The 56,504-nt window shown below is 44.5% G+C and carries 64 protein-coding genes and 1 pseudogene (2 of these 65 only partly in view); 51 read left to right on the top strand and 14 right to left on the bottom strand.

Annotation, left to right across the window (positions count from 1 at the left end; translation table 11 throughout):
- From ACFOEK_RS20720 to ACFOEK_RS20710, 3 genes are all read left to right on the top strand, one after another.
- Positions 1–4, top strand: partial view of a hypothetical protein gene (locus ACFOEK_RS20720; protein WP_386723399.1) — the end only. It extends 458 nt beyond the left edge of the window; the window shows 4 of its 462 coding nt (coding positions 459–462); its start codon lies beyond the left edge, outside the window; its stop codon occupies positions 2–4.
- Positions 5–73: 69 nt separating this feature from the next.
- Positions 74–523, top strand: coding sequence for a hypothetical protein (locus ACFOEK_RS20715; protein WP_386723398.1), 450 nt, complete (start codon positions 74–76; stop codon positions 521–523).
- Positions 524–622: 99 nt separating this feature from the next.
- Complete coding sequence (locus tag ACFOEK_RS20710; RefSeq protein ID WP_386723397.1) at positions 623–1,096, top strand: hypothetical protein; 474 nt, start codon at positions 623–625, stop codon at positions 1,094–1,096.
- Between the two features lie 399 nt (positions 1,097–1,495).
- Here ACFOEK_RS20710 and ACFOEK_RS20705 read toward each other — a convergent pair.
- Positions 1,496–2,665: pseudogene (locus ACFOEK_RS20705) on the bottom strand (IS110 family transposase).
- A 159-nt stretch (positions 2,666–2,824) separates the two neighbouring features.
- Between ACFOEK_RS20705 and ACFOEK_RS20700 the strand changes: the two are divergent.
- The 23 genes from ACFOEK_RS20700 (at position 2,825) to ACFOEK_RS20590 (ending at position 19,213) form a co-directional block, all read left to right on the top strand.
- Positions 2,825–3,244 (top strand): hypothetical protein, encoded by a 420-nt coding sequence (locus ACFOEK_RS20700; RefSeq protein ID WP_386723396.1) that lies wholly within the window; start codon positions 2,825–2,827, stop codon positions 3,242–3,244.
- 70 nt (positions 3,245–3,314) lie between these two features.
- Positions 3,315–3,530, top strand: a complete 216-nt coding sequence (locus tag ACFOEK_RS20695) for a hypothetical protein (RefSeq protein ID WP_386723395.1) — start codon at positions 3,315–3,317, stop codon at positions 3,528–3,530.
- 128 nt (positions 3,531–3,658) lie between these two features.
- Complete coding sequence (locus ACFOEK_RS20690) at positions 3,659–4,009, top strand: hypothetical protein (protein ID WP_386723394.1); 351 nt, start codon at positions 3,659–3,661, stop codon at positions 4,007–4,009.
- Positions 4,010–4,037: 28 nt separating this feature from the next.
- Positions 4,038–4,451 (top strand): hypothetical protein, encoded by a 414-nt coding sequence (locus ACFOEK_RS20685; RefSeq protein ID WP_386723393.1) that lies wholly within the window; start codon positions 4,038–4,040, stop codon positions 4,449–4,451.
- Between the two features lie 114 nt (positions 4,452–4,565).
- Positions 4,566–4,904, top strand: coding sequence for a hypothetical protein (locus ACFOEK_RS20680; RefSeq protein WP_386723392.1), 339 nt, complete (start codon positions 4,566–4,568; stop codon positions 4,902–4,904).
- Between the two features lie 68 nt (positions 4,905–4,972).
- Entirely contained in the window at positions 4,973–5,407 is a 435-nt protein-coding gene (locus tag ACFOEK_RS20675; RefSeq protein ID WP_386723391.1) for a hypothetical protein, read from the top strand.
- Positions 5,408–5,481: 74 nt separating this feature from the next.
- Positions 5,482–5,886, top strand: coding sequence for an immunity protein YezG family protein (locus ACFOEK_RS20670; protein ID WP_386723390.1), 405 nt, complete (start codon positions 5,482–5,484; stop codon positions 5,884–5,886).
- A 79-nt stretch (positions 5,887–5,965) separates the two neighbouring features.
- The gene (locus tag ACFOEK_RS20665; protein WP_386723389.1) at positions 5,966–6,412 is read left to right on the top strand and encodes a hypothetical protein; all 447 of its coding nucleotides are present in this window, start codon (positions 5,966–5,968) and stop codon (positions 6,410–6,412) included.
- 98 nt (positions 6,413–6,510) lie between these two features.
- Positions 6,511–6,774, top strand: a complete 264-nt coding sequence (locus ACFOEK_RS20660; RefSeq protein WP_386723388.1) for a hypothetical protein — start codon at positions 6,511–6,513, stop codon at positions 6,772–6,774.
- A gap of 107 nt (positions 6,775–6,881) precedes the next feature.
- On the top strand, positions 6,882–7,229 hold the full coding sequence (locus tag ACFOEK_RS20655) for a hypothetical protein (RefSeq protein WP_386723387.1): 348 nt from the start codon (positions 6,882–6,884) through the stop codon (positions 7,227–7,229).
- Between the two features lie 586 nt (positions 7,230–7,815).
- Positions 7,816–8,169, top strand: coding sequence for a VOC family protein (locus tag ACFOEK_RS20650; RefSeq protein ID WP_386723386.1), 354 nt, complete (start codon positions 7,816–7,818; stop codon positions 8,167–8,169).
- 170 nt (positions 8,170–8,339) lie between these two features.
- On the top strand, positions 8,340–9,326 hold the full coding sequence (locus ACFOEK_RS20645; protein WP_386723385.1) for an alpha/beta hydrolase-fold protein: 987 nt from the start codon (positions 8,340–8,342) through the stop codon (positions 9,324–9,326).
- A 12-nt stretch (positions 9,327–9,338) separates the two neighbouring features.
- The gene (locus ACFOEK_RS20640; protein WP_386723384.1) at positions 9,339–9,755 is read left to right on the top strand and encodes a GFA family protein; all 417 of its coding nucleotides are present in this window, start codon (positions 9,339–9,341) and stop codon (positions 9,753–9,755) included.
- 489 nt (positions 9,756–10,244) lie between these two features.
- On the top strand, positions 10,245–10,850 hold the full coding sequence (locus ACFOEK_RS20635; RefSeq protein WP_386723383.1) for a DUF998 domain-containing protein: 606 nt from the start codon (positions 10,245–10,247) through the stop codon (positions 10,848–10,850).
- A gap of 251 nt (positions 10,851–11,101) precedes the next feature.
- Positions 11,102–12,049, top strand: coding sequence for an alpha/beta hydrolase family protein (locus ACFOEK_RS20630; protein ID WP_386723382.1), 948 nt, complete (start codon positions 11,102–11,104; stop codon positions 12,047–12,049).
- A gap of 31 nt (positions 12,050–12,080) precedes the next feature.
- Complete coding sequence (locus ACFOEK_RS20625; RefSeq protein WP_386723381.1) at positions 12,081–13,043, top strand: ribonuclease Z; 963 nt, start codon at positions 12,081–12,083, stop codon at positions 13,041–13,043.
- Between the two features lie 100 nt (positions 13,044–13,143).
- Positions 13,144–13,809, top strand: a complete 666-nt coding sequence (locus ACFOEK_RS20620) for a glycine-rich domain-containing protein (protein ID WP_386723380.1) — start codon at positions 13,144–13,146, stop codon at positions 13,807–13,809.
- A 359-nt stretch (positions 13,810–14,168) separates the two neighbouring features.
- Positions 14,169–15,365, top strand: a complete 1,197-nt coding sequence (locus ACFOEK_RS20615; protein WP_386723379.1) for an RNA ligase RtcB family protein — start codon at positions 14,169–14,171, stop codon at positions 15,363–15,365.
- The gene (prfH, locus tag ACFOEK_RS20610) at positions 15,362–15,997 is read left to right on the top strand and encodes a peptide chain release factor H (RefSeq protein WP_386723378.1); all 636 of its coding nucleotides are present in this window, start codon (positions 15,362–15,364) and stop codon (positions 15,995–15,997) included. The genes ACFOEK_RS20615 and prfH overlap by 4 nt, the downstream gene beginning before the upstream one ends.
- A 200-nt stretch (positions 15,998–16,197) precedes the next feature.
- Complete coding sequence (locus tag ACFOEK_RS20605) at positions 16,198–16,620, top strand: DUF1801 domain-containing protein (protein WP_386723377.1); 423 nt, start codon at positions 16,198–16,200, stop codon at positions 16,618–16,620.
- A 40-nt stretch (positions 16,621–16,660) separates the two neighbouring features.
- Positions 16,661–17,026, top strand: coding sequence for a MazG nucleotide pyrophosphohydrolase domain-containing protein (locus ACFOEK_RS20600; RefSeq protein WP_386723376.1), 366 nt, complete (start codon positions 16,661–16,663; stop codon positions 17,024–17,026).
- Positions 17,027–17,338: 312 nt separating this feature from the next.
- Complete coding sequence (locus tag ACFOEK_RS20595; RefSeq protein WP_386723375.1) at positions 17,339–18,622, top strand: DUF3137 domain-containing protein; 1,284 nt, start codon at positions 17,339–17,341, stop codon at positions 18,620–18,622.
- Between the two features lie 24 nt (positions 18,623–18,646).
- Positions 18,647–19,213, top strand: coding sequence for a LemA family protein (locus ACFOEK_RS20590; protein WP_386723374.1), 567 nt, complete (start codon positions 18,647–18,649; stop codon positions 19,211–19,213).
- A 75-nt stretch (positions 19,214–19,288) separates the two neighbouring features.
- On the opposite strand, the gene ACFOEK_RS20585 is transcribed toward ACFOEK_RS20590, so the two are convergent.
- On the bottom strand, positions 19,289–20,062 hold the full coding sequence (locus tag ACFOEK_RS20585; protein ID WP_386723373.1) for a substrate-binding periplasmic protein: 774 nt from the start codon (positions 20,060–20,062) through the stop codon (positions 19,289–19,291).
- Between the two features lie 119 nt (positions 20,063–20,181).
- Between ACFOEK_RS20585 and ACFOEK_RS20580 the strand changes: the two genes are divergently transcribed.
- The 4 genes from ACFOEK_RS20580 to ACFOEK_RS20565 all read left to right on the top strand — a co-directional run bounded on the left by ACFOEK_RS20580 (position 20,182) and on the right by ACFOEK_RS20565 (position 22,303).
- Positions 20,182–20,532: a hypothetical protein gene (locus ACFOEK_RS20580; protein WP_386723372.1), complete on the top strand. Its 351-nt coding sequence runs from the start codon at positions 20,182–20,184 to the stop codon at positions 20,530–20,532.
- 95 nt (positions 20,533–20,627) lie between these two features.
- The gene (locus ACFOEK_RS20575) at positions 20,628–20,861 is read left to right on the top strand and encodes a VF530 family protein (RefSeq protein WP_386723371.1); all 234 of its coding nucleotides are present in this window, start codon (positions 20,628–20,630) and stop codon (positions 20,859–20,861) included.
- Positions 20,862–21,079: 218 nt separating this feature from the next.
- On the top strand, positions 21,080–21,799 hold the full coding sequence (locus ACFOEK_RS20570; RefSeq protein ID WP_386723370.1) for a YebC/PmpR family DNA-binding transcriptional regulator: 720 nt from the start codon (positions 21,080–21,082) through the stop codon (positions 21,797–21,799).
- 198 nt (positions 21,800–21,997) lie between these two features.
- Entirely contained in the window at positions 21,998–22,303 is a 306-nt protein-coding gene (locus tag ACFOEK_RS20565) for a hypothetical protein (RefSeq protein ID WP_386723369.1), read from the top strand.
- Between the two features lie 136 nt (positions 22,304–22,439).
- On the opposite strand, the gene galU is transcribed toward ACFOEK_RS20565, so the two are convergent.
- Positions 22,440–23,360, bottom strand: a complete 921-nt coding sequence (galU, locus tag ACFOEK_RS20560; protein WP_386723368.1) for a UTP--glucose-1-phosphate uridylyltransferase GalU — start codon at positions 23,358–23,360, stop codon at positions 22,440–22,442.
- 310 nt (positions 23,361–23,670) lie between these two features.
- On the opposite strand from galU, the gene ACFOEK_RS20555 reads away from it, so the two are divergent.
- Entirely contained in the window at positions 23,671–24,147 is a 477-nt protein-coding gene (locus ACFOEK_RS20555; protein ID WP_386723367.1) for a DUF695 domain-containing protein, read from the top strand.
- Between the two features lie 11 nt (positions 24,148–24,158).
- On the opposite strand, the gene ACFOEK_RS20550 is transcribed toward ACFOEK_RS20555, so the two are convergent.
- From ACFOEK_RS20550 to ACFOEK_RS20540, 3 genes are all read right to left on the bottom strand, one after another.
- The gene (locus ACFOEK_RS20550) at positions 24,159–26,399 is read right to left on the bottom strand and encodes a molybdopterin oxidoreductase family protein (RefSeq protein WP_386723366.1); all 2,241 of its coding nucleotides are present in this window, start codon (positions 26,397–26,399) and stop codon (positions 24,159–24,161) included.
- A 134-nt stretch (positions 26,400–26,533) separates the two neighbouring features.
- Positions 26,534–26,881, bottom strand: a complete 348-nt coding sequence (locus ACFOEK_RS20545; RefSeq protein ID WP_386723365.1) for a 4a-hydroxytetrahydrobiopterin dehydratase — start codon at positions 26,879–26,881, stop codon at positions 26,534–26,536.
- A gap of 54 nt (positions 26,882–26,935) precedes the next feature.
- The gene (locus tag ACFOEK_RS20540) at positions 26,936–27,484 is read right to left on the bottom strand and encodes a YaeQ family protein (RefSeq protein WP_386723364.1); all 549 of its coding nucleotides are present in this window, start codon (positions 27,482–27,484) and stop codon (positions 26,936–26,938) included.
- A 168-nt stretch (positions 27,485–27,652) separates the two neighbouring features.
- On the opposite strand from ACFOEK_RS20540, the gene ACFOEK_RS20535 reads away from it, so the two are divergent.
- The 6 genes from ACFOEK_RS20535 to ACFOEK_RS20510 all read left to right on the top strand — a co-directional run bounded on the left by ACFOEK_RS20535 (position 27,653) and on the right by ACFOEK_RS20510 (position 32,993).
- The gene (locus ACFOEK_RS20535; RefSeq protein ID WP_386723363.1) at positions 27,653–29,179 is read left to right on the top strand and encodes a hypothetical protein; all 1,527 of its coding nucleotides are present in this window, start codon (positions 27,653–27,655) and stop codon (positions 29,177–29,179) included.
- A gap of 84 nt (positions 29,180–29,263) precedes the next feature.
- The gene (locus ACFOEK_RS20530) at positions 29,264–30,070 is read left to right on the top strand and encodes a DUF4198 domain-containing protein (RefSeq protein WP_386723362.1); all 807 of its coding nucleotides are present in this window, start codon (positions 29,264–29,266) and stop codon (positions 30,068–30,070) included.
- 127 nt (positions 30,071–30,197) lie between these two features.
- Positions 30,198–30,800 (top strand): cobalt transporter CbiM, encoded by a 603-nt coding sequence (gene cbiM, locus ACFOEK_RS20525; protein WP_386723361.1) that lies wholly within the window; start codon positions 30,198–30,200, stop codon positions 30,798–30,800.
- Between the two features lie 35 nt (positions 30,801–30,835).
- Positions 30,836–31,462, top strand: a complete 627-nt coding sequence (locus ACFOEK_RS20520) for a hypothetical protein (RefSeq protein ID WP_386723360.1) — start codon at positions 30,836–30,838, stop codon at positions 31,460–31,462.
- Positions 31,459–32,232, top strand: coding sequence for a cobalt ECF transporter T component CbiQ (gene cbiQ, locus ACFOEK_RS20515; RefSeq protein WP_386723359.1), 774 nt, complete (start codon positions 31,459–31,461; stop codon positions 32,230–32,232). The genes ACFOEK_RS20520 and cbiQ overlap by 4 nt, the downstream gene beginning before the upstream one ends.
- The gene (locus ACFOEK_RS20510; RefSeq protein WP_386723358.1) at positions 32,229–32,993 is read left to right on the top strand and encodes an energy-coupling factor ABC transporter ATP-binding protein; all 765 of its coding nucleotides are present in this window, start codon (positions 32,229–32,231) and stop codon (positions 32,991–32,993) included. The genes cbiQ and ACFOEK_RS20510 overlap by 4 nt, the downstream gene beginning before the upstream one ends.
- A gap of 90 nt (positions 32,994–33,083) precedes the next feature.
- Here ACFOEK_RS20510 and ACFOEK_RS20505 read toward each other — a convergent pair whose 3' ends face one another.
- Together ACFOEK_RS20505 and ACFOEK_RS20500 are read right to left on the bottom strand one after the other, a co-directional pair.
- Positions 33,084–33,695 (bottom strand): ChrR family anti-sigma-E factor, encoded by a 612-nt coding sequence (locus ACFOEK_RS20505; protein WP_386723357.1) that lies wholly within the window; start codon positions 33,693–33,695, stop codon positions 33,084–33,086.
- Positions 33,695–34,291 (bottom strand): sigma-70 family RNA polymerase sigma factor, encoded by a 597-nt coding sequence (locus tag ACFOEK_RS20500; RefSeq protein WP_386723356.1) that lies wholly within the window; start codon positions 34,289–34,291, stop codon positions 33,695–33,697. The genes ACFOEK_RS20505 and ACFOEK_RS20500 overlap by 1 nt, the downstream gene beginning before the upstream one ends.
- Positions 34,292–34,465: 174 nt before the next feature.
- Here ACFOEK_RS20500 and ACFOEK_RS20495 point away from each other — a divergent pair, with 174 nt between their 5' ends.
- The 12 genes from ACFOEK_RS20495 to ACFOEK_RS20440 all read left to right on the top strand — a co-directional run bounded on the left by ACFOEK_RS20495 (position 34,466) and on the right by ACFOEK_RS20440 (position 48,486).
- Positions 34,466–35,632, top strand: a complete 1,167-nt coding sequence (locus ACFOEK_RS20495; protein WP_386723355.1) for an NAD(P)/FAD-dependent oxidoreductase — start codon at positions 34,466–34,468, stop codon at positions 35,630–35,632.
- Positions 35,629–37,110 carry a deoxyribodipyrimidine photo-lyase gene (gene phrB / locus ACFOEK_RS20490; protein WP_386723354.1) on the top strand — a complete coding sequence of 494 codons (1,482 nt, stop codon included), beginning with the start codon at positions 35,629–35,631 and terminating at the stop codon, positions 37,108–37,110. Before ACFOEK_RS20495 ends, phrB begins: the two co-directional genes overlap by 4 nt.
- Entirely contained in the window at positions 37,107–38,126 is a 1,020-nt protein-coding gene (locus tag ACFOEK_RS20485; protein ID WP_386723353.1) for an acyl-CoA desaturase, read from the top strand. The genes phrB and ACFOEK_RS20485 overlap by 4 nt, the downstream gene beginning before the upstream one ends.
- Positions 38,126–38,578 (top strand): nuclear transport factor 2 family protein, encoded by a 453-nt coding sequence (locus ACFOEK_RS20480; RefSeq protein WP_386723352.1) that lies wholly within the window; start codon positions 38,126–38,128, stop codon positions 38,576–38,578. The genes ACFOEK_RS20485 and ACFOEK_RS20480 overlap by 1 nt, the downstream gene beginning before the upstream one ends.
- Positions 38,579–38,630: 52 nt before the next feature.
- Complete coding sequence (locus ACFOEK_RS20475) at positions 38,631–39,941, top strand: NAD(P)/FAD-dependent oxidoreductase (RefSeq protein WP_386723351.1); 1,311 nt, start codon at positions 38,631–38,633, stop codon at positions 39,939–39,941.
- The gene (locus tag ACFOEK_RS20470) at positions 39,938–40,828 is read left to right on the top strand and encodes a DUF1365 domain-containing protein (protein ID WP_386723350.1); all 891 of its coding nucleotides are present in this window, start codon (positions 39,938–39,940) and stop codon (positions 40,826–40,828) included. Before ACFOEK_RS20475 ends, ACFOEK_RS20470 begins: the two co-directional genes overlap by 4 nt.
- 24 nt (positions 40,829–40,852) lie before the next feature.
- Positions 40,853–42,196 (top strand): class I SAM-dependent methyltransferase, encoded by a 1,344-nt coding sequence (locus ACFOEK_RS20465; protein WP_386723349.1) that lies wholly within the window; start codon positions 40,853–40,855, stop codon positions 42,194–42,196.
- A gap of 111 nt (positions 42,197–42,307) precedes the next feature.
- Entirely contained in the window at positions 42,308–43,444 is a 1,137-nt protein-coding gene (locus tag ACFOEK_RS20460) for a PQQ-dependent sugar dehydrogenase (protein ID WP_386723348.1), read from the top strand.
- Positions 43,445–43,764: 320 nt separating this feature from the next.
- Positions 43,765–44,724 (top strand): sensor domain-containing diguanylate cyclase, encoded by a 960-nt coding sequence (locus ACFOEK_RS20455; RefSeq protein ID WP_386723347.1) that lies wholly within the window; start codon positions 43,765–43,767, stop codon positions 44,722–44,724.
- A 106-nt stretch (positions 44,725–44,830) separates the two neighbouring features.
- Entirely contained in the window at positions 44,831–46,162 is a 1,332-nt protein-coding gene (locus tag ACFOEK_RS20450; protein WP_386723346.1) for a DEAD/DEAH box helicase, read from the top strand.
- A 9-nt stretch (positions 46,163–46,171) separates the two neighbouring features.
- A complete protein-coding gene (locus ACFOEK_RS20445; protein ID WP_386723345.1) occupies positions 46,172–47,056 on the top strand; it encodes a TraB/GumN family protein in 885 nt (294 codons plus the stop codon).
- Positions 47,057–47,145: 89 nt separating this feature from the next.
- The gene (locus ACFOEK_RS20440; RefSeq protein ID WP_386723344.1) at positions 47,146–48,486 is read left to right on the top strand and encodes a dicarboxylate/amino acid:cation symporter; all 1,341 of its coding nucleotides are present in this window, start codon (positions 47,146–47,148) and stop codon (positions 48,484–48,486) included.
- Here the strand turns inward: ACFOEK_RS20440 and ACFOEK_RS20435 are convergent.
- Positions 48,483–48,695, bottom strand: coding sequence for a DUF2798 domain-containing protein (locus ACFOEK_RS20435; protein WP_386723343.1), 213 nt, complete (start codon positions 48,693–48,695; stop codon positions 48,483–48,485). The genes ACFOEK_RS20440 and ACFOEK_RS20435 overlap by 4 nt on opposite strands.
- Before the next feature lie 100 nt (positions 48,696–48,795).
- On the opposite strand from ACFOEK_RS20435, the gene ACFOEK_RS20430 reads away from it, so the two are divergent.
- Both ACFOEK_RS20430 and ACFOEK_RS20425 read left to right on the top strand, forming a co-directional pair.
- Complete coding sequence (locus tag ACFOEK_RS20430) at positions 48,796–49,758, top strand: LysR family transcriptional regulator (protein WP_386723342.1); 963 nt, start codon at positions 48,796–48,798, stop codon at positions 49,756–49,758.
- 148 nt (positions 49,759–49,906) lie between these two features.
- Positions 49,907–51,214, top strand: a complete 1,308-nt coding sequence (locus ACFOEK_RS20425) for a hypothetical protein (protein ID WP_386723341.1) — start codon at positions 49,907–49,909, stop codon at positions 51,212–51,214.
- A gap of 87 nt (positions 51,215–51,301) precedes the next feature.
- Here ACFOEK_RS20425 and ACFOEK_RS20420 read toward each other — a convergent pair whose 3' ends face one another.
- From ACFOEK_RS20420 to ACFOEK_RS20400, 5 genes are all read right to left on the bottom strand, one after another.
- Positions 51,302–54,262 carry an HD domain-containing phosphohydrolase gene (locus ACFOEK_RS20420; RefSeq protein WP_386723340.1) on the bottom strand — a complete coding sequence of 987 codons (2,961 nt, stop codon included), beginning with the start codon at positions 54,260–54,262 and terminating at the stop codon, positions 51,302–51,304.
- 221 nt (positions 54,263–54,483) lie between these two features.
- Positions 54,484–54,651, bottom strand: a complete 168-nt coding sequence (locus ACFOEK_RS20415; RefSeq protein ID WP_386723339.1) for a rubredoxin — start codon at positions 54,649–54,651, stop codon at positions 54,484–54,486.
- Between the two features lie 52 nt (positions 54,652–54,703).
- Positions 54,704–54,868, bottom strand: a complete 165-nt coding sequence (locus ACFOEK_RS20410) for a rubredoxin (RefSeq protein ID WP_386723338.1) — start codon at positions 54,866–54,868, stop codon at positions 54,704–54,706.
- Between the two features lie 60 nt (positions 54,869–54,928).
- Entirely contained in the window at positions 54,929–56,143 is a 1,215-nt protein-coding gene (locus tag ACFOEK_RS20405) for an alkane 1-monooxygenase (RefSeq protein ID WP_386723337.1), read from the bottom strand.
- Between the two features lie 225 nt (positions 56,144–56,368).
- Positions 56,369–56,504 carry the 3' portion of a DUF1653 domain-containing protein gene (locus ACFOEK_RS20400; RefSeq protein WP_386723336.1) on the bottom strand. The gene runs 107 nt beyond the window's last position, so the window shows 136 of its 243 coding nt (coding positions 108–243); its start codon lies off the right edge, out of view — the gene reads right to left on this strand; its stop codon occupies positions 56,369–56,371.

The following is a 56,504-nucleotide window of genomic DNA, read 5'->3' as shown; positions in this document are numbered from 1 at the left end:
GTAAACACATAACCAGTTGCTGTTGCGGAGCTTCGCTGCGCTCAGCCCGCAAAGCAAGGCGTTAGAGGCAAACATGGAAATCAGTGACGCACTAAAATTAATCGACAGAATTAATAATTTACCTGAAATATATGATCAGATAGAAAGAGCTGTAATAGCAACCATGCACAGCTACTACAGTGAAATACTCAATATCGAAATGGAGGAGGCCAAAATCATGGAAGGTGAAGACTACAACCATGATGAGCTAGCTCCTCTAATTGAAAACAAAAAATCCATTCACGAGAAGTACTGGTCAAATCCTGCAGGTTTTTACCAGCCTTGCAGCTCAAGCAGCAGTCCAGATCATATTTGGAACAATTTATCGAGCATCGAAATACTCCAAAATGGCGATGATGAACTGCCTTTGTTTTTGTTTAAAGCAAATTATACCGATCAAGATATCAATCTAACCACCAATAGAGCGTACCTATTGAAGCTACGTGGAACACAATTAAAAATCGAACACACCTTCTTCGGTTAAAGCCTCTAACAATGCGCTCAACTGTCGCTCACTTCGTTCGCTGGACGTCCAAAAGCTGCGCTTTTGGCCGCCCGTTAGCTTAATCGTTAGGCTTTAATCATGAACTTCCCACAAGCAGCCGGTCTTTACAAATTAGGGGTTTTACCCAGCGAGAAAATGGTTGATGTTGCCATGGCTGAGCTTGAGTCAGGTGCCGAAGAAGAGCAAATACTTATGCTCGCCATAGAAACCGATAAGACTCTTGGTAACCTGAAACCACTATTTGAAGCTTGTTTAAAGCTACTAAACTTGGACTCGTTAACAAATCAAAAAGCTTTAGAGCATGCTGCCGAGTACTACGCTTCGCTAGCAAAAGCAGGCAACATCAGTGAAATAGAATTTGGGTTTAAACTTGGCTTCTTCCATGAAGAGTACAAGCTTCACGGAGACCTATGGGACGCTTATCAAAATGCAATGTGGTTCGAAGAATCGCCTTATGAATGGGGCTATCCTAAAGACATCGAGTCACTCAAAGCATTGCGCGCAAAGTGCTCGTCAACGATTTGGGAAATTATCAATAAATATGCAGCCTAACAAGGCCAGCCATGCTCGCTTCGCTGGACCTCAACTGCTTCGCAGTTTCGGCCTGTGCTGGCGGCGTTGGTATGACTCCCCACGTCAAGTGGCACAGAGCTAGCCGAGGCACTTTTCTTTTAGTATGCCGTAATCATTTCAATAAAGTCGAGCCAACGCACAGGATGAAGCCAGTAATTTCGACGGTTCTCATGGAGGATCGCCTCCCCGGTAATATTCGTGGGTTGCCTCTTTCGAGGCCTATCCAACTTTATTAATTACGTCGTGGTGCCAGCTTCACTGCGACTATCTTCAGTCTATGTTCGCGGATCTATAAAGTTTGTACTTCATAGCCAACCTAACGCCGTTGGTGATTGCACCACACCCGTTGCTTGATCCAATGCGCTGACTCTAAACCGTTCATGCAGGTATTCTCGCTAAGCGTGTTTTCGGGGCGATTCTAGGAAGAACCACTTCTCGTGAGATTGATCAGCTTTCATTTAAACGAACGGCGCGATCATCTCTCGGGCTATTGCAGTAATGACCACACTGCGATTTTTCCCGCGCTGAATTAACTTTTGATAGCGTTTACACCGTCTGAGTTGCGCTTTCCATGCCGTATCAATGACCTGTTTGGGCAATCCTTCCTGTCGAATCTGGAGTTCCTTAGATATATTGGCGGCATACCGATAACTGTGTGCGCCTTCGACTAAGAGTCGTCGAGCACGGGAGTTTCCACACTTGGTAATGCCACCGAGTTTACGGGATCCACCAGAAGAATGTTCGGTCGGAGTTAATCCTACATAGCTCATTAACTTTATTGGATGGTCAAAACGAGAGAGATCGCCACGCCTGTCGCTACCAGTAGTCGTACGCCCCGTAGGGCTTGAATGGCTTTTACTACGGGATAGTAACGCCACTTTGTCACCTGATGAGTTAATTCGTTATCTAACCGCTGAAGGCGGTGCATCCGTTCGTTAATGGCTTGAACAAGCTCTTGAAGCACGACTTGCTGAGCAGGATGAGGAAGAATCATCTCGGTTAACCAACGCATGTACTTTAAAGACCTGTTAGTTGTACCTGCATATCTGATGTTGTTTCTTAATAAGAAGGCATGAAGTTGGTACTTAGTGTCGTTTAAATCTCGCATCGCGGTTTCACGTGCACGGGATAAATCGCGAACGGCTTTATCTTCAGGCTCCGGCACATAGATAGGATCGATGTCACCATTCTTCAGAAGTTGAGTGAGCATCAGGGCATCGCGCTTATCTGTTTTGACACGTTGTCCTGGCTTCTTAGGAACCAGAGATGGTGCAAAAAGATAACAGCAGTGACCAAGGGATGTGAGCAAACGGTAGATCCAATAACCACAAGGGCTCGCTTCATAGACAAAGTGCAGGGTGGCGTTTGGACTTGTTTGAATTAGGAAAGTGATTGGAGCTGTCGAGCCAGCTATATGAAGGCTTGCTTGTTGGTCAGTATTTTACCGAAGCGTTGAGGTGAATTCTCTCTGCCATCAATAACATAGGCGACTTCGGTATGCACTTTGTGAGTATCTAAGCCGACAAAAAGTATGCTATCGTTTTTCATGGTGCTGATCCCCATTTATCGTCGTCGAAAAACTATATTATGGCTCTGGCATAGCTAACCCACGAATTGGAGGTCAGCACTCTTTCGTGGGGAGTCATTATGTCTATGCATTAAAATGTAGGGGTTCGAGTTGATAAAAAATACAGGGAGTTATCAGCAATGAAAAAAATCAGTTTTTGGGGATCACTTGCTTCAATACTTGGTTTGGTAGTGGCATTTACTGCTACAGAAGCCACGTCTATTAATCAAAATACTAACGGCAATCAAAACAACGTGATTGGAGAAAATAACGGAACAATCAATATCAACCAAGGTGGTTCTTCCCAATCCGATCATGAATCGTATGTATTAAAGAATCCAAAATATGGCTCGGTCTTGGTCGTTTCTGAACCTAATCTTATGGCCGCGACCGATTCAAACAAGCATGTTTGTATGGCTATTTCTGGAGCATCCGTGACTTTGTCAGGTGAAAAGTCTGCTCATGCTGGGGTAGATATGTGGCGCAAAGTTAAAATTGAGAATGGTGAATGCGCAGGGAAGTCTGGCTGGGCGGCTATAGAAAATATCAGTTACGAATAGGGGCATAGCATCTATATGACCGGGGGTTGTATCTAAATTAGATTTAGATAAGATGCGTGCAGGGACACTTATGAGTCGAAGGCATGCATTGTTAGAATGTGAAGAGTCGTTTGAATTGTCGGATCAATATCGAGAGTCTTCATATAATGAAATAGAGTATAAAAACACTCAGCAATGGAAACAGGCTTATCAAGATATAAAAGAAGCCCTTTCCGATCGTGAAAATATTCCAAATAAACAAGAACGCAAAGCGTTGCGTCAAGAAAAGGCTAAGCAACGCAGGTAGGTGTTAAAACACCTAACAAAGGCTTTAACTGCAAAGGACGCAAAATAACAGGCTTGCGCTCCTTCGTCGCTAATTCTAGCCTGTTATTTTGCGCTGGTTAAGCGAGGCGTTAAGTTTCTCGGAGAGTTATGATCGAAGTCGTAGAAATAGTTGATTTAGGCTTTTCCGTCGCGGACGCCGAAGGCATCAAATTTAAATTTGATGGTGTAGATCTAGTGTTGGAGTTCACGGACTGGAGAGAGCAACATATTTCTATCAAATTCGAGAATACATTAGGATTCAAATTTCAAAATGCAGAGTACGAACTATCGGAAACCGAAAGGTTCGATTCTTGCCATATTGTTCACGACTCAGATTGGGTAAAGGAGCATATTCGGCAAGGAGAGGCTTGGAATGATGAGAGTTGGTATCATTACAAACTAAATTTTAATACGGCTGGCATAGTTGAGGTTTTATGTTCAAGGCTAGCCAAAACTTAACAAGTGCCGGTAACCGATCGCAAAAATCATGAACTTTAATCAAAGTGAAAAAGTTGGAATTGTAGTTGGAATAATTTTGGGCGTTGCTCAAGTACCAAGCTTGATAAACCAAGAGATGTTTCCTGTTTTCCCTGATCAATTGGTATTACAGGTCCTATTATTTGGTCTTTTAGCACCATTAGTTTTGGCTTTCATTACCAAACTCGTATTTAAACCTAGCTCACCTTTTATGAGTAAGGTTAGTTCCTACGTAAATGTATTTTTTCTAATGGTTGCCTTTGGTTTAAGCTGTGGTTTCACAGGTGTATGTTATCACCTTATTTTTGGCCTGCCAGATCATACTTTAATGCCAATCGTATTTTTCGGGGCTTCGGGTATTGGCTTCTTAGGTGCATATTTCATCAACCCTGAGCTAGCCTATAGGGTTTCGTCAAAAGCCTAACAAGTTGGTGAAATTCGCTCGGGAAAGAAACTCCTTCGCTGGGCTCGCTAGCGCTCGCCATTTACCAGAACGTTATACGAACTGAGATAGGAAATGAGCCGAAGATATTTAACAGTGCAGGAAGTAGAATCTTCACTGAATCGAGGTAAAGAAGTCGAAGCATTTCTTGGTGGTTTTCAGGCAGAGAAAATGTGTATCCGGTGGCTTTCTCTAAGTAAAACTGGAAACACTATTCAAATTCGTATATGGGAAGCAGTGGATGTCGGTGATGAAGACTACCTAGATATCTATAGCTTTCCACCAAGAAGCGGAGAATGGGACTTTCCAGCTCAAGAATTCACAATCGCTTCGATCCATGAGTTAAGAGATAGACTCGAAGTTGAAAGCCTAAGCTTCGTCAATAAGGGAATAGTCCAAGATGAATACAAGGACTATTTGGAACATGTCGTATAACAAAGCCAGCCAGTCTGAACGTACCTTGTGCGCCCTGCTGACAGGCGTTAGCATATAAAGGAGTTAATGTGGGCGACATAGTTTCAGGGTATATTCTTTCACATTCATTCGGTGGTAAAGAACGTGAAATTCATGTGAGTAATACTTTAGCTATAGAGGGGCTTCCAGAGTATGGGGCATATCTTCTTCGCTCAATGTTTACGTTACCCCCTCTGGATCATCGGCTTCATATAAATACATTTCAAGTTATTCATTTTGCAGCTTCGTATGATGAAATGTATGGACTAGATAAAGAGTGGTTTAAGGAATTTCAAAAATTCTTAGGCACTCTTTCTTGGTGGCAAGCAACAGTTTTTCATAGCTACACTGGCATGAGGATAGAATTAAAAGCAAAAGACCATGAAGTCGGTGTAGAGGCAATACCAACTAAAACATGGGAATCTAAATATTATGATTCGTATCATAATTTAAAGGAAATCACGGAAAGTAAGTTATTATGCTAACAAATTAATCAACTCGACCCCTGACGGGGCGCGTCATTAAGGCGTTAAGTGTATAAAGGGAACGGAAAACCTCGATGAAAGCTCTGTTCGAAAAATTACTTAGTAAAAGCAAAAATATAGAAAAGGTTTCGCTGCCCAAAGACGCGGAGAGTTACTATAAACCTATCGCGCAGGCTCTCGCAGATATGGCTCCAGAAAACTGGGCTACCATACGGGTAGGTTCAAAAATATTCGAAGATAGTGCTCATTTAACTTTTAGGTGTTTTGTTGGGGCGCCGCCACAACAGAAGTTTATAAATTATCCTCGTGCTCAAGTTCAAATTGTTGAGAACCTACTAAAAGAATTGAAGCAATATCACATTCAGTGCAACGAACCTTGGATTGGCTGTCTATTTGAAGTTAATAATACGGGTAAATACAAAGTTCATTATTTTTACGAGGATATCGAACTCAGTGCAATTGCTGACAGCAACACTTAACCAGTGCAGCCATGAACGCCTTGCGGGCTGGACTCGTCGCTGCGCTCCTCGCCCATGCTGCAGGCGTTAACTGCAAATTATGAAATTCGAACTTACATACCAAATTGAAGATCACGGTTGGGCAGACGCCGAAATCAAGTCAGCTGACGGGACTCATCATATTTACAACATATCTTACCTTTCAGATGCTTTCCTAGACCTGTCAGATTCCATACTTAGGCTATTAAGTGGCAGTAAAGAAGAAGGGTGTGCTTTCGAGCACGAACCTGGAAGAACTAAGATTCGATTTTTAAGAAATGATGAAGAAATTCAAGTTGTGGTTTATTCATTTGAACGCGAAATGGTTGATGAGCCATGGGAGAAAGGAGAGGTTGTTTTTCGAACATTAGTACCTTTGGTGAGATTGAAATCCCAATTCCTAAATCAAGCAGATAAGATACTAAATTCAATCGGTAGCTCTGAGTACAAGGAGTTATGGGGATCAGAGTTCCCAATTGAAAATTACAATGCAATCAAAAACAGTTAACGAACGTAGCTATGACCGCCCTTCGGGCTGGACTTGTCGCTGCGCTCCTCGCTCATGCTACGGGCGTTAAGATTAAATAATTTTCAACGGAAGTCTTAATGAAAATAATATTACTACTAGCTGTTATGGCTTACTTTGCTAACACATCCAAAGCTACTAATTCGGCTATAGTATGGGGAATCGGATCTTTTATCATAGGATTAATGAGTAGTGGCATAGGTGGGTATCTGTTCATATCTGCATTTTTTTCTCTTTTAGTCGCTTTTGCTGTATTTAAAGTTGTAGAGTATCTAGATGGAAAGGGAAGTTATTATTGGCTCGCCTACGCATCCTCAATACCTGTTTTGATTTTCTTTGGTTAGTATAAAACTTAACAAAGTGGTCAAATTCGCTCAGGAAAGAGACTCCCTCGCAGGTCTTGCTAAAGCTCGCCATTTACCAAAACGTTAGCCATCCTAAAGGAATTATTATGGGCGCAGGTGGTGAAGGTAATCACGAATTAGGAATTGGCCTTCGAGATATCGACAATTCAGGGAAGCGACTTTCATGCAAAGATCAGCATTCTAGTCATAGCAAGTGGTCGATAAAGTACTTGGACGAACGCATAATTGGCATGGGTTCTTCAGTTGTTTTTATTTTAATCTGTATTGTTTGGCTTATTGATGTATCGGATGCTTTTAGATATGCGGTAAGTGGTGTTTCAATTCTTTTGCTTATTGTAGTAATTGGCATCAAAGTCTTACGACACAAAAGATTAAATGGCATAAGAAATCAGCAGCTTAAAGAATACCGAAAGCAACAAAGGTCTAATGGCTAACAAGCTTGTGAAATACGCTCGGGAAAAGACCTCCTCGCTGGACTCACTAGCCTCGCCATCTACCAAAACGTTATAAATGAGTGCTATTAGATGGATTTTATAGCTCTGGGTATATTATTAGTTTTGATTCCTATTTCGATCTATGTGTTCGTATTAGGCTTTGCTGAGAACCGGACGGGAAGAGAAGATGCGTTGGTTTGGGCTGGGAAAGCAGCTCTTTGTTTGGTACTCATGGATGTGGTTTATCTAACAAGAGCGGTGTTCATCCCAACTACGCTAGTTTATATAGTCCTTTCAATAGTGTTTGTATATTGCAGTTACAAAGTTTGGTTGTTAAGGCATGCTATTAAAAATGGTAGTTAAGTGCGGTTTCATAATAAGGGCCGCCAGCATCGCTCACTATGAGACTGATACTTGCGTATCTATCTGCAGCTATTCTGCCAGCGATTATAATGACGTGATGGTTTCTTTTTGGATATTTTGTGATTTTTAATGCAAGTGATCCGCATGCCCGGTGGTGTGGGAGGAGGGGGATCGTGAGGTCTCTTCCTATCTCGATTAGGCACCCAATTGAATCGGAGAAAAAATGAAACTCTCAATGATCAGAATACCCTGTAAAAATCTGAAAGATGCGGAATTCTTCTATTCAAATAAACTTGGTATGAATAAAGTTTTTGGTTCCGAATCAGAAGGTTTTATCGGTTACCAATTAGATAATGTACAGGTTCTCCTAGAACCTGAGGAAATAGGAGAATTTGAGTGTGGTAAATACCTCGGATTCAGCCTCGAAGTAAGCGATATAAATAACTTCTATGGCTCAGCTAAAGAAAATGGTGTCATTTTTACAGGAGTCCCAGTAAAACAAGATTGGGGCGGCACAATGACTCATGTTGTGGATTGTAGTAGCAATACATTTTCAATAGTGCAGTACAATGCCTAACAAGTGCTAAGCACTACAGGGCTGTCAATTGCCTGCGCCTTTTGAAGTGGCTTCGCCATGTTATCGAAAAAGCCATAATCAGCCATCAGCCCGTGCTGGAAAATGTTATGCGTATGGGCTTAAGCATGTCGTGACTCAGGCTTAATTAGAATTGATATTGGATATCCTAAATGCAAAAAGGCGCATTATATTTACGGCGAACAGGCATTGTATTCGTGGCCATCGTTCTAACAATAATTGTTGGCTCGATCTCGCTTTGGAATTGGCCTGGTATAGTAGCCAAATCCATATCTCAACCGCTTGAGTACACTCCTGTTCCTATTTCCGGTTTGGAAATGAAGTGTTTTAGTAGTGACGCGCCTGTTTACTGGTCGTATTGCATTAATCGTATACCAAATAGCAAAAGTGATGACCTGATTTATTATTTTCATGGACGCAGAGGCAATGCCAAGTGGTGGAATGACGATACTTACTACACAGGTGATTTGTACCGACAATGGGCGAAGACAAAGTCGGAACCGCCGACGGTAATCAGCATTTCATTTGGTTCGCTTTGGTTGCTAGAAAAAGAGCAACTTCTTGAGTATTTTCAGAGTGAGCTTGTTCCACAGATAGAGTCAAAACTTAGTTTAAAAATTGATAAGAGGCTCGTTGTTGGTGAGTCTATGGGTGGTGTTAACGCAATTCTAGCATGGCTAAATACCAGCTCATTATTTGATGGGGCAGCTTCACTTTGCGCTCCACTTCCAACAGTTTCTCCAGAGGCATCATTCAATGAGATTGCAGAATATATGCATAACTCTAATACCTCATGGGAACGAGGTTTAATGATGTTGTTTATAGGGCGCTACCTATATCCTAATAAGGAGAGTTGGAATCAAAATAGCCCCTTGAAAGTGGCGCATAGTAAAGACTTAAGCTCAGCAGGTCCGTTGTATCTATCGTGTGGAAAAAAGGACGATTGGGGTTGCATGGCTGGTTCTAAGCAATTGATTGAACATGCCGAGAGCAATGGCGCTCATATTCTTTGGTATCCAATGGAGGGCGGGCATTGCGATATTGACAGTATGTCGCTTGCTAGCTTTTTAGGTGATTCGGATAGAGTGCATAACAAAAACAGTCAGCAGGACGCTCGCGAGCTTACGCCTCTACTGTAGGCGCTGTGCATCATGGAGAAATTAGTGAAGTTAACTGGTGAATGCTTTTGCGGTGAAATTAAATATGAAGTAAATGGTAAGCTTCGAGATGCTAGGTCATGCCATTGTTCTCGTTGTAGGAAAGCTTTTAGTTCTCAAGCATCGGCTTATGCTCTGGTCAATCCTTCTGAGTTTCAGTGGATTTGCGGGACAGAGCTTTTAACGTCATATATCGGTGAGAACGGCTTCGGCTTACAGTTTTGCAAGCAGTGCGGCTCTACTTTATGCGGCATTTACCAAGATGAGGTTCATGGGGTAACGCTAGGTTGCGTTAACGAAGATCCAGAAATCGAAATCGGTCGTCATATATTTGTTGGTTCTAAAGCTAGCTGGGAAGTCATTCCTCAAGATGTTCCACAGTATGAGGGGCATCCCCCAAAAATTGCATAATAAGCACATTACACATTACCCAAAAAACGTGGACTGGACTCGCTCATGCTCGCCACTTACCAAAAATGTTAGGCTTCCAATCATGCAGAGATGGATTATCGCGTTTCTTAGCACTCCTTTAATCGCAACAGCTTTCATGGGGGGGCACGATTTAGCACAGGGTGCTGGGTTTATACCTGTAAGTGCATACTTGTTCGTTACATATGCGCTGTCCGTTTTCCCTGGAATACTAATTGTTTTCGTCATGCACAAAACTTGCCTTAATAAGCTTTGGCACTTTGGGGGTGTAGGGCTTGTGCTGGCTGTCCTCGGTGTTGGTATTATCCTGGGAAAAATTCCAATTGTTCAGATAAATTTGGGAGTATGGCTTGGTTTTCTAGGACAATTTTGGGTAACACTCGTCACAGGCATACTGGCTGGCGTATATTTTGGGCTAGTGAGCGGTGTCACGACTAACTAATACAGCTAGGTTTCAAGGAGGATTTTAAATTGGAATTATTTTTTGCTTATTCAGGTGCGATTGCATCCGTTTGGATTGTCGCTGGTATTTACATCGCGTCACTCTTTTATCCCGGATACAATCATAAAACTCAATTTTGCAGTGAGTTGGGCGCTTTTAACAGTCCAACTCAAAGACTCTCTCCCGTAATAAACAATTATCCTCTTGGAGCGTTGTTCATTTTCTTTGGCATATTTGTACTCTCAGAGTCCCAATTTACAAGCGCATTCGTTATAGGATTGATGGTTATCGCTCACGGCCTAGGTACTTTGGTCGCTGGCTATTTTCCAATGGACAGTGATCCCTTTACACAAAACCCGTCAAACAGTTGCAAAATTCACTCGCTAGCCGGCGTCGTGATGTTATTGTCTTTGTTGGTTGCTCCTGCATTTGTTGTATTCGAAAACGCGTATCCTTCATGGTTGCGTATTTTTTCATTAGCTTGCATCTTTGGCTGCAGTTTTTTTTCATACACTCTCGCAAAATCATTTAAAAACAAGTCAAACCTCGGCGTTCACCAAAGGCTCAGTTATGGCTTTCAGATTTTGTGGTTGTTTGTGTTTTCGCTCTTCGTGGCATCAGAAGTCTTAAGTTAAGACGTCTTATATTGGAAAACAAAGCAGATTAAATCGCGCTAAGAAAAAGCAGCTTAATATTGAGAAGTCGGAAGCTACGGAAGAGAGTAATGAAACATTTTTCCTGGTATCCAAACCTTATTTAAGTAATGAGGGTTGGGATGAGTTCAATGAAGACATGTGGTCACAAGAAAGTGGTTTATGGGGATTGAAACTAAATTAAACAGGGACGTTCATATATCTCTATGACTAATTTTAATCTGGGATAGGAAATGGAAATTCGAAGCAGAGTTAGACCAATATTATTTTGGTTGTTGTTAGGCAATGTCAGTCTATCTGTATCTCAAGAGTTCAGCCTGGAACGGCCGGATGCATCAACACTTAATTACTATTTATTTCAGCAGCAAGTTCCCCTTTCTGAGAAGGTGCTATTGCTTATTCTTCAAGGCTCAGATTGCAATAGTGTTTTTAATAACGACGCCATTAAACGCGATTACTCGAAGGTCTGGCCTCAGGCAGATTTACTCTTCATTGAAAAATACGGCATCGATAGGGAATTAAGTTATCGCTCTGACTCTGAAAGGAACGATTGTCCTAAAGAGTATATTCAGAAGGATAGCCCTCACCAACGTGTAGTAGACATCAAAAATGTGCTAAAGGTTGTTCGTGAACAACATGATTACACCAAATTAATCGTTTTGGGGGGCAGTGAAGGCGCGGTTATTGCGAACCTTCTTGCAGCGGAAAGTGAGTATATCGATGCAACGATTTCATTTAATGGGGGCGGGCGTTGGTTTATAGATGATGTTATTCACAACATCCTTTCTACTCAAAAGACGCCTGAATTAGCGAGTGCAGATATTGAAGGGTTTAAAGGGTTCGCTAACCATATTTTATCAAGTCAGCCTTTTGAGCTTGAAGTCAGTGGGCATGGTTTTGATTGGTGGCAACAAATGCTATCAGTCGACCAACTGGGAACGCTGCAGAAAGTTAAATCACCCGTGTTAATTCTTCAGGGTGGAAGTGATGTATCGGTATCTACTAATAAGGTGAATGATATGATGTCGGTGCTTGCTAAGTCCGGGAAACACAACATTGAATACAAGTTTTATGATGGGCTTAATCATCAGTTGAAAAATAGTGCGGGTCAAAGTGAAATTAAAGCGGTCACCGCAGACATACATCTGTGGTTAGAGTCGGTTCTTAATCGCTCAAATTAACGTCTGAAATTTTCATATCGGAAGAACATATATGGATATAAGTTTTTTAGGAACCTCTTCTGGTACGCCAACCAAAGCAAGAAACGTGACTGCGATTGCCATTATTGAAAGCCAAGGCAGCGATTGGTATCTGATTGATTGCGGGGAAGGGACGCAACATCAGTTGTTGCATACGCGTTTGTCTCTGAATTCTCTTAAAGCCATTTTTATCACGCATATTCACGGGGATCATTGTTATGGTCTTCCTGGCGTGTTGGCCAGTGCGGGGATGAATGGGCGTACGAAACCATTGACCATTGTTGCTCCGAAAGGCATCAAGGAATGGTTTGAGGCGACTCAAGTTCATACGCAGCTGTATCTGCCTTATGAGCTGACATTTGTTGAGACTGAGCAGTTTACAGAGCAGGCATTCGGGCAGTTTGCTGTGGCTTCAACGAAGCTATCACATCGGGTTCCTTCCTACGCGTATAGTTTTACTGAAGTCAAAGTAGATGCCAGCTTGAACATAGAAAAGTTAAATGCACTAGGTATTCCGCAAGGGCCGATTTGGGGGAAACTTAAGTCAGGTCAGGATGTCGAGCATGAAGGGCAGATTCTTCGAAGTGCTGAGTTTATTCGTTACCTGAATAAGCCAAGAAAGGTTGTTGTGTGTGGGGATAATGACACGCCGGAGATTTTACGAGCCGAATGTGAGGGTTGTGATGTATTAGTGCATGAATCAACGTACACGGAAGCCTTGGCATCAAAGGCAAAGGAGGCAGGCCATAGCTATGCGAAGCTGGTGGCGTCGTTTGCGCAATCCTGCGAATTACCAAACTTAGTACTGACTCACTTCAGCCCTCGTTATCAATTGGATTCTGAAGCTGAGACCTCGATGAATGAGATACAAACAGAGGCTCAGGCTGAATACTCGGGCAATCTATTTTTAGCCTCGGATTTTGATACTTATCGTTTGAGCAAATTGGGTGAGCTATCACTTGTCTTAGAAAAATAGGCCACAGTGCTTATGTGCTTCCATTTGGATAAATGCCGTTATGACTCGCCAGCGCTATACTTTTTCACAGTAAAGTGCGTTCGTTATGTCGGGAGAGACTATGAGTTTTGAAATAGGTTTATTGGTTGTCTTACTTGTAGTTCTGGTGAGTTTGCATTCCAGGAGAAAGCGAAAAGCGCAGTTAGCTTTTATTGAAAGCTATCCGTTTAATCCGGCAATTGGGCAGAAGGTGAAGGCGAAGTATCCGCATCTTTCTGATGAGAATGTGGCGTTAGTTATGGACGCGCTAAGAGAGTACTTCTACTTTTGCCATCAAGCCAAACGCAGAGTTGTTTCTATGCCTTCTCAGGTGGTGGATGTGGCTTGGCATGAATTCATTTTATTTACCCGCGATTATCAGCAGTACTGTAAAAAGGCGCTTGGTCGCTTTCTTCATCACACACCGACGGAGGCTATGTCCTCACCGACGAAGGCTCAGATCGGGATCAAAAGAGCGTGGCGTCTCGCGTGTGCGAAAGAAGGCATCAACCCTAAAACCCCAGCGCAACTACCGCTTATTTTTGCTCTGGATGCTCAATTAGGAATTGATGATGGGTTTAAATACTCATTGAACTGTAAAGACAAATCATCGCCTTTATATGGCGACAGTTATTGTGCCGGTCATATTGGTTGTTCGTCGGGGTGTGCAGGCGATTCGGGCGGATCCTCTGACAGCTTCGGTGGTGATTCTAGTGGGTGCAGCAGTGGTTGCGGTGGCGGGGATTAATTCTTGGTTGTACTGACAATGGTGAATCCAAAAAATTAGTACAGAGTCGAAAAAGCGGTTTGACTTTTAATTGGTTGTCTTTATGATGGCGCCATTCTTTATTTCAATGAATTAAGTATTTCATTGAATCAAGCATTCCATTCAATCAACGTTCAGTAAGGAGGTCATTATGAATTATTCACATCAAGACACAGCACCTCGCGGATTGAGCGTTTCTGTTTCTTCTTTGTGAATCACACATAGATTCAATATTCGTTAACACTTCGGTTGTTACTCAAGTGATTGCTTGGGAATGACTTGTTGACGTTTATTCGCTCATTCTGCTTTCAATTTTTTAGTTTTTGAGAGTACGAATAATTATGGGCAATTCTATTCAATTCATCGAAAGCGGTGTTCGTCTTATTGCGTCTGAACGTAATTGGATCGAGGGCGACGCCATAGAACAGCTAAAACATGTATCACGCCTGGAAGGTATGAATCAGGTGGTAGGCTTGCCGGATCTTCATCCGGGAAGAGGGTACCCGATTGGGGCCGCATGTTGGAGCCAACAAAAAATTTATCCAGCCTTAGTCGGTAATGACATTGGCTGTGGTATGGCGCTGTATGAGACCTCAGCAGATGCCAACAAAGTAAAACAAGACAAATGGGAAAAAGCGTTAAGGAAAAACGCGTTTAAGGATCAAGAATCATGGTCGCAGGCAGGCGCGTCGCGTTTTTGTGAGCAGGCCAAGCGTGTTGGTCTTGATGAGCAATTACAGGCAAATACTGAACTGGTTGACGGTTTCCACCATAGCTATGGAACCATTGGCGGCGGAAATCACTTTGCGGAATTTCAGAAGGTGATCAAAGTACATAATGATACTTTGTTTACTGAGCTGGGGATCAATAAAAAGGCTTTGTTCTTGTTGGTCCACAGTGGGTCACGGGGCCTAGGCGAAGCCATATTACGTCAGCATGTCGATGCGTTCGGTCATCAAGGCTTGGATCAACAATCCGTTGATGCAGATAACTATCTCACCAAGCACAATCTGGCTTTGTGTTGGGCGGAAGTTAATCGTGAGTTAATCGCAGCACGGATGTGTGACTGTCTGGGGCTTGATCTAACCGAGATTCTGGATGTGAATCATAACTTGGTTTCTCCGGTATCAGTGAACGGTCAAACCGGCTGGTTACACAGAAAAGGTGTGACGCCTGCGGATCAAGGCGTGGTGATGATTCCGGGGTCTCGCGGTTCATCGAGTTATCTGGTGAAACCAATAGTCTCGGATGTGAGTTTGTCTTCCTTAGCGCATGGCGCCGGGCGCAAGTGGGTTCGCTCCGAATGTCAGGGGCGTTTGCGCAAGAAATATCGAATCTCAGAGCTGCAACGAACCAGCTTGGGGAGTCGAGTGATTTGCGATGATAAAAGCTTGATCTATGAGGAAGCGCCAGAAGCTTATAAGTCCATTGATATCGTGGTGGCGGACTTGGTAGCGGCGGGATTAGCTGAAATTATTGCGGAATTTGCGCCAGTGATTACCTACAAAAACGTTTACAAGGAGGCGTGCTGTAAATGAAACTAATACAATTTTCTGCAGGGCAAGGCCCGAGTGAATGTGCGTTGGCGGTTAAGTTGGGTGTTCGTCGTTTTATCGAAGACGCTGAAAAACTCGGCCTGCGGGTCGACATTGTTGAGCAGGAAGCAGGCGAGATAAAAGGCACCTTCAAGTCTGTGTTATTGATGTTGAAAACAGACGATGTGAACACTGCTCAACAGCAATGTCTTGAGCAGTGGCAGGGAAGCATTCAATGGATATGCCGAAGCCCTTATCGCCCTAAACACGGTCGTAAGAACTGGTTTTTCAATGTAGTGCTCTGGGAATCTGATGAGTCTCAGCCGTTGAACACTTCTGATGTGGAGATTAAAACTTGTCGATCCAGTGGGGCGGGCGGGCAGCACGTCAATACCACGGATTCTGCGGTGCAGCTTCTGCATAAACCAACAGGCTTGAGTGTTAAGGTTCAGACGGAACGCAGTCAGCATCAAAATAAACGTCTGGCGTTTGCTTTGTTGAATCATAAGATTAAGGCGCTTGAGAGTCAGCAAAGTGAGGCGCTCAAAGGTAATTTGAGATTGCAGCACCATCAAGTAGAACGCGGGCAAGCAGTACGCGTGTTTGAGGGGGAGCGTTTTAGAGAGCGGAGTTAGATTAGGCATTTCTATGCCTTATCTTTCCTTCATGTACCTGAAAATCTAACCTTGTCTTACATTATTTAGGCGATGACATCGGCCCTGGCAGTGTGTCTTCGCTTGTTTGTTAGGGGCTGGTGATTCTGGCTCCTCTCTGTCTATAATCTAGCTCTCTTCATGAGGTTTTTACCTCACATTCTCATAAGGAGCATGAGACGATGACTGATTCAGCGACATTAGATACAGAGTCAAAAATAGAACAAGTCGAGAATAAACTTGCGTCGTTACCTGACTGGCGTGGTACCACACTGACGCGCTTGAGAAAACTGATTAAAGAAGCCATTCCTGATGTTACTGAGGAGTGTAAGTGGTTTAAGCCGTCGAATCCGACAGGCGTTCCCGTGTGGTCTCATTTTGGAATCATTTGTACTGGCGAAGCTTATAAAGGAAAAGTAAAACTGACCTTTATGAAAGGCGCGTTCCTGGAAGATCCAAGCCAACTCTTTAATGCCAGTCTGGAAGGTAATCAGCGCCGAGCGATTGATATTGAGGAAGGCGAAGAAATTGATGCCAGTGCATTTAAAGCGCTTATTCTGGAAGCGGCCGCCTTGAATAAGGCATCGAAATCCAAAGCTAAATAATCTTTGGCGCTTACTATTGTAATGAGCAGATGAAAGTTACATGCGTGATATTGAAAAGTTATTAGAGATAGCAAGACGTAAGTCGGTGATCGATCAAACCAGTAGTTGGTATTCTGGCTCTGAAACCTACTTAACGGAACTTAAACATGAGATTGATGAGGTTATCGAAGAAATACCGCGAAACCGAGCGTGCTATCTTGAAGATGAGTTAGGCGATGTCCTCTGGGACTACTTAAATATTCTTCTGGCTTTAGAGCGTGAGTCGGGAATTGATATGGGCTCAGTCATTTCTCGAGCCTGCCGTAAGTACGAAGAGCGGATCTCGGGTATCGAAAATGGTCAGCTATGGAAAGACATCAAAGCACAACAAAAGCAGGCACTTGCGGAAGAGTTGAGTCGTTCATAGTGCATTCATCGCTGTCTTTCTTAGCAGATTAAGAATTCTGCCGTGCTGAGTTCTACCATAGCTTCGCTAGTGACGATATCGTAACCGTTTGTTTCTTGCTCTGGTTTGGTGCAACTTTTTAGTGATAAAATGGTCAACTCAATTACGGGCTTAATTTTCTGAGTAAGCCCAGTCATTTTCAATTCAATTTTAATGTTCAAGCTTTATCGTTCTTGCGACGCCTTTCTTAGATCAGTGCTCTTTTTTGAATCAATGATTACTTGTTCTTTAGGACGTGTTGGGGCTTGAAAGTGACCGTACTTAAAGGGATTTATGACTTCACATAACAGCCAAGTAACAGCCAACATCGCTGAGATTAACGCGCGTGTTGAGAAAGCAACTTCTCAGGACGAGTTGGTAACGCTTATTCGAGATGTAGAAAATCATTCAGGTCCGTTGGATTACGACGATACCCATTATCGTATCTACACTTGGGCGCATCTGATTTTAGGGATATTAATTCCCATCTGTATTTTCTTTTGGGGTTTCTTAGGCGCTGCAGTTACTCCAGTTTATTGGGTTATCCACTACAGTAGTTTTTGGCTGCCGTTGTGGTCGCTTTATATCTTGTGGGCTGTCTTAGACGACCGCAATAAGCGCCTACCGTTGCCTACCATATTTGATACGTCATGGGCACGAATTGCCGTACTCGGCGTTTTGGCTGTCGGGCTCTGGTTTTTATACGAATGGCACATTCTTTATTGGGAGTACTTTAACCTACTGTCTATGCTTCTAGGGTTTTATGAGAATTATGCTGGCCTCAGTGTGCATCTGTTGATCATCGGTGGTTTGTTGTGGTTCTGGTTGCGTGGCCGAGCAAAGTGGCGAGACCCGGTTTCTGAAAAGATTTTCTTGTTGGATGCGCTCTTCAATAATGATTTGAAGCCTGTTAAATGCGATGGTAAAGGGTTGGCTAAAACGTTAGGGGAAGAGTTTGCTGAGTTTATTCGAGGTAATGACATCCGGCAGATTAAAGATCTTTATCAAGGTAAGTTCGAAGGGGAAGAACACAGCTTTGAGTATCAGCTTTATTGTTTTCATTATGTCAAAAAGCGGACTGAAACCTATACCGATGCAAAGGGCAATACCCAAACTCGCACCGTACGAGATCACTTCTACCGGCATGGTTTTATCGTAGATTTTCCTTACGTGAAGAGCCTAAGCTTGGATGCTGATCGCAGTATCAGTTTCCGTGGTGAAAAATATCGCGGTACATCGAACGAATTTAATCGCATTTTCAAAGTCAAAGCGGCTGATCCAATATCTGCAGCGCGCTTGTTGTCTCCTGTATTGGAAGAACAATTAGTTACGTTTGCTAAGGCGTTTAAGTCCCCCACCTTGGAGATCAGTAGTCGAGGGCGCTTGTGTGTCGCGGTTCAGGATAACTTGCTGTCTCTTAAGCGTAAGCATGGGTTGGAGAATCCAGGCGCCTTTGCTGAGGAAATTGCAGGTCATACTGAGTTGAAAGAAGTTCAAAAGATCCTGGATCTTTTACATGAACTAATGCGCTATACAGATAACAATTTTACCGCTGAAACACCTCGTGTCAGTGCTTAAGGAATAGAAAAAAGGAGTTTTACAATGTCTGATTTAGTTATTTTATTGATTGGTGTAGCTGTTATCGCCGTTCCGGTTATCTGGATCTATAACGGCATTATTGGGAAGCATAATGCAGTAGACAGAGCATGGGCGTCGGTACTTACGCAAGAGCGTCAAAAAAACAAGATAATTCCGCAAGTCGAGAAGTTAGTAGAACAATATAAGCTGCATGAAAGCTCAGTTTTAACCTCGGTTACAGAATTACGTAGCGCACTTGCGAACATGAATGAAGGTGTGGATACCAAATCACTGGAAGCGGCCGAAAAGCACACCAAAGAGTTGATGAAAGGCTTACAGGTCACCGTGGAAGCGTATCCTGAATTAAAAGCCAGTGACGTCTATATGAAACTAATGGCCGAGATCAGCGAGCAGCAGGCTCAGATTGGTGCTGCGATTCGTATCTTTAACGGTAATGTTGAGGACTTTAACAACGCCATTGAAATGTTCCCAGGTTCGCTGGTGAACAGTATGTTGTGCCGTAAACAAAAGATTCAAAGTTTCCAGGACAGTGAAGCCCAGAGCGGATTCGAATATAAGCCGAACCTGTAATTACTTCATAAGATGGGTATCGCAACGGCTCCATGACGCATGGGGCCGTTTTTTGTTTTAGGTGTTGAAACTGTTTTACTCTTCGATTACCCACATATCGTCCAGCATCTCTTGATAACGTCCGGTTTCCCGGAGTTTGGCTAAGCCTTGGTTAAATTCAGAAATCAGGGATGCTGAGGTATTAAGAGACTTTGGAAACAACAAATGGCCTGTGGTTTCCATCAACGGTTTGGGATGGAAGTCGATCAAATGCACCAAGTGTGGCTTGAAATTTTTGTGCAAAATACTGAAGCCCAGATGCTTTTCGATGGGAAACACATCAATGCGCTGATGAAGTAACTTAGCAATGTTAGAAGAATCTTTAGTCGTGGTTTCTACCGTCAGCACACCAGAACGACTGAGACGCCAGAACTCGTCGGTATAGGTATAACCATCGGTGGCTCCTATGGTTAAGCCTTTTAGGTCTTCTAACGAATCCCAGTGATTGAGTGGTTTGGCTTTATGGTAGAACAAATGGGTGGATTCAATACTGAGCGGTTCACTGTAGAAGAAGTGCTCCTTACGTGATGCAGACTGATACCAATAGGCCGTTGCATCATAAAAGCCTGATCGGGTTTGATTATAGGCACGTTTCCAAGGGTAGAAGGTAAATTCAACCGAAAAGCCCTGGTGTTCAAAGCTTTGTCGTATCACTTTGGCGATAAAGCCATAGTCCTTTAGCTTCGCTCCAATCCAAGGCGGGTATTCTCCAGTAGCAATTTTTATCGGTGTTGATGTGGCTCGGACATCATCGCCTTGTGTGTTTTCATCGGGTGAAGAAGTGCTGGCTAAGCTAAATTGGCTCAGCAAGATAAGAACGCTTAGAAGAAAAAATTGACGAAGCCGAAAGAGTGTCATTTGCTTTAACTGCGTTAAGAGCGAAAATTGATTCTCTTAGTATAGAGCGCTATTTGTTAAGGATGAAAATTATGAAACCCTATCTTGTACTTGTTATGTGTTCTCTTGTTTTTCCTGTGTTCGGTGCAACGCTAACCACATCCAATTATGTGATTTCTGTAGAAACGCATTGCGAAGAAGGCATGGTGGTTTGTGATGATGTCAGCTACATAGGTACGTCCAAGAAATCCGGTAATAGCATTCGTTTAAAAGGTGAAACCTGGCACACCGTATGTGCCGATGGCGTAACACCATGCCGATTCATTGGCTATCGTTTTAAGAATGGCGATATCACCTATCAGGTTATGGACTCCGGTGTGCTGCAAGTAATTCAGGGCCAAGACAAGGTGTTATTGGAAGAGCAGGGCGAATGGCGCTATTGAAGGCTTTCTCTCTGCGAGGGCTTTCTTTCTGCTTGGGCTATAAACGCGGCCTGTTATACTTGCCCAACTTATTTTCAACACGCTAAGGACTGTACATGAATCACAATGCCAATGACCCTATGCATGGCATGACCCTAGAGAACATTCTGATTGAATTGGAAGATCGTTATGGCTGGGATGGTTTAGCCGAGCGAATCGATATCAATTGCTTCAAGAAAAACCCAAGCATCAAATCAAGTCTAAAGTTCTTGCGTCGAACACCTTGGGCGAGAGCCAAAGTCGAAGCGTTGTTCCTGGATATGAAGCGTGGTCCTTGGGGTGGGCGGTAGACTCAAGAGCCAGAATAACTTAATGATTTCTAATCTCTAAAGTATCAGAAAGGCGAATGGTTTGTACTACACAAGCCGTATAAATGTTGATAAAGGTCTGGAAACCTTGTTTGGTTAGGGATTAGAATATTCGGCTTCCAAAATGCATTCGATATCATCGGCTGGTGTGGTTATTCGGTCGATCAAGCATAGATCACAGTTAAGTAAGAGAATTTCAGATGGGTAGAGCGTTTCAAAACCGTAAAGAGTCAATGGCTAAAACAGCCGGTATGAAAACTAAACTGTATTCAAAATACGGTAAGGAAATTTACGTTTGTGCTAAGAACGGTGGTGTCGACCCGGACGGAAACCTTTCTTTACGTCGTATGATTGATAAGGCGAAGAAAGATCAAGTTCCTGGCCACGTGATTGATAAAGCCATTGAAAAGGCCAAAGGTGGCGGCGGTGAAGATTACGCTGCAGCGCGTTATGAAGGCTTTGGCCCAGGCAATACCATGGTAATCGTGGATTGCTTAACCGATAACAACAACCGTACTTACGGTGATGTGCGTACCTGTTTCAACAAAGCGAAATCAAAGATCGGTGCCCAAGGTGCGGTGTCTCACTTATTTGATCACGTAGGCGTATTCGCGTTTAAGTCGGAAGACGAAGACGGTGTTCTTGAAGCATTGATGATGGAAGACATTGATGTGTCTGAAATCGAAAATGAAGACGGTATGATCACGGTAATGGTGCCACCTAACGAGTTCCACCAAGCGAAAACAGCTTTGGAAAGCAACTTCGAAGGCATTGATTTCGAAATGGATGAAATTACCTTCTTACCTCAAATGACGACTGAAATCTCTGGCGATGAAAAAGAGATGTTCGAGAAGTTGGTTGAGATGTTGAACGATTGTGAAGACGTACAAAACGTGTATCACAACGCTGAGTTTGTTTAAGCGTTAGCATTCTCTAAATAGACGTTAAAAGCACAGCTAAGGCTGTGCTTTTTTGTGTCTTTGAAAATTACGAATCTGGTTAAATTTTTGTTTTATTTGGTAAAAGTGGGCGATTTGTAATAGTTGGGCTAGGATAAGTCGATATATTATTCAGAGTTTTCTGAAATACATAATTAATAAATAAGGATGGAGAAATTGATGAAACTACGTACCTTAGCACTAGGAACCTTTATGACACTGTCAGCAAGTGTTGCTATGGCAGGTGACACTTACGTGTGTGTAAATGGTGATGCAGAACGTAAAGTCAGCGTTGTATACACACAGCCAGGTTCAACGGTACCTTGTGAAGTTGTTTATGAGAAAGCGTCGGGTATGCAGACGTTATGGCGTGCTGAAAACGAAGAAGGTTATTGTGAAGAGAAAGCCAAAGCCTTTGCTGAAAAACAGGCAAGTTGGGGCTTTGAATGCAATATGATGTCTGATCAGACTGGGGCTGCTAATTAAGCTAGTTTAGGCGAATTAGTTGAATTAGTGCACCCGAATGGATGTAAATGAAAGGTTCGATCAATCCGATCGAACCTTTTTTGTTTCTGCGAGGGTGTTTAACGACCCTGTAAATGATTCTGTGCCAGCTGGTCTATTAACTTTTTGCTAACGTTAGGTGAGGGGCATTTTCTTCAGACTGAGTGAGTTGGGCTAGGTATTCTCTGAATTCTCCATTTAGTTCAGGGTGGCGTAAGCCGTATTCAATGTTTGCCTTCATGTAACCAATTTTACTGCCGCAGTCGTGGCTTTTTCCTTTGATTTGATAGGCTTCAACGGTTTCGATGTCCATCAGCATGGCAATGGCATCCGTAAGTTGAATCTCATCACCAGCACCAATCGGAGTTTTTCGTAACAGTGGCCAGATGAACTTGGATAGCACGTATCGACCGACTACGGCTTTATTGGACGGCGCGTCTTCGACCTTTGGCTTTTCAACGATGGAGTGCATCGGCTGGCTTTCTCCTGCGTTGAGCTCCGCGCCATCAATATTGACGACTCCGTATTTATGAACCAACTCTTGGGGCACTTCTTCCACCATGATTTGGCTGGATCGCGTTTCTTTAAAGCGCTTGATCATGGCAGCTAAGTTATCTTGTTTCAGATCTGACGCGGCGTTATCGATTAATACATCCGGCAGTAAGATCACTACATCGTCATCACCTAATACCGATTGTGCGCACATGATGGCATGACCTAAGCCTTTGGCTTCGTGTTGTCGAACAGAAATGATGGTGACATGTTCTGGACAGATGCCACGAACTTCTTCCAAGAGTTGACGTTTTACACGACGCTCTAACTGGGTTTCCAATTCAAAACTGGTATCGAAGTGATCTTCAATGGAGTTCTTACTGGAATGGGTGACCAGAACGATCTCATGAATACCGGCTGCAACGGCCTCTTGCACCACATATTGAATCAACGGCTTGTCGACCACAGGCAGCATCTCTTTGGGAATAGCCTTAGTAGCAGGCAGCATTCTTGTTCCTAAACCAGCGACAGGAATAACAGCTTTCATATCGGTTTCCTTACTCATTCTTATGTGCTTTTTGCTTCAGAGCTTCCCTAGGGTAAGAGCAGAAAAGGTGCCAATCGAAACATTTTCTTGAATATTGAGAGCTGAAGTATGGGTAAGAGATTGAAAGTATTATCTTTTCTCGATGAATGGTTTCGTAATTCACAATACGTCGAAGAGGGTGGTTTCTGTCGTTCGTGTTTTTATTTTCAATGAAAAATGAACCAGCCTGGTGCGTTCGCTGAGATTTTTCAATAGTACTTCCATCGTTTATAATGCCGCCCCTTCATTAGCAAACAGATGGCACAAGACTATGACTGAACAAGCGCCTCAGAAATATAACGTAGTGATTCCAAAGGAAGAGTATGCGGGCTTACGCTGGGAAGAGCATAAGATGCCAGCCATCTGTTCGGTCAATAAAGCGCTTGTGGATTTTCAGCCGAAGGAAGTGTTTGCGTGGCATTTGGCGATTGTGATTGAGAACAACGACACTCAAACTGATGGCTTGCCGACAGAACAGGAAAAAGCGGTAATCGATCAGTTCTGTGCTGAGATCGCTGCGTTAGTCACCGAAGACAAAAATGCGATGGTGTTGGCTAAGTCGTCATGGAACGGTTGTTGTCAGTTCTTCTTCCGTGTGTTTGATCCGGAAATAGCCGATGGAAAATTGCAGGCGTTAATCAATTCAGAATCCCAGCCTCGTGAGTTCCAATATCACATGGAACACGACAAGGACTGGAAATTTGCAGGCCATTATTTGAAGCCCTTTATGAACACTGACGGCCTGTAAGGCAAAACTCGTTATAAGACTTCAGTGATTTCCGATAAGGCTTCCGTTTTGGGAGCCTTTTTTGTGGCCGACGTTTGGGCTGCGTTATCCGAATCAATCACGACTTTTACCGTCACCGGTACACCGTTCAGAACTGCATTGCCACTGAGTTCATCAATCTGACTGTCGTCGGTTAGTGTGTTCATGCTTTGCCCTGCATGGCGTTCCGCTTCTGACCAGCGAGTTCCTTTCTTGGTATGTCCCCAGCCGTGAGGAATACTAATCACACCTGGCATGATGTGTTCAGTTACTTCCAACGGAAGTTGTACTGAGCCTACGGTCGAGCTGACGTCGATGATTTGATTGTCCGTCAGTTTCAAACGCTGAGCGTCCGTAGGGTTCATCATTACCGTGCAGCGTGATTTTCCTTTTACCAGCCGATGACTGTTGTGCAACCAAGAGTTATTACTACGGACATGACGTCGTCCGATCAATAGCAAAGGTGCTGTTTGATCGTACTTGGATTCTTCGCTAAAGAAAGTACGCTCGATTCGGTGCAGATCCTTCATGAAGAAATCTCGATGAAGTTCTACCGTTTTACTCTTGGTTTTAAGCGATTTCGGTAGCTGTGGTTTTAGAGGGCCTAAATCTATGCCGTGCGGGTTGTTCTGCAGTTTTCGTAAGGACAGCCCTTTGAACGGATTAAGCTTACTGCCATAGCGTCCGCTTCGAAGTAGCAGTTCCAGATGGCCTCTGGGGCCAAGAGTCTCTGCAAGTTTAAGTTGTAAGCGTTGTTTTAACGGGGCTTTTTTCAATAATCGTTCGGTGAGAGCACAATAGATTTCCCAATCTTGTTTTGTATGTTTAGGCGCTTTAAACAAAGCGGGGGAGAACTTAGCAACGTCACGAACGGCAATCATATTGAACACAAGATCATAGTGATCTCGTTCCAAAGGGCTCACTGGCGGCAAAATGAAGTCTGCATGTCGACTGGTTTCCGTTAGATAGAAGTCCACCGACACCATCAATTCCAGCTCGTTAAGTGCGGTGTCCAGTTGTTCGCCATTAGGGGTAGAGAGAACCGGGTTGCCACCGGCTACTAATAACGCTTTGATTTGTCCTTCACCTGGTGTCAGGATTTCTTCGGCCAAGGTTGAAACCGGGAATTCACTGTTGAAGTCCGGGAGGTTTCTGACCCGTGAACGATTACGGTCGAAGCCGCCACGGCCTGTTAATTTCATTAGATCGATGGCCGGTGAGGTAAACATCAAACCACCCACTTTATCGACTCGCCCAAGCAGTAAATTGAAAACGGTCATTAGGTATTGAGTGAGCGTACCAAAGGCTTGAACCGAGGTGCCCATTCGACCATAACACACTGGTCGCTTGGCCTGTGTGAACTGATAAGTTAAACGTCGAATCTCAACGGCATCAATACCCACAATGGGTGCTACCCGCTCTGGAGAGTATTTGATTATGTCTTCCTGAATGCCTTCGATCTCATTGGACATTAAGCCGGTCGCTTCTGCATCCAATAACGAACTGTCAAAGATCACATGCAGCATCGCCAACAGGAGTAGGGCATCTGTACCTGGCTTGATGAAGTAATGCTGGTCAGCAATTTCAGCCGTTTCAGTATGGCGAGGGTCGATAACAACCACTTTACCGCCTTTCTTTTGGATGTCTTTTAGGCGCTTTTTGACATCGGGAACGGTCATAACACTGCCATTCGATGCAACAGGGTTTGCACCAAGCATTAAGAAGAAATCGGTGCGATCAATATCCGGAATAGGCATTTTCAGCATGTGTCCAAAGAGTTTGGACGCTACAACGTGGTGAGGGAGCTGATCCACAGAAGTTGCTGAGTACATGTTCTTGGTATTAAGGGCATGAAGAAGGTGACGACCGTACAGCATCGCACCGAGGTTGTGTACGTTGGGGTTGCCCAAATAAGTGGCAACAGAGTCTTTGCCATACTTGGTTTGAATCTGTTGAATGCGGGCCGCGACTTTATCGAAAGCGTCTTCCCATTCTATGGTGGTCCAACCGTGTTCTGTCCGTTCAAGAGGCTTGGTCAGTCGTTCAGGATCTTCGTATAAATCTTGTAGCGCAGTGGCTTTAGGACAAATATGGCCTCGACTGAACGGGTCCTGTTTATCGCCTTTGATTGAAAGAATCTGCTTACCATCCGTTTCGATGGCAATACCACACATGGCTTCACATAAGTTACACGTGTGGTAACTGGTGTTTGAACTTCCCTTGTTTGTACTCATTTCCTATCCCTCTACATGTCTTTATTTGCTCTTGTGGTTGAGAGTTAACACTCTCTGGAGCTTATAGTTTTATTGGTCTTGCATATTGGTCTTGCATACTAGTCCTGCATTGGTCTTATATGGGCTAGGATTGATTAGCCCACATAAAGCTGGTCACTTTTGGCGGCCATAATGAAATCGTTTTTATGCAGTCCAGAGATCTTATGTGTCCACCAAAATACGGTGACTTTTCCCCATTCCGTTCGTATTTCTGGATGATGATTATACTCTTCAGCCAGAGCACCGAATTTGTTTGTAAAGGTCAATGCGTCTACAAAATTCTTGAAAGTATAAGTACGTTGTAACTGATTGACGCCATCCAAAGAGACCACTTCCCAACCGGATAATTGCTTTAGAAGTTCAGGGAAATCTTTCGGATCTACCAAAGGTGCGCCTGCTTGGCAAGCTTCACAGCTTTGTTGATGAAGTTCTGAGTCAGACACAAGGTTCTCCACTTCCTAGCAATAAATAGATTAAGTTTAGACAGGTTTTTGTTATTAAGTAGTGACTTGTTTGATGATCGTTGGGTGGATTTCAACATTTGCATCATCAAGGCTTAACCACAGTTGCTGGTCCTGAATGGTGGCTTGTAAGTTTAAGTTTCGGCCCAAAGCTTCGGATAGTGTCTCAATGGGTTCAGTAGGTAGCTGGCAGACTGTGAGGTTTGCTAGATGATCGACTTTTGGACCGACACCTTGCCACCAAGAATTAAAGGTCGAGTTGTCTAAGGAATAAATAATGACGTGCTCTGATTGGCTGCAGGCTTTGCGTAGCCGTTTCTCATCTGGCTGACCCAATTCTATCCATAAGTCGATGTCGCCTTGCAGTGATTTTTGCCAGAGATCAGGTTCTTCGCGAGTACTCAGACCTTTAGTGAACGTGAGTTCTGGATGGGCATTGAGTGCAAATGCGATCAACCTCGTCATCATTCGCTGATCAGTTTCAGAAGGGTGTCGAGCCAGCGTTAATTCATGCTCGTTGTAATAGTGTCGGTCCAAATCAGAGATCTGAACCTGCGCTTTGAAAATGGTTGCTTTCAATGCCATTAAAAATTTCCTGAAGAGTGTTTAAGTAATCCGACGTAGTTAACCGTACCAAAAGATATTTTCTCGATAAGCGGTTGTTAATATTTCGTTACCTATGCCGATTACTAAATATGGAGGTTTACGTTTATTGGCTTGGCCGCCAATAAGCACCAATGGCTGGAGGTTACTATGAGAATACTTGCATCTGATGTCCAGATGGAGGCGCTGTCTCGTCGTTCAGTTTTAAAGGAACTATCAAGAGAACAGCTCAATGTAAGACGTACTGAACAAGATCAAAATGCTCCCCCTGGTGGTCGTCCTGTAGGAATGGGGAATATCATCGGAGTCTCACAAGATACTCGGGTCGAATACGACCAACGATATCAGCAATACAGTTATCGTCATAGCGACGTGTATTCGTTTGATGAATTAATGAAGGCCGGATCATCGGCAGAAGCTCAGCGTAGCTTTACCGACTCCTCCTTTATAGAGCATGCTATTTCAGCGGTGTTTACTGGTAAAAGTGCTGCGCGCTTTCTAATTCCTTCTTCAGATTTAGGAAGCAGTGTGGCGGTCGCTGCGCGTTCGATAGATTCTGGTTCTTTAGCTCAGGGAGGCATTCAACTCACGGGTACAGTGATTGACGCGTCTCAACTATCGGTGTCGGGGACGGACGAACTTACTGCTGTGGGAACTGTTGATAGCAGTGCTATTAGCGTTTCAGGTACAGGTTTGATGCGATTTAACCAATACACCTTATCACAGGTAGATCAGACCCAATTATTTAACGGGCATGGTTCGGTTACTACTGCAGATGGTCGTGTCATAAATTTTGGTCTCTATCTGGCGATGGATCGCCATGAGCGCATTGAGACTCGGTCTGAGTTATTGGTTCAGTCCCGCCCGATGACCGATCCTCTGGTCATTAATTTCGGTGCGGAAAGCGCACAATTACGAGATCAATACTTTGATTTTGATGTCGATGGTGACGGTGTTACTGAAAAGATCGGCACCTTAGCGAAAGGAAGCGGTTATTTAGTTTTTGATCGAAACCAAAACGGTAAAGTGGACGACGGAACCGAGCTATTTGGCCCGCAATCAGGCAGTGGCTTTGGTGAACTCGCGCAATATGATTCCGATGGCAATCTTTGGATTGACGAAGGTGACCCCATCTTTCAGGAGTTACAAGTTTGGGTAACGTCAGAAACCGGTGAAGAGTCTTTGAAGAGTTTATCTGAGGTTGGTGTTGGTGCGATTTATTTGGGTTCTGCAGACGCAGACTTCGATTTAGTCAGCCCTGATGGTGTTGCACTCGGTCGGGTGAAAGCCAATGGTTTGTATCTGACGGAATCGGGTGAAGTTCGATCTGTTCAAGAAATTGATTTGGCTAATCAAGCCGCTAATGAATCCGCAGCGCCAGAAGTCATGACCTCGAGCGAGATGGATGAACAGATTAAGCAGGCGCAGTTGGGCATAACCGATGAGGATCAGGAAGATCAAGCCAGACCTGTTATTGCGGATATTTCCATGGCCATAGAACGTATGAATCAGTTACGTGAAGATCAAAAAGCCTTTGGTGAGTCTTTATCTGAAGATGAAAACAAATCGGTTTTGTCTCAATTGGTAGAAGCGCTTGAGAAAGCCTTGGCAGCGAATCGTGAGGCGATGGAGGATGATAGCGTTGGCGAAACTGAAGGTATGATACATAATCTGTAAATGAAAACGATTTGCAAGTAGAATAGATTAAATCCTGTCTATATGGATAGTCTATTCACTTTGCAAATTGAGGTTCTAAGTAATATGCAAGTTTCAAAGACATTGACGTCTTTCTGCCTTCTTTCTTCTCTTTTTTCTTTCAATGCGAATGCGCACTTTCAGGAAATTATCCCAAATTCAGATATCGTTGAATCTGCCGAGGAAGCATCGCTTTCATTGGATCTGACCTTTACACATCCAATGGAGCAAGGGCCTGTAATGGACATGGTCATGCCGAAGGTGCTGGATGTGATTACTGCAGATAAGCGTGTTAGCTTGTTGGATACTCTTGCTGTTACTTCTAAAGACGGTGAAGCACGCCGTTATAACGTGGATTACCAAGTTAAGAAACCGGGTGATCATATTTTCTATGTTGAACCTGCGCCATATTGGGAACCCGCCGAAGGCGTTATGATTGTGCATCACACTAAAGTAATTGTGGATGCGTTTAACGGTGAAGCTAACTGGGATAGTTTGGTCGGCGCGCCGGTTGAGATTGAGCCTTTAACTCGCCCTTACGGTTTGTGGACGGGGAATTTGTTCCAAGGCATCGTAAAAAAACACGGTAAGCCTGTGCCATTTGCCGAAGTCGAAGTAGAATGGCGCAACGATGGCTCAGTATCGGTTCCTTACGAAAGCTACATTACTCAGGTGATCAAAGCAGATGCTAATGGTGTGTTTAGTTATGTCATGCCTAAAGCAGGTTGGTGGGGCTTTGCTGCCTTGGTTGAAGCCGATGAACCGATGAAAAACCCTGAAGGTAAGATTGTACCTGTGGAAGAGGGTGGTTTGATTTGGGTTCGTACTCGCGACATGGGTGTCAAGATGGGTGCTAAAACGGGCGCCAAGTAAGAGACGCCTAGCATGTCACTCCTAGCAAAGAACACTCCTAGTAAAGAGCATGAAGCAGGTGCTCTTTAGGCAAACGAACTCTAATCTAAGGACATAGTGAGCCGAAGATTGATTAAGGATTTATAGTTTGGCTCATATACCTGATGGCATTTTGTCTATGCCTGTATTGGCGAGTGGGGCGGTTGCATCAGCCTCCTTACTTGCCATCGCTATCAAGAAATTGGATAGCGATAAAATTCCTCCGGCGGCGGTTTTGGCGGCTGCGTTTTTTGTGTCTTCTTTAGTCAGTGTTCCTGCTGGCCCCAGTAGTGTGCATTTAATACTTAACGGCGTAATGGGCATCTTGCTTGGCTGGACGGCCTTGCCTGCGATCTTAGTCGCCTTGTTAATGCAGTCTATTTTCTTTGGTCACGGTGGTTTACTCACTTTAGGGGTTAACACCTTCAATATTGCCTTTCCTGCGCTGATCGTAGGTGGGGTGTTTCGTCCGCTGATTTTAAAAGCTACGCCCAAACAGGTTGGTTTGTTAGGGAGTTGTGCGGGGGGATTATCTGTTTTGATGACTGCGATCTTGATTTATTCAAGCCTGATCCTGACTGGTCAGGAGTATCAGGTCTCAGGTAAGATCATAGCGGTTACATACCTGCCACTAATGCTGGTGGAAGCACTGATCTCTGGTGTTATTTTGTCATTTCTCATGAAAGTCTCGCCGAACTTAATTAAGCCCTGACATTGTGAAGGGTAGAGACATTAGGATAGGAATCCATGCTGTCGAGCGTTACACATTCATTTGCATTCTGTTTTACCTTGTTGTTCTCTGTATTTTTTTCGTCGATGAGTTTTGCTCACGCATTAAAGGTGTTTGCTTATCTTGAAGGCGACTTGATTAAAGGCTCGGTTTACTTTGTTGGTGGTGCTCCGGCCAAAGGTGCAGAGGTTCGTTTGGACACTCCGGACGGGCAACGCCTTCAAACCCTTGTAGCGGATCAAGAGGGGGAGTTCACCAGTGCGCCAGTCACTGCGCCCTTGATTCATGTAGTGGCTGATTCTCATGATGGTCATGTAGGTCAGTGGATTGTTAAAAATACCCGAGCTGAGATACCCGCTGAGTCATCAATAAAGAACCCTAATGCGCAACAGGGTAATGCTAGTCTAGTTAATGTGACCACTTCTGGAATCACATCTGATGAACTAGAAGCCGTGGTTGAACGTGCGGTCGCAGCGCAAGTCGCTCCGTTACGTGAGGAGCTGCATCGATATCAAAACAGTGCTCGATTGAGTGACATTCTTGGCGGTGTGGGTGTGATCTTTGGTTTGGCCGGAGCTGCGCTGTGGTATTCATCCAGAAAATCATCTAAGCACGTTAGTAACGAAAAGACCGCTGGCGAATGAGTGATTTGACGTCGCTGGCAAATGCTTCTAAAGCCCCCTGGTTGGACGCGTTAGACGCCCGAGGCCGTTTGATTGCCTGCTTGTTGTTTGCTTTGAGTGTTATTTGTATCCACCAAGTATCTCTTCTGATGTGGGCTTGTGGATTCTCTCTGTGTTTACTGTTTGCTTCACAACTGCCTGCGAAACAACTTCTTAAGCGATTATTGCCCTTCGAAGGTTTTATTCTGATTCTTACGGTGTTCATGCCGTTTAGCGTCTCAGGTGGAGAGGCAACCAAGGTGTTGGGGTTGCTGTATGCGTCGGAGGTTGGCATCGAACGAGCCCAACAAGTGTTTCTGCGTGCCAATGCTATCTTGATGTGTTCACTGGTGTTATTGGCAACCTTGTTGCCCGAAACGCTGGGGCATGCCATGGCGCGTTTGGGTATCCCTCATAAGTTGGTGCATTTGTTTTTGATGACCGTTCGCTATGTGTCTGTTTTAGGGCAAGAATATCAACGATTACGAACCGCTATGCGTGCCAGAGCGTTTACGCCAGGCAGTAATGTCCATACTTGGCGAAGTTATGGTTGGTTGATTGGCATGTTATTGGTTCGCAGTTTGGAACGTTCAGAACGGGTATTACAGGCTATGAAGTGCCGTGGCTATCAAGGACGCTTTGTGGTGATGGATGAAAAACGCTGGGCGCTAATGGACACGATATTCTTATCGTTTGTAGTTTCAGTGTGCGTGCTCTTGTTGATCGCAAATTATGGAGAAAAGATGCTATGAATCAGACATTGATTGAGTTGGATCGAGTTAGTTTCAATCGAGGTACAACTACCATTTTTTCTGATGTTTCCATGACGTTGAAAAAAGGCGATCGATTGGCGCTGTTAGGCAGTAATGGCACAGGAAAAACGACGCTCTTACAGCTCCTGGTGGGGTTGAATAAACCTACATCTGGGAATCTGGTGGCGTTTGATCAAGAGCGAACGATAGAGAAAGATTTCTTTTCTGTACGCCAAAAGGTTGGATTGTTATTTCAGGATTCCGATGACCAATTGTTTTGCCCAACCGTTATTGAAGACGTCGCTTTTGGACCGATCAACTTAGGTAAGTCGGAAGCCGAAGCGCGGGACATTGCGCTGGCAACGTTGGCGCATTTAGGGTTGTCGGATTTGGCCGATGCCATTACTCACCGATTGTCTGGTGGCCAGAAACGTTTGGTGGCGTTAGCGACGGTATTGGCTATGTCACCAGATGTTTTACTGTTGGATGAGCCGACCAATGCGTTGGATGATGTCTCTAGAGAGCGTTTGCTAACGCTGCTTGAGTCGTTGGATTTAACCATGATCATTGTGTCTCACGATCAATCGGTGATTGAGCGTTTGGCCAATCGGGCGATGATTATGAAAGACGGCACTTTGGTTGAGGCGGTGATGCATCGTCATCCGCATCAGCACAGCCACTCACATCTGCATATTCATGCGAAAAGTGATCTTGATCAGCATGATCCTTCCACTCATACCGATCATCACTTGGCGGATTAATCTTCCCTGACCGGAAATCTTTCAGTAAAAGACATTCGACCATCTAAAGGTTTTTAGCTATCTCAGGTAATTCATTATCTCAGAAATTCATTATCTCAAGAATGGATTAAGCATACGCCCAAAAAAGCCGGTCATTTTTAACGGCGCATCCATCACGGCAAAGCAAATACAGTCCTTATCTTTATGAGCATGTGGGGTATGGATTGTTTCTGTATCCGCCAAAATGAAGTCCCCAGCGTGGTAACTGCCAAGTTGATCCGAGAAGCTACCATCCAATACCAAGGTGAATTCGTTCCCTTTATGTGTGTGTTCCGGCAGTTCTTTCCCGGCTGCAATTTTATAGAACTTGGCGGTGAAGTGATCATCAGAGAAGGGTAAGGTGACTTCCTGAATACTGGATGTGAACCCTTTCCACTGCAATGCGTTGAGGTCGTTCTCTACAAATCGCCATAATGGTCTAGGAACACGAGGGTCTAGATTCTCCTGGATGTGTGGGGCAATGTTGTCATCGGTCGAATCAATGCGTTGTAATAACTGCTGACGCATGTCTTCGGATACAGGGGTAGGCTCAGTGGATTCGAGGATTTCGCCGCCTAGCTGATCATACATCAGAGCCTTAGAACGACAGATCTGACACCGTTCGATATGACACGCCACTAGAATCCCCAGGGCGTTGGTAAGTTGCCCTGCGGAAAAAGTCATTAAAAGTTCGTCACTAGGATGATAATTAGCCATGTAATTTGCTCTTGTGCTAAAGCGTCTAATTTCTTCATTGCCAGTCGAAGCCTGGATTTAATGGTTCCCAGCGGAAGATCCAGTTCGTTGGAAATCTCGGAATGGGTCTTTCCTTCGAAATAAACCATATAGACAATTTGTCGTTGCTCTTCTGGCAAAGAGGTAAGAAGGGTACGAACGATGTGGCCATTCAGATCTCTTTCAACATCTATATCCAGATCAACGGTGCCTTGTTCTGGATATAGATCGTCTGAAACTATCTGCACGTTTTTGCTTTTCCTAGCCATATCAATGCGTTTGTTACGCACTATGGTGTACAGCCAGGTGACTGCGGATGCGGCCTTGGGATTAAATTGTTCCGCCTTTCGCCAAACCGTTAGTAGACTTTCCTGGACGATTTCTTCTGCTTCCGAACTGTCAGCACCGCAACGCATGGCGTAAGCCTTAAGTCGTGATGACACATTCTCAAAGAGTTCCATAAAGGCTTGCTTGTCTTGATGCTGCGCAATGCGAAGCACTAATTCATCAAGAGTTGCTGAATCCTTAGGATTAGACGTAGTCACTAGATGCCCTTGTATCGAGGAGTTAAGGCTTTTTAATCTAGTGATTATCGTTTCCTGAGTAAAGTCGAGGGGCTGAAAATACAAAATATTTTTAAATGAGTGATCCAAAGGTCAGGGCACTGCGTAATTCTCAAAGTACATTTCAATAAGCCTAGATGAGTCGGAGAGAATTCTATGCATCAAGCGGAAGTCGTTGTCATTGGCGCTGGTATGGCAGGTCTGTCATTGGCTCGGGACTTAATGAAGTCCGGGATTGATGTCTTATGCATCGATAAATCACGAGGAACTGGTGGCCGATTGGCTTCGAAACGAGTGATGAATGAAGCATTTGGAGTGTTGGCGTTTGATTTAGGTGCGTCCAGTTTTCAAGCGACGAATCATTCATTCAAAAACTTTCTGGTTGAAGCCGGTGATAAGGTGCATCGTTTGTCAAATGGCGAGTATGTAGCGGCTTCCAGAAGCTCTGCGCTTACCCGTGAATTGGCAACAGGTATTCGTTTGGAGTGCGGACAACGAATTACGCGTATAGAGTATCTTGAGGATCAGGCGGAATATCCCTGGAAAACCTTTATTCAGAACAACGGTGAAGAATGTTTATTTTCTCAAAGTACATACTTGGTGTTAGCTACGCCTCCTGAGCAGGCGTATGCATTGGTGCCGCAAGATCATCCTTATAAGTCTGCCTTTGACTATGTAGAGACATTACCGCAGTGGGTATCGGTTTTTTATGTGGCAGACGATACCTTTAACACACTTGGTTTAGACCAGGTTCATGCCGTAAATACACCGGAATCATCCGTTATTAAACGTGTTTCTTTAGAGTCGGTAAAGGCAGATCGAACGCCGCCTGAACATGGTCAAGGTGTGTTAGTTAAGGTTGAAGCGCAACCGATGTGGAGCAAAGCACGTACAGACTATGATAAAGAAGACATTGCTCAAGCACTCTGGCGTGCCCTGTGGGAGATAAAACCAGTGCTGAAGAATGAGGTTGGATTAGACATCCTGGATCAACCTTTGTACTGCTACACTCATCGTTGGTTGTATTCTCTACCTCAACAGAACGTTTTAAGCCGAGCGGGGCAAGTGAAAGGGTTAAATCATTTAGGACCTCAAGAGAATTTGTGTTTGTGCGGTGACTATTTAGGGATGGGTCGAGGCTTACACGGTGTCGAAGCCGCGTACTTGAGTGGTACTTCTTTGGCGATGGCATTGATCCAAACGCGACAAGGTCTTTCCCAGAAGAGTGATGTGTCTAAGAATCAAGGGGCAAACAATCAAGGGATGGGAAATAAAGGGATGGGAAATAAAGGGATGGGAAATAAAGGGATGGGCAACCAATGAACGCAGTCTGGTTTAAGCGCGATTTAAGAGTCTACGATAATCCGGCGTTGCATCATGCGATGACGGCTTCCTTAAATGGTGAGCCTACCATTGGTGTTTTTTGCTTGTCTGAGTGGGAATGGGATAAACATCAGGTTTCTCCAGCGCAGCGGTCGCTGATTGTGAAACATCTCAGAACGCTTGCTGCGTCACTGAATCACCTTAATGTGCCTTTCGTTGTATTAAAAACCTCGACGTTCGAAAACACAGCTAACTCGTTAGAAGAGTTAGTGATATCCAACGGGATTACGCATGTGTATTTCAACCGTCAGTACGAGGTAAATGAGAGTACTTTAGAGACTCAGATCCAAAACAAACTCATTGCTCAAGGTGTGCAATGCTCTGGCTTTGATGATCAGTGTGTTGTTGCGCCTGGGCAAATCACTAATAAGCAGGGTGAGTGCTTTAAGGTTTATACCGCGTTTAAGCGTTCTTATTTCGAACGCTTTTATGATCTGGCCAGACCAATTGCGTCTCTACCACAGAGTCAAACCTTGCCTAATCTTCAAACCGATCTAAAGGCACTTGATGCCATCGAAGCGGGCTTACCTGAACACTCGAATCGAGACGCCTCATGGCCGATTGGTGAAGAAGCGGTTCACCAGATGTTAAACGACTTTGTTGATGACAAAGCGCGTCATTATCAAGAGAACCGTGATTACCCCAATTTGGCGGCAACCAGTGGTTTATCGCCGTATTTAGCTATTGGCGTGCTGACCACACGACAGTGTGTTCAGGTGGCCTTGAATGCCAATAATGGTCAATTGGACGCTGGTAATCCAGGGCTGGAGAGCTGGATAAATGAACTGATATGGCGTGATTTTTATCGTCATCTGATGTTCTTTTATCCTAAGTTATCGAAACATAAAGCCTTCAAAGACGAGACGGATCAGCTGCCTTGGCAGCACGATGAACGGGCTTTCAAACAATGGTGTGATGGTCAAACAGGGTTTCCTATTGTGGATGCGGCTATGCGCCAGTTGAACCAAACGGGCTGGATGCATAATCGTTTACGAATGATAGTCGCAATGTTCCTCACTAAAGATTTGTTCATCGATTGGCGTTGGGGTGAGGCTTATTTCATGTCCAAGCTGGTGGATGGCGATCTCGCATCAAATAACGGCGGCTGGCAGTGGAGTGCGTCCACAGGCGTTGATGCGGCACCGTATTTTCGGATTTTTAATCCAACCCGACAGTCAGAACGATTTGATCCGGATGGGGATTTCATCCGTCAGTACGTGCCTGAGTTGGCGTCGTTAAACGCAAAATCCATTCATAACCCGAGCTCGCAACAACGTCATAACCTGGGGTATGCCTATCCTATGGTGGACCATAAAACGGCGACCCAACGAACCAAAGCTTGGTTCAAAGGGGAATCAGTCCATGAGCAAGAACTGATGCCAATGATGCCCTCTAAATCTTATGAATTGCCGTTATGAACACTCGACTAAGCAAGGGGGTCGTGGTGACGAATAAGGCCGTTACGCGGTTTTGGGTCAATGTTCTTCAATGGTTTGATTCAGAGGCGGATTTGCATTCACAGGATGTCGAAACTGAAGCGTCCAGAAACGTAAATTGGTTACGATGCTTGCCATTTGTGTTGATTCATCTGGCCTGTTTGAGTGTGTTTCTGGTGGGGTACAGTCCGATCGCGGTTGGTGTGTGTTTGGCAATGTTCTGGCTGAGGATGTTTGCCATTACCGCTTTCTATCATCGTTATTTCGCACACAAGGCCTTTAAAACCAGCAGACGTTGGCAGTTCGTATTTGCCGTTCTGGGGAATTCTGCGGCACAACGAGGGCCGTTGTGGTGGGCCTCTCATCATAGGAAGCATCATAAGTCCTCGGATCGAGAGGACGACATTCACTCGCCGGTGGCCCATGGGTTTTGGTGGAGCCATCTTGGATGGTTCACCAGTGATGCAGGCTTTAAAACGGATTACTCGGTTATTAAGGATTTTGCAAAGTACCCGGAGCTTAAATTCATTAACCGTTATGACTCTTTGGTGCCAGTCTTATTTGCTTTATCGATGTTTGGCTTGGGTGAGTTACTTCTTTGGGTGTATCCAGAATCAGGTACGAGCGGCTGGCAAATGCTGGTTTGGGGATTCTTCATATCAACGGTTCTACTCTTTCACGGAACCTTCACCATTAATTCTTTGGGGCACGTGTGGGGGTCTCGTCGTTTCAAAACACCGGATCAAAGTCGCAATAACGCCTTGTTGGCTTTAGTTACTCTGGGCGAGGGCTGGCATAACAATCATCATCGGTTTGCCGTGTCTGCTCGGCAAGGGTTCTATTGGTGGGAAGTTGATATTTCCTATGGGCTTCTGAAGTGCCTGGCGTGGCTTGGTATTGTCTATGATCTGAATCCGGTTCCCGAGCGTATCTTGAAAGAAGGAAGAGCAAATCAAGCAGGCGCGCAGATTGAACATCCGATACCGAGGGCAGAGTAATGGAACAAACTGAAGCAGAAACCATGGCTGGAAAGGTTGTCGAACGCTTTAAAGATCTATTTCATCACCTAAATGCGGATAATGCTCAGGGGCCGTTGATTGATCAGGTCTATCAAGGTGACATGGTGTTTGAAGACAGTTTTCACCGAATTGAAGGATTATCTGCGTTTAAAGACTATTGTGAGTCTGTTTACGAAAATCTTGATTACTGCTGCTTCGATTTTCACCAAGCCTGGATCAATCAAGAAGACGCCATGCTGATCTGGTCGATGCGTTACGTGCATCCGCGTCTGAACCGAGGTAAAGAGATTACCATCGAAGGTTCAAGCCATATTCGTTTTGATCATAAGGTGTATTACCACAGAGATTATTTTGATGGTGGGAAATTATTGTACGAGCACATTCCGGTGTTGGGCTCAGTAATCCAGCAGCTTAAAAAACGAATGGTTTAGGCATTCACTAATGGAATTCACCGCAAGAGTTTACGCATAGGGTATTAACAAGATGAATATGGCTGCCTTTTCTAATATGACTCCATCTGCTGAAACACTTCCGCCGGGTCAACGGGTTGCGATCATAGGTTCTGGTATTGCGGGACTGACCGCAGGTTACCTATTAAGTCGTTCTCATCACGTCAGCATGTTTGAAGCAAATGATTATTTAGGCGGCCATACTCACACCAAGCATGTCACGCTTAAAGGGAAGTCTTATCCGGTAAACACGGGCTTTATCGTGTTTAATGATTGGACCTATCCTAACTTTATTAAGCTTATGGACGAGCTCGGGGTGAAGAGTGAAGCGTCTGACATGAGCTTTAGTGTCCGTTGTGAAAACACGGGGTTGGAGTACAACGGCACTTCGTTGAACAGCCTGTTTGCTCAGCGAATCAATATGGTTAGGCCTTCGTTTTTGAGAATGGTCTACGATATTTTGAAATTCAATAAACAAACCGTTATGGCTTTAGATTGCGATGGTATTTCAGAACATCAGACTCTGGGTGAGTTTCTGCAAGCGCATCGCTACTCGAACGCATTTCGGCATCATTACATCATTCCTATGGGGGCGGCGATTTGGTCTGCGTCTGAAGAAGTGATGATGGATTTCCCGTTAAAGTTCTTCCTTCGATTTTTTAATAATCATGGGATGCTCAGTGTTGATGAACGCCCGCAATGGCGAGTGCTGACGGGTGGTTCTGCCAGTTATATTGAGCCGATAACGCAGCCATTTAAAGACAATATTCATCTCAATACACCGATTGCCAGAGTCCATCGTTATGAGGATAAAGTAGTTCTGCAAACACAGTCGGGTCAGAGTCATGAGTTTGATCAAGTGATCTTTGCTTGCCACAGTGATCAGGCGTTAGCGCTGTTGGCGGAACCGACACCCGATGAGCATCGAATTTTATCGGCTATCCCTTATCAGATGAACGATGTGGTCTTACATACGGACACGCGTTTATTACCAAAACGTAAGCTGGCCTGGGCCAGTTGGAATTATCATATTCCACAACGTTGCAGTGACCGTGCATTAGTTACCTACAACATGAATATTTTGCAGAATTTTCATGATGCGCCGGAAACCTTTTTAGTCACTCTTAACCGTTCAACAGAGATTGATCCAAGTAAAATAATCGCGTCTTACCAGTACAGCCACCCGGTTTTTACTTTAGATGGCATTGCGGCACAGCAAGATCATCATCGAATTAATGCAAAACACCGAACTCATTATTGTGGTGCCTATTGGTTTAATGGTTTCCATGAAGATGGCGTTAATAGCGGTTTAAGAGTTGCCGAGCGTTTCGGGGTGACACTGTGAACGACATTGCAAAAGACAGTGTAAATGAATCGTTGCAGAGTCGGCTCTACACTGGGTGGGTTCGTCATCGGCGGTTTGTTCCCGTATCGCATGAGTTTCGCTATCCGATTTTTATGTTTTATTTGGATTTGGATGAGTTACCGTCGCTCTTTTCTTCTAAATGGTACACATCATTAGAACGCTTTAACCTAGTCAGTTTCCGCAGGAGAGATTACTTTCAACCTGAAACTGAATGTTTGAAACAGGCGGTCATTGAGGCAGCGGAAGGTTCACTGAAACAGCAACATATAACAGACGTATCTATTCGTTCTGTTCGTATGTTGACGCACCTAAGGTTGTTTAATTTCTTATTTAATCCTGTCACGTTTTACTACTGCTTTGATGAGCATGAGAATTTGGTCTGCATATTGTCAGAGATAACGAATACACCATGGGATGAACGCCATCACTATGTGCTGCCTGTTAATCCTCAAGGTAAAAACCGGGCTTACCCAGATTACAGCTATCAGCCCAAGGGGCGATGCAATCATCTCTTTGAGTTTGAAAAAGCGTTTCATGTCTCGCCATTCAATCCTATGAATATGGATTATCGCTGGATGTTCAGCCATCCGGATCAAGTACTTCACGTACACATGGAAAATCGTTTGTCAGTGTCAGATACATTGAATGCGGCAAATCAGGACATGACCGAAAAACATTTTGATGCGACGTTGAGACTCGAACAAAGATCCATTGAACGTGAATTGTCGAAGCAGCTGATCCGCCAGCCATTAATGACCGTAAAAGTGGTAACGGGCATTTATTGGCAAGCATTTAAGCTTTGGTGTAAACGTGCGCCTTTTTATGATCATCCCAAGCTAAGCCAAACCAATCATTCACAGCAATAGCACAAGACCTCTCGGGAGAAGAACATGGCACCATCTAAGTTTCAGTCGTCGAAAGAGTACAAATACGCCGGGGCTGTGGCGGAGTTAAAGTTATCGGATGAGGCGAAGCCGAAGGGCATGTTGTCGGGGTGGGTTATTCAGATCGCTCGTCGCTTGGTATTAGCGCAATTGAGTCAGATTCATACCGGAACGATTCTAATTCGTGAGTTAACTGGTGATTTGACTGGTGATTTGTCTGGTAAAAATGACGAGGAATATCGGTTTGGTCAGGCTGATTCGGAGCTTTCTGCGGAATTAGTGATTCACGATGCCAGTTGTTATCGAGATATTCTTACCGGAGGCAGTATTGGCGCCGCCGAAGCTTATATGACGGGTGATTGGTCGACGCCAGATTTAACGATGTTGGTTCGGGTGTTGGTTCGAAACATTGATGTGGTCGACAACATGGAAGGAGGGATCGCTAAGTTAAGCGCGCCTTTGCTCAAGTGGTTCCATTCCTTGAATCAGAATACCGAGAAAGGTTCACGCCGTAATATTGCGGCGCACTATGATTTGGGGAATGACTTTTTTCAGCTGTTTCTCGATCCGACCATGATGTATTCCGCAGGTATCTTTCCTACTGACGATGCCACGATGGAAGAAGCGTCTCTGAATAAGCTTCAAGTCATTTGTGAAAAGCTAAAACTTTGTGAAGATGATCATTTACTTGAAGTAGGTACGGGGTGGGGAAGTTTGGCAATCTACGCTGCCAAGCATTATGGTTGTAAAGTAACGACCACCACCATTTCTGAAGAACAGTACAAGTTTGCGCAAACGCAGATTTCGGCGGAAGGGCTGACGGATCGAATCACCTTACTCAAATCGGACTATCGTTATCTTGAAGGGCAGTTCGATAAGCTGGTTTCTGTCGAAATGATTGAAGCCGTCGGCTGGAAGTATTATCCAACCTTTTTTAAGAAGTGCTCATCATTATTGAAAGCTGACGGCATGATGCTTCTTCAAGCCATTACCATCGTAGACCAACGGTATGAAAACGCTCGTAAACAGGTAGATTTCATACAACGCTATATTTTCCCCGGCAGTTGTATTCCTTCCATTCACGCATTAAATACCGCAGCAATGAATCACTCTGATTTAAGAATGGTTTATATGGCGGACTTTGCTGAACATTACGCTCGAACTCTGAACGCTTGGCAACATGGGTTTATGTCTCGCTTAGAAGAGGTTCGTGGATTGGGCTACAGCGAAGAGTTTATCCGGATGTGGCAATTCTATTTGAGTTACTGCGAAGGTGGCTTTTCTGAGCGACAAATCGGTGTTGCTCACGTGATGTATGCCAAACCGGAGAATAAGCAAACGTCACACTAAATTAGTCGAAAGTGCACTACACTGATCAGATCAACTCTTCACTGACAAGCGGACATGGATCATGGTAAGTGTATGCGGCCTCTTTTTGATCGGACTCTTAGTAGTTTGAATGTGCGCGCAAGTCTCTTTCTCAAGCTTATTCAAGCGTTGAGTTTGTGCCTATTATCGGTAAACGCCTATTCGTTTCAGTTGAAGGTAATCGCTGATTCGCTGGACTATCCGTGGGGCTTTGCCTTTCTTGATGAGCATTCTGTTCTTGTGACGGAAAAGTCCGGCCATTTAAAGCAGCTTCACTTGTCTTCAGGAACATCGCAGATTATTGCTAACTCCCCGAAAGTGGTTTATGACGGACAAGGAGGGTTGTTGGATGTCATTTTGCATCCAAATTTTGATGACACATCTTGGGTGTATTTGAGCTATTCCAAAAAAGTGGCGAATGGTTATACCACAGCAGTGGCCAGAGGCCGGTTGCAAGGAACGACATTGCAGGAGTTAGAGGATGTGCTGGTCACACAGGCTGTGAACCATAACACACACCATTACGGCTCTCGTTTAGCGTTTGATGAACAAGGCTTTCTGTATGTCAGTGTCGGTGATCGAGGCAATCGGGATCGAGCTCAAGATCTTTCAACGCACATGGGCAAGATTCTGCGAATTCATGAGGACGGTCGAATTCCCGATGATAATCCGTTTGTAGATCAAGCCTATGCGCTGCCGGAAATTTACAGTTATGGTCACCGTAATCCCCAAGGCATGGTCTATGACGTTCAAAATAAAGCACTTTGGATTCATGAGCATGGACCGAGAGGCGGCGATGAGCTGAATCTCATTCAAGCGGGAGCCAATTATGGTTGGCCTGTAATTACTTATGGTCGGGAATACAGCGGGTTCAAGATCACAGATGAAACGCACAGAGAAGGAATGCTGCAACCTGTGTGGCATTGGACACCTTCCATCGCCCCGTCTGGTTTAACGATTTATCGTGGAGAGGTCTATCCCCAATTTAACGGGCACTTTTTTATTGGTGCGTTGAAGTATCGTTTATTGGCACAGTTGGAAGTAACTAACTTGTCTGAACTGACTCGAATGGTTCGAGAGCAGGGTATTTCGCCAGTGACAGCACTGAAGGAATATCGTCATTTATCAAATTATGGTGAGCGTATACGGGATGTGGAAGTGAGCTCGGACGGTTTTCTGTATTTGTTGACCGATAAGAGCGGTGGTTCGATCGTTAAGTTACTGCCGTGATGGCCGCGGTTCGCTTTTCAGCAGAACAAAAAAAAGGCCACCCTTTCTGGGTGACCCAAGGAAGTCACTATGGCACGTACTCCCTTTGAACTAATAGCCTTAGTTCTGAATTAGCACTTAGCAATTAAATAGGGGGATAACAAATAACTACTTCTCCATCGCTTCTCCTTGCTCTTCAATCTATGAACCCAGTGTATGTTTTCATGAGTGACCTAAAGATTGAGAGAAGGTTAAAAAAAATTAATTAAGTTATGGATAAAGTCTAGGAACTTTCGGAGCACTGCTACACTGAATAGAAAATAATAATTATGGGGTAGATCATGGGAACCTATCCAAAACCAGAGAATGAAGGGGATCGACTTAACTCGCTTAGGTCTTTAAAGATTCTGGATACTGATCCGGAAGAACGCTTTGATCGTTATACGCGACTTTGTACTAAATTATTTAACGTTCCTATTGCGTTGGTAAGTTTGGTCGATAGTGAGCGACAATGGTTTAAATCTCGGCAAGGGCTTGCATCGCAAGAGACTGAACGCCGAAGCTCATTTTGCACCCGAGTTGTTTTAGATGGTGCTCCTTTAGTCATTGACGATACCTTTGAAGATTCTCGCTTTTCCGAGTGTCCTTTGGTAGCTCAGCCTCCTAATGTTCGCTTCTATGCTGGCTATCCGCTGTTTCACAATGATGGCGCTTGTTTAGGGACACTATGTTTGATGGATCATCAACCTAGAGCCTTTACTGATCCTGACTTGGAAGCGCTGCATGACATGGCGACTATGGTAGAGCGAGAACTATCTGCCATTCATTTGGCCACCACATGTGAGTTGACTCATATGTCCAATCGACGAGGCTTTATTTCGCTGGCGTATCAAGCATTCAGCGTCTGTGTGAGGGAACAAATTCCGTTGTCGATCGTTTTCTTTGATCTAAATAAGTTTAAAGCCATTAATGATACCTATGGTCATGCCGAAGGGGATTTAGCGCTAAAGGCGTTCTCTGAGTTACTCAAAGACAGTTTCAGAGATTCTGACTTGGTGGCCAGACTGGGCGGTGATGAGTTTGTTGCGTTGCTAACGAGTACCAACGCCTCTCAAGCTCAAGACGCGGTAGATCGCTTTCAAATATCTGTCTCTGAATACAATGCCTCGTCAGGCAAGGACTATGATCTTGAGTTTTCGGAAGGTGCGGTGTCGGTTATTCCAGATTCTGAGGATCAGCTGGAAGAGTTATTGGCTCGTGCAGATGACTTGATGTATCAGAATAAGAAAGCGAAAGCCTAGGGTGCTCCTGAATAAGTTCCCTAGATTTTGAAGCACCCGCTTGGCGAATGTGCTAAAGTTCGCCTTCTTTTCTATCCCCCTTCTTATTTGTTTGGAATCGCTAAAAATGCAAACGGAATCTACCTCTTTTTCTGATTTTGAATTGGCTTCAGAACTTCTCGAATCACTCAATACAATGACGCTGGAACAAGCGACGGAAGTTCAACAGAAGGCGATTCCTGCGATTTTGGAAGGGCAGGACATTGTTATCACTGCCTCCACGGGTTCCGGTAAGACATTGGCTTATTTGATTCCTTTGGCTCAAAAGATTCTCGACGATTACGAATGGCTGGAGCAACCAAAGAAAGGTCAGCGCGTCCAGTCTTTGATCGTGGCGCCAACACGAGAGTTGGCGTCTCAAATCGCTCAAGTGTGTGATCAGTTGTTGGAAAATACAGAGCTGACAGTTTGTGCTTTGATTGGCGGTGAAGATTTTAAAGTTCAACAGAAAGCGTTGAATCGTTTTCCTGATATTGTGGTTGCAACGCCGGGGCGCTTGATTGAGCACATTGACGCGCGCTCGTTGAGTTTGATCGAAGTGTCCAAAGTGGTGTTGGATGAGTCAGATCAACTGTGTGATTTAGGCTTTGCAGAAGACGTTCAAACCATTCTTGGTTATGTCGATGAAGCACGTTCTCAGAATGAAGAACAAACAGAAGATGACGACTCTTCTTGCCAGACCATCATGGTGTCTGCGACCACCACAGGTCGCACGCGCAAACTGGCTCAAGACATTCTTGATGAACCTCAGATTCTAACCGTCAACGCCCGTCGCGCACAGAATGACAACATTCGTCAGCAAATTCTTACGGCGGATGATGAACGCCACAAGTTGCAGCTCTTACTTTGGTTATTGGATCATGAATCGTTTGGACGTGCGTTTATATTCGTCAATACCAAAGCGCAAGCAGACAATCTGTGCGGTAAGTTACGTTATCACAAGCAGAGAGCGGCGGTATTGCACAGCGATATGAAGCAGAGCGTTCGTGAAGGCACTTTGAAGGCTTTTAAGGAAGGCCGCGCAAATATTCTGGTGGCAACTGACTTGGCCGCACGGGGCTTGGATATCGAAAATGTCGATTTGGTGGTTAACTTCGACATGGCACGAAAAGGCGATGAATACATGCATCGTATTGGTCGAACCGGTCGTGGTGGGGCGCAAGGTCAATCTTTTGTGTTGATCATGCCGAATGAATGGAATTTGAAGGCGTCCATTGAACGCTACCTTAAAGTGACGTTCGAGCGTAAGTTCATTCCTGAATTACGAGGCAGTTTCAATGGCCCTAAAAAGGTAAAAGCGTCAGGCAAAGCGGCGGGTACAAAGAAAAAGAAAGTCAAAGTGAAAGCGGCTCCTAAATCCAAGAAGGGCAAAGCTACAGGTCGTGGTAAAAAGAAATAAGGTCGTTTCATGACAAAGGAAACTCTTAAAACGCTGGTGGCACTACTAAGTCTGGTTTGGTTCAGTTTAGTGAGCTGGCAAGTATCAGCTGCGTCACCGGTTTGGAAAGTCACCAAGGGCGATAACGTCCTCTATCTGGCGGGTACTATTCACGTGCTCAGTCGTTCAGATTATCCTTTGCCAAGTGCTTTTCACTTTGCCTATCAAGCTTCAGAAAGTTTGGTGTTTGAGACGGACATTGGACAGATCCAGAATCCTGAAATCCAACAGTATTTCTTGAGTAAAATGGCGTACAGCGATGGCAGCCGTTTGAATCAGTTCTTATCTGAGGAAACCTACCGTGAGTTGGAATCCCAGTTAACTGCCGCAGGAATGCCTGTTCAACACATGATGGGCTTCAAACCCGGCTTCGTTGGAACCACGTTGACCATGTTGGAATTACAACGCCTTGGAATGGCCGAAGACGGCGTCGACAGCTTTTATTTTCAGAAAGCCACATCCGATGGGAAGGCAAAAGGCGAGTTAGAAAGCGTCCAATCTCAAATCGACTTCATTGCTAATATGGGTGTTGGTAATGAAGATGCCCTGATTCGTCACATGCTGGATGAAATCAAGTTGATTCCAGAGCTAATGGCCGATATGAAACAGTCATGGCGTACGGGTGATACTGCTGGTTTGGAAACGCTTTTGTTAGATCCTTTGATGAAGGATTATCCTGAGGTATATCAATCTCTGTTGGCTGATCGGAACTATATGTGGCTGCCTCAAATCTACGACATGTTAAACAACTCAGAGACTGAGTTTGTGTTGGTAGGGGCCTTGCATCTGATTGGTAAGGACGGTTTATTACATCAACTGAAACAGAAGGGCTATCAGTTGGAGCAAATGCCGTAGAATCGGATGCTTGCATCTTTAATGGAATTCGCAATTTCATGGAGTCCCAAATTTAATGGAATGCCAAGGACGATAGGGAAATCAAAGGTATGACAGACACACATTCCTGGTATCAACCGTTTGATAACAGTCTGAAATCCATCAAGGTGATGATTCGCAGTCAGCTATGGGCTCAAATCATTCTGGCGTTGATTCTAGGCATTGCTGTTGGGCTTGTGTTATCGCCACAAGGCGGTGGTTTACTGGCAGCTGAAACTGCTGATGTAGTAGCGGAATGGGTGAAATTACCTGGCAGTGTTTTCCTCGCCATGATTCAAATGGTGGTGATTCCTCTGGTGATGAGTTCGATCATGCTGGGCGTTGCAACAGCGGGCGATCCTGAATATCTGAAGCGTATTGGTTTACGTATTTTTCCGTACTTTGTATTAACTACCTGTGTGGCTGTAACCATAGGCGCAGCCTTGGCAACCTGGATAGAGCCTGGCCGCTTTATCGATGGTTCTTTGCTCTCCAGCGTCGATCCGGCTAAAGCACCAGCAACGGAAGCTCTCAATATTTCTGTGCCCGAACGATTGGTGTCTTTGTTCCCGGAAAGCATGACTCAAGCGGCTCTAGACCAGAGTATGCTGCAATTGGTGGTCTATGCCGTGATCATGGGCGTTGCCTTGATTGCGTTGCCGAAACGCAAAGCCAAGTTAATGCTTCAGGTGTTGGACAGTGTACAGTCGATCACAATGAAAGTGGTTAGTTGGGCGATGATGCTGGCACCTTATGCTGTATTTGGGTTGCTGTGCGACATCACCATTAAGATTGGACTCGATGCCCTGTTAGGGATGTCCGTCTATGTTCTTACGGTGTTATTGGGGCTTATAGTGCTCTTATGCTTTTACTTATTGGTAGTGAAAGTCATTGCCGGACGTTCGCCCATTCAATTCTTAAAAGAAATTCGTTCGGTTCAGCTTTTGGCGTTTTCTACATCCAGTTCGGCAGCGGTTATGCCTTTGTCTTTGAAGACGTCCGAAGAAAACCTCAAGGTAAACCCATCAATTGGTCAGTTTGTGGTGCCTCTGGGCGCGACCATTAATATGGACGGAACTGCGCTTTATCAAACCATAGCAGCTATTTTCCTTGTCCAAGCCTTCGGTATTGAACTCAGCACCAGCGCGATGATTCTGCTGATGCTGACCACGGTTGGCGCTTCCATCGGTGCACCGAGTACACCGGGGGTTGGTATCGTCATCTTGGCTACCTTACTTGAAAGTGTCGGTGTGCCAGGAGCGGGGATTGCCTTGATCCTAGGTGTCGACCGTATCTTGGATATGAGTCGAACTGCACTCAATGTCTCTGGTGATATGACCGCTTGCTGCGTCATGGATAAGTGGCTACCGGTGTCTGATGCACAAAAACCGATGGATTATTGGGAAAGTTAGCTCTTCAACAACCTAAGCGTAATTTTCTGCGCAATAGGCCCTACAAAAAATGCAATAACGGCTGCTGCCGGCCAAGCCAGTGAGAAGGCATGAATCCACTGAGCGATGAAGTTGGGTGTGATGCCCAAGTTCAAGTAAGTCACCCACAGACTCATCAATGACGATAAGAAAAATGACATGATGGCAGTAAAGACGAGTCGGTGTTTCATTGGTTTCCTCCTAAATTTCAGTGTTGATAAGATAGTTAATTACGAATTTGAAATCTATGTATTAAAATGAAAGCTTTAATTTCATTTATGGAATCTAGTTGTGCTTGATGATATTTCTCTGTTTGTGGTGATTGTTCGCTCTGGAAGCTTGAAAGAGGCCAGTCGGGTTTTAGGTTTGCCTGCTGCGACCGTCAGTCGTCGCTTGAAAGCGCTAGAACAATCTCTTATGTGTCGGTTAGTCCATCGAAGCAGCCATCAGTTCACTTTGACGAATGAAGGACAGGAGCTTTATCAGCAAAGTGCTTATTTGGTGGAGTCGTTAAATTCGTTGTTGGATAACTTCAGTCGCGATGTTTCCGGTCAAAAGGGAAAGGTGAAAGTGTTAGCGCCTTTGACGATTGTGGCCAGCACCTTGCAGCCGATGTTTTCACGGTTTATGGCAGAGCACCAAGAGATTCAAGTCGAACTGGAAATGCGTAATGAATTAACCAGCTTTCTGGCGTCTGGTGCGGACTTTGGTATTCGTATAGGGCCTCAACACGACTCTGAACTAAGTCATCGTAAATTAGGTGAGAGTAGGGCATTGGTTGTGGCGGCACCTGATTATGCCGCTAAGATTGGAACTTTGAATTCGCTGGATGCATTGTCGCAATGTCATGTAATCATGAGTAATCCGTTAACGAGATGGAAATTGGAACAACTTGATGACCACGGAACGTCATTAGGCATTCATGACTTTCTTCCTCCCACAGCGAGAGTGACTTCCAATGAGATGAGGGTGTCCAAGTTATTTGTCTTGGATGGTTTGGGCGTTAGTCTATTGCCGATCAATGAAATCATTGAAGAGTTGAAACAAGGGCGTTTGGTTAATGTAATGCCGAACTGGTTTGGAGCACCACGAGAAATATTTGCCGTTTGGTATCGTCGACAGTTATTGACCAATCGTGCTTCTATGCTGATGGATTTTATTCAAGATGAGTGTCAGGAAATATTTGAGCCTGGCTCAGACGTCAGACGTTTCCAACAAGTGGGTTTTTCTCCTAATCTGAGCGGCAATTATTAAACGGGGTATCTCGTTCGACGTTTAATGCTAATCTCTTACTGTGTTTTCCTTGCTAACTAGGTAGCATCTTTGAGTGCTGTACCGGTTCTGTTGTACGGGTTTTCGAGCCATTTTTCTTCGTCACCTACCCAAGTTCAAGGAGCAACTCATGACTGACGAAACCGCAGAAGCAGTATCAGAATCACCCAAAGAAACCTCCAAGCTTAATCCCAATATCGCGAAAGTCTTTAATACTGAATTGAAGGTGAACTCAGTCAAAGAGCCCAATGACTACGAGGTTCTCACTAAAGTCGCATTAGAGGCGCTGAAGTTTTTCCCTCCTTTGTATTTCAATTCTATTTTTGGCTCGGTTAAAAGCTGGTTGCCACCACATCGAGACCTTTCGGAGTACACAGTACTCAGTCCTTGGCGTCCGCTTCGGGCCATAGATTATTTGATTGATACGTCTGTACCCGCCTTTGCCCATGCGCCGGGGCCTTGGGCCAGCACCTTGTTACCACCGCTAATGCGAGAGCTATTCTGGCGGCCAAGCAACTACTTTCAACAAGCCGATCCCTTTGACTGTGTGACCAGTTATTCGGATGAACATTGGTTCTTCTTAAATGGGATTGCGACGAATCAAGCCGTCGCTGAAATGAATTCGGCGTTGATCAGCGAGCTGTTCTTGCGTCCGGTGACTGTGATTCATAATCAAACGGATTCTGTGGCATTGGATTTACTGCAGTGTGCGATTGGTAAATCCTTCAAGACCGATCCGTCGTTAGATGAATCTCAAACCATGACAGAGCCAGCAATCAAGGCGACGGTTGCCATTTTGGAGGCGCTGAAAGATCCTGCTCGTTCGAAAGTTGTCCTGTTGTGCCACTCTCAGGGGACGATTATTGCGGCGAATGTGTTACGAGCTTTGCAGCGGTGCTTAAGCAACATCAAACGCTTGACGAAAGAGCCAGATGCCAAACCGAAATTGCTGTTGGATGTAATTGATGAGTTGGCGTTGAATATTTTGTATACCGACTATCTGAAACAATGCGATTGTGCGGCAGTCGATCAGAACCTAACGGAGCTCCTGAGAAAGCTAGAAGTTTATACCTTTGCAAATTGTGCGGATAAAATGAATTACATCACTCAAGTCCACGATGCATCTGGCAAGCTTATTGGGCTTCCCTACATTGAAAATTTTGCCAATGAGTTTGATTTGGTGGCTCGCTTAGGTGTGTTATCTCCATTAAAAGGACAAGAAGATTATGTCGAAATCGATGGGCCGATTTATGAGAAAAAAGGGTTGTTGGCTTGGGGGCATTTACTGAATCAGCATTACCTATTCGGTATTGATGGCTATTTAGAAGGGGAGACTCGTAACCCGTATGTTCTTACGGATAACGAAGAACAGTCGTTGAGCGAACTGCCTCGGCTTTATGAATACGCTGCTGGTAAACGACCGGCTGAGTATTATTAAATTTTCCTTTTCAGAGGAGTTTTAAGTCAACCGACGGGAGATTTGTTTTACCGCCGGTTTGACTATCGTTAAAAGTCTGATTATTGACTATAGGAAGTCTTCTTCATTGATGGCGTCTATTTGTTTGGTTTCGAGGAAGCGCTTAGCGTACGTCAGATAGGTTCCTGATTTGATGAAGAGCTTAAATAGATCCGGATCAATATGACCTTCGTTGGCCATATTCTTCATGATTTTTAGAGCCACACTGAGAGGCTTTGCTTCTTTGTACGGACGATCACAAGCGGTTAAAGCTTCGAAAATGTCCGCGATGGCCATGACTTTGGATTGCACTGACATCTCTTCGCCCGTTTTTTGCCTTGGATACCCCTTTCCGTCTATGCGCTCATGATGATTGCCTGCAATGTCAGGAACGTCTTGCAGGTGTTTCGGGAAGGGCAGTTCGTTAAGCATGATGATGGTTTGAATGATGTGATCGTTGATGATGAAGCGCTCTTCGTCCGTTAATGTGCCTGTTCGAGCCGATAGATTATGCAGCTCGCCTCGATTGAATTTCAGTTTGGGTGGTGTCATTTTGAAACCCAATGGATTGTTTTCATCCAGCGTGTTGTTATCGCTTCTGGGAATTAAGTGATCCACTCGATCATCCAACAACTTTTCGGTGATAGGGAGCTTGGTTTCAGGCTCTGCATCTTTGAGATTTCGTTCAATCCAGGAGATACCTAGGCGATCACTGATGGTTCGCTGCCAAGTACGATTAGCTATCTGGTGAAGTTTGTCGATGGCTTCCTGATCCATAAATTTATCACCGGAGTTACATTCGGCGATAAAAGCAAATTCTTCGTCCAAGGCTGATAAAGTCTTCGACAGCGCTTGAGATAATTGTGCTTCCTTGTCTTCAGTCAATACGCCTTGTTGAGCTAATTCGACGCGTTGTTGATGGTGCTCAATCAAGGCGTCGCGTTTAAGGACTTCTACTCTCGTGCGAATCTCGTGGATTCGGTTGTAAATGGTTTCCAGACGAGTAGCTTTGTCGACCACGTATTCAGGTGTTGTAACTTTACCGCAGTCATGGAGCCAACTCGCAATATGCAGCGCTTCCCATTCTTCTTCGTTCATGGTGAAGTCGTTAAAGACATCCGAGTCGTCACAGGCTGCTTGAGTGAGTAGTTTGGCTAATTCGGGGACACGCTGGCAGTGACCGCCAGTATAAGGCGACTTGGCGTCAATCGCGCCTGCCATTAGCTTAATGAAGGACTCAAGCAGTTGCTTTTGATCGTTATATAACTGGTTTTTCTCTAAGGATTCTGCACAGAAACCGGCGAGAGCCTGAGCGAAACTGATCTTACTTTGACTGATAGAGGCTTTATTGGCCTCCCGTTCAAACACCATCACCATAATGCCAATCAATTCTTGTTTTCGGTCCAGAAGTGGAATGGACACAATGTCTGAAGAGGTGAGCTCGGTGGAGAGAATGATGTCGTCAACAAGATTTGGGGTGTGGGTATCTGCAAGGGTGTAATTATTGGTTTGTAGACTGCGCTGTTCAATGCATCGGCTGATGACGGCCGGTTGGTCGTCGATGGCATAATTTCTTGAAATCGTATGTCCATCCTTTGTATGGCTATTTTTGTAATTGATGCAAGCTTGAGTGAGTGTACTTTGTTTTTCATTACACAAGTAAATGGCGACCGACTTGGCTTGCCCGGCTTTACGTGTTTCCTGTGCAACTGTATTTAAAATCTTAGTGTGTTCTTGTTCACTGGTAACGGTATTTACGAGTTTGATGAATTGGTTGATGGTACCTCGCATGCTGTTCATGGATTTCGACAACTCATCAATCTCAGACACAAAAGAACGGGCGGCGGGTCTTTGCTGGAAGTCCAGATCTTTGATGCGTTCAGATTCAGAGGTGAGTTCCGTCAGAGGTTTCGCCACTCGTATTGCCAGTAGCCAGGTTAATGGCAACGCAAACATCAGAATGACTGCGGTAATGATGGTTGAGGAGTTTCGTATATTAGTCGCTTCGGTTAAAAGTTCATGCTCTGGTGACAAGACAATAAGTGACATGTGGTTGTCGCTCATAGGAATGGATGTCATGGCACCAAACCAGTTTGTGCCATTTAGAGAAAAAGAATGTTCTTTGTAGGCGGCATTTTTACTGGTGAGATCCATATCTGAGAGAGAAAGAAATTCTCTAATTTCTGGTGCATAAAGATCGGCTACGGTGGATTGCTTCAGATGTCCTGATGTATCAAATTTCAAGACCTTATCAATATCCTGATAGGCGACAAGGTTTTTCTCTGCATCGATTAACAGAATTTGCGAGCTGGGTGTGAGATAGGTGCTTGCCAGTTGTTTACTGAGCTCGTCCAGCGTCAGGTCCGCCGCAATAACGGCTCCCGTCTTCTTATCTTCATAGGAGATGGTGATGCCCAGTTTCCCAATGAAATAGAAAAGATACGGCTCGGTGGTGACAGGCTTGTCTGTTTTTGTTGCCAGTGTGAACCAAGGTCTGACCGTTGGATTGTATTCCGTATCCAGGTAGATGATTTCGTTAATGAGTTCTTTGGATTGAGAGAGAAATTTACGACGAATCTTTCTGGGCGATTCGTCTGATTCTATGTGATCCACCATGAAGTGGGCGAGCTCTGGTGCATTAAACTGCTTTTTCATGTGCTCACTTACGATGGCTCGAATGATGAAATAATCCCCATCGGCATACCCTAATGAGATAGCTGCGATTCTTGGGCTGTTATCGAGTAACGCAATCATTGCAGCTTCATATTGCGACCGTTCCATGTAGGTTTCCCGAGAAGGAAGATCGGTTTCTGCCAGCATCTTGATATTACTAATCACACTGAAGTAATCGTTTTCTATGGCGTCCGTTACTTCATCGGCAAGGTGATCAAAGAGGCGATTACTTGTGCTAATGAGAATTTCTGAGACTTTAAGGTAGTTGAACCAGGCAAGAACACCGCCGAGGGTAAATATGAGGGTGAGAAACAGGGTGGTGATGTGTATTTTTATCGAAAAACGGAGCTTAGGCATGTTCAATCCATTGAAACATTTCTTGATCTGATAATAGATAAGCTTAGTCGAAGATAATGTCTTTGAGATTAAAACAATTGTTTTGATGAGAATATGAGGTGTGTCGCAAGAAATGTGACACACCGAAACTAAAAAAGCCCCAAAAATTGGGGCGGGTCATCATTAAGATAACAAGAAAACGTATTCTATCGACGAACTTTAAACAGTCTCTTAAGAGCCCTCTAAGCGATCAATGCAAAATCGTCTTTTGAGGCAGAGCAATCAGGGCACGTCCATTCTTCTGGAACGTCTTCCCATCTGGTACCAGGCGGAATGCCTTCATCCGGCCATCCTTCCGCTTCGTCGTAGTACAAGTCGCAGCATTGGCACTGATACTTCCTGAATTCCATAATCATCCTCGCTATTCAATTTTTTTCTAAACGTGTTTCCGTTTTTAGTAATTCAGTCAATTTCGACAAAGTCCGGTTTATCCCTTACGAAGCACTCAGGGCAAGGGAAATCGTCTGGAATGTCCTGCCACTCAGTTCCTGCGGCATAACCTTCTTCTTCGCAGCCAACCTCTTCATCGTAGATATAGCCACAATCCGGGCATTTAAATTTGCTCATCTAGTTACCTCGTATACTGCGTTAACGTGAGCTCTCAAGTGGTAGCGCACTAAGTGTTAGTTAGGAAGCTATGGCATGTTGAGGCTTGTGATATTTTTGGAACATCCGGCTCTTACTCGCCGAATCCATGTTGACCAATGACATATCACCCTTTGCCCATTCCACGACACGAGGGTCCATCACCATTTTCCAGAGTGGTGGCACCATCGATAAAGCCATCATTGCAGGGTAACCATGGGGCAACTGAGGTGCTTCTGGATAGTCTCTAAGAATTTGATATGCACGGGTGGGGTGTGCATGGTGGTCTGAGTGACGTTGTAGATGCAGCGTAATCAGGTTGGTTGCTTTGAAGTTGTTATTCCAAGAGTGTTTTGGTTGGCAACGCTCATAGCGACCATCTTCATTTTTCTGACGAAGTAAGCCGTAGTGCTCGATATAGTTTGCCATGGTGAGCTGGAACCAGCCGTAGGCGGCGGTCAGTAGCAAGAAAGGTAGAGCCATCCAGCCGAACGCGGCTGTCATAAGACCATAGGCAACAAACGTGATTGCCAGAGTTTGTAGCAGCTCATTGTCTTTCGAGAAGAATGACTTGTTCAGACGCTTCAACCGATCGGCTTCCAGTTTCCAGCCGCGCTGTGCCGCGCCTGGAATTTCGCGAAGTGCAAACTTATACAGAGATTCGCCCATGCGGGAAGAGGCGGGGTCTTCAGGTGTTGCAACGTGTTTGTGATGACCTTTGTTGTGTTCAATATTGAAATGGGCATAGCCACTGCACGCTGAGCAAATCTTGGCTGCTAGCGTTTGGTGTTTGTCTCTGACCTTGTGACCTAACTCATGACTGATGGTTAAGCCAACCGCATGTAATGCTCCGACACTTAATACCGCCCCTAGAATGTCGTACCAGGCCCAACTGTATTGAGTGACTACATAGGTCATTGTGATAAGGCCTGCCCATTGAGCTGCTGTCGCTAGGTAGAGGATATTTTTGTAGTAGTTGTCGTTGGTGCTAAGTTCAGTTTCTTCTTCCTTGGAAGGGTTGTATGGGTCTTCGCCAACAATCGTATCAACGATAGGAATGATGACAAAGAAAATAGCCGTGAAGCCCCACAACCAAGCACCTTGACCGGTTATTGCGGCTAATAGCGCAGTCACTAAAAGAGCAGCTGGTGCAACAAAAGTCACCAAGTACCAATACTTTTTCACTGTGGCCCAGTAGCTTTTGTCTTTGGGGTTATTGTCTGCGTTGTTTTTTTCTGTGTTATTTATCTCTGACATCTTTTCCTCCTATGGATCATTATTAGATCTTGATGTTGGATTGTCTGACAATTTATCAAAATGAACGAAAAGAGGTAATCCCAACTTTAGTTAGGTATTTCATTGCGTTTTATAGGGATGTAAAGAAAGTGTACGTCTAGGAACAAAGGTGACTCATAAAGACATCTTTTAAGATAATTGTCTTTATGAGTTGTGTAGAAGAATAGGTAGAACGTGTTGGGGAGACTAGTTACCGATTCTTTGGAAACGGGGTTTTGTTTCACCATCAATCGTTACAGTTTCTGTAAACATGTCGAGAGGTCTCACCCAAAAACCTTGTTCGCCATACAAGGCTTGATAAACAACGACCCATTCTTCCGTT

Source organism: Litoribrevibacter euphylliae, assembly GCF_042646085.1.
Lineage (GTDB): Bacteria > Pseudomonadota > Gammaproteobacteria > Pseudomonadales > Litoribrevibacteraceae > Litoribrevibacter > Litoribrevibacter euphylliae.
The sequence above is the reverse complement of the archived record's forward strand: the minus strand, read 5'-3'. Positions and strand labels throughout refer to the sequence as shown.

Coding starts and splice junctions, on each gene's coding strand:
- prfH (WP_386723378.1), top strand. CDS start 15,362: ATGAAACTAATACAATTTTCTGCAGGGCAAGGCCCGAGTGAATGTGCG.
- ACFOEK_RS20465 (WP_386723349.1), top strand. CDS start 40,853: ATGGCACCATCTAAGTTTCAGTCGTCGAAAGAGTACAAATACGCCGGG.
- ACFOEK_RS20580 (WP_386723372.1), top strand. CDS start 20,182: ATGAAACCCTATCTTGTACTTGTTATGTGTTCTCTTGTTTTTCCTGTG.
- ACFOEK_RS20575 (WP_386723371.1), top strand. CDS start 20,628: ATGAATCACAATGCCAATGACCCTATGCATGGCATGACCCTAGAGAAC.
- ACFOEK_RS20695 (WP_386723395.1), top strand. CDS start 3,315: ATGAGTCGAAGGCATGCATTGTTAGAATGTGAAGAGTCGTTTGAATTG.
- ACFOEK_RS20665 (WP_386723389.1), top strand. CDS start 5,966: ATGAAATTCGAACTTACATACCAAATTGAAGATCACGGTTGGGCAGAC.
- ACFOEK_RS20480 (WP_386723352.1), top strand. CDS start 38,126: ATGGAACAAACTGAAGCAGAAACCATGGCTGGAAAGGTTGTCGAACGC.
- ACFOEK_RS20485 (WP_386723353.1), top strand. CDS start 37,107: ATGAACACTCGACTAAGCAAGGGGGTCGTGGTGACGAATAAGGCCGTT.
- ACFOEK_RS20710 (WP_386723397.1), top strand. CDS start 623: ATGAACTTCCCACAAGCAGCCGGTCTTTACAAATTAGGGGTTTTACCC.
- ACFOEK_RS20505 (WP_386723357.1), bottom strand. CDS start 33,695: ATGACTTTTTCCGCAGGGCAACTTACCAACGCCCTGGGGATTCTAGTG.
- ACFOEK_RS20715 (WP_386723398.1), top strand. CDS start 74: ATGGAAATCAGTGACGCACTAAAATTAATCGACAGAATTAATAATTTA.
- ACFOEK_RS20510 (WP_386723358.1), top strand. CDS start 32,229: ATGAATCAGACATTGATTGAGTTGGATCGAGTTAGTTTCAATCGAGGT.
- ACFOEK_RS20425 (WP_386723341.1), top strand. CDS start 49,907: ATGACTGACGAAACCGCAGAAGCAGTATCAGAATCACCCAAAGAAACC.
- ACFOEK_RS20520 (WP_386723360.1), top strand. CDS start 30,836: ATGCTGTCGAGCGTTACACATTCATTTGCATTCTGTTTTACCTTGTTG.
- ACFOEK_RS20595 (WP_386723375.1), top strand. CDS start 17,339: ATGACTTCACATAACAGCCAAGTAACAGCCAACATCGCTGAGATTAAC.
- cbiQ (WP_386723359.1), top strand. CDS start 31,459: ATGAGTGATTTGACGTCGCTGGCAAATGCTTCTAAAGCCCCCTGGTTG.
- ACFOEK_RS20700 (WP_386723396.1), top strand. CDS start 2,825: ATGAAAAAAATCAGTTTTTGGGGATCACTTGCTTCAATACTTGGTTTG.
- ACFOEK_RS20530 (WP_386723362.1), top strand. CDS start 29,264: ATGCAAGTTTCAAAGACATTGACGTCTTTCTGCCTTCTTTCTTCTCTT.
- ACFOEK_RS20660 (WP_386723388.1), top strand. CDS start 6,511: ATGAAAATAATATTACTACTAGCTGTTATGGCTTACTTTGCTAACACA.
- ACFOEK_RS20415 (WP_386723339.1), bottom strand. CDS start 54,651: ATGGAATTCAGGAAGTATCAGTGCCAATGCTGCGACTTGTACTACGAC.
- ACFOEK_RS20565 (WP_386723369.1), top strand. CDS start 21,998: ATGAAACTACGTACCTTAGCACTAGGAACCTTTATGACACTGTCAGCA.
- ACFOEK_RS20495 (WP_386723355.1), top strand. CDS start 34,466: ATGCATCAAGCGGAAGTCGTTGTCATTGGCGCTGGTATGGCAGGTCTG.
- ACFOEK_RS20650 (WP_386723386.1), top strand. CDS start 7,816: ATGAAACTCTCAATGATCAGAATACCCTGTAAAAATCTGAAAGATGCG.
- ACFOEK_RS20685 (WP_386723393.1), top strand. CDS start 4,038: ATGAACTTTAATCAAAGTGAAAAAGTTGGAATTGTAGTTGGAATAATT.
- ACFOEK_RS20550 (WP_386723366.1), bottom strand. CDS start 26,399: ATGAGTACAAACAAGGGAAGTTCAAACACCAGTTACCACACGTGTAAC.
- ACFOEK_RS20620 (WP_386723380.1), top strand. CDS start 13,144: ATGAGTTTTGAAATAGGTTTATTGGTTGTCTTACTTGTAGTTCTGGTG.
- ACFOEK_RS20655 (WP_386723387.1), top strand. CDS start 6,882: ATGGGCGCAGGTGGTGAAGGTAATCACGAATTAGGAATTGGCCTTCGA.
- ACFOEK_RS20410 (WP_386723338.1), bottom strand. CDS start 54,868: ATGAGCAAATTTAAATGCCCGGATTGTGGCTATATCTACGATGAAGAG.
- ACFOEK_RS20435 (WP_386723343.1), bottom strand. CDS start 48,695: ATGAAACACCGACTCGTCTTTACTGCCATCATGTCATTTTTCTTATCG.
- ACFOEK_RS20535 (WP_386723363.1), top strand. CDS start 27,653: ATGAGAATACTTGCATCTGATGTCCAGATGGAGGCGCTGTCTCGTCGT.
- ACFOEK_RS20475 (WP_386723351.1), top strand. CDS start 38,631: ATGAATATGGCTGCCTTTTCTAATATGACTCCATCTGCTGAAACACTT.
- ACFOEK_RS20600 (WP_386723376.1), top strand. CDS start 16,661: ATGCGTGATATTGAAAAGTTATTAGAGATAGCAAGACGTAAGTCGGTG.
- ACFOEK_RS20450 (WP_386723346.1), top strand. CDS start 44,831: ATGCAAACGGAATCTACCTCTTTTTCTGATTTTGAATTGGCTTCAGAA.
- ACFOEK_RS20420 (WP_386723340.1), bottom strand. CDS start 54,262: ATGCCTAAGCTCCGTTTTTCGATAAAAATACACATCACCACCCTGTTT.
- ACFOEK_RS20570 (WP_386723370.1), top strand. CDS start 21,080: ATGGGTAGAGCGTTTCAAAACCGTAAAGAGTCAATGGCTAAAACAGCC.
- galU (WP_386723368.1), bottom strand. CDS start 23,360: ATGAAAGCTGTTATTCCTGTCGCTGGTTTAGGAACAAGAATGCTGCCT.
- ACFOEK_RS20630 (WP_386723382.1), top strand. CDS start 11,102: ATGGAAATTCGAAGCAGAGTTAGACCAATATTATTTTGGTTGTTGTTA.
- ACFOEK_RS20615 (WP_386723379.1), top strand. CDS start 14,169: ATGGGCAATTCTATTCAATTCATCGAAAGCGGTGTTCGTCTTATTGCG.
- phrB (WP_386723354.1), top strand. CDS start 35,629: ATGAACGCAGTCTGGTTTAAGCGCGATTTAAGAGTCTACGATAATCCG.
- ACFOEK_RS20645 (WP_386723385.1), top strand. CDS start 8,340: ATGCAAAAAGGCGCATTATATTTACGGCGAACAGGCATTGTATTCGTG.
- ACFOEK_RS20405 (WP_386723337.1), bottom strand. CDS start 56,143: ATGTCAGAGATAAATAACACAGAAAAAAACAACGCAGACAATAACCCC.
- ACFOEK_RS20445 (WP_386723345.1), top strand. CDS start 46,172: ATGACAAAGGAAACTCTTAAAACGCTGGTGGCACTACTAAGTCTGGTT.
- ACFOEK_RS20640 (WP_386723384.1), top strand. CDS start 9,339: ATGGAGAAATTAGTGAAGTTAACTGGTGAATGCTTTTGCGGTGAAATT.
- ACFOEK_RS20670 (WP_386723390.1), top strand. CDS start 5,482: ATGAAAGCTCTGTTCGAAAAATTACTTAGTAAAAGCAAAAATATAGAA.
- ACFOEK_RS20440 (WP_386723344.1), top strand. CDS start 47,146: ATGACAGACACACATTCCTGGTATCAACCGTTTGATAACAGTCTGAAA.
- ACFOEK_RS20605 (WP_386723377.1), top strand. CDS start 16,198: ATGACTGATTCAGCGACATTAGATACAGAGTCAAAAATAGAACAAGTC.
- ACFOEK_RS20455 (WP_386723347.1), top strand. CDS start 43,765: ATGGGAACCTATCCAAAACCAGAGAATGAAGGGGATCGACTTAACTCG.
- ACFOEK_RS20555 (WP_386723367.1), top strand. CDS start 23,671: ATGACTGAACAAGCGCCTCAGAAATATAACGTAGTGATTCCAAAGGAA.
- ACFOEK_RS20590 (WP_386723374.1), top strand. CDS start 18,647: ATGTCTGATTTAGTTATTTTATTGATTGGTGTAGCTGTTATCGCCGTT.
- ACFOEK_RS20690 (WP_386723394.1), top strand. CDS start 3,659: ATGATCGAAGTCGTAGAAATAGTTGATTTAGGCTTTTCCGTCGCGGAC.
- ACFOEK_RS20540 (WP_386723364.1), bottom strand. CDS start 27,484: ATGGCATTGAAAGCAACCATTTTCAAAGCGCAGGTTCAGATCTCTGAT.
- ACFOEK_RS20625 (WP_386723381.1), top strand. CDS start 12,081: ATGGATATAAGTTTTTTAGGAACCTCTTCTGGTACGCCAACCAAAGCA.